At 66.4% G+C, this 56,723-nt stretch carries 53 protein-coding genes (2 of these 53 only partly in view); 22 read left to right on the top strand and 31 right to left on the bottom strand.

Features of this window, described 5'->3' with window-relative positions; translation table 11 throughout:
- From bshA to G6R31_RS03165, 5 genes are all read left to right on the top strand, one after another.
- A protein-coding gene (gene bshA, locus G6R31_RS03185; protein WP_017871527.1) for an N-acetyl-alpha-D-glucosaminyl L-malate synthase BshA crosses the window boundary here: on the top strand, positions 1-648 show its 3' portion. It extends 522 nt beyond the left edge of the window; 648 of the gene's 1,170 nt are visible here — the last part of the coding sequence; its start codon lies off the left edge, out of view; its stop codon occupies positions 646-648.
- 98 nt (positions 649-746) lie between these two features.
- On the top strand, positions 747-2,468 hold the full coding sequence (locus G6R31_RS03180; RefSeq protein WP_017871526.1) for a sensor histidine kinase: 1,722 nt from the start codon (positions 747-749) through the stop codon (positions 2,466-2,468).
- Positions 2,465-3,490: a DUF4097 family beta strand repeat-containing protein gene (locus G6R31_RS03175; protein WP_017871525.1), complete on the top strand. Its 1,026-nt coding sequence runs from the start codon at positions 2,465-2,467 to the stop codon at positions 3,488-3,490. The genes G6R31_RS03180 and G6R31_RS03175 overlap by 4 nt, the downstream gene beginning before the upstream one ends.
- Before the next feature lie 92 nt (positions 3,491-3,582).
- Positions 3,583-4,236, top strand: a complete 654-nt coding sequence (locus G6R31_RS03170; RefSeq protein WP_017871524.1) for a response regulator — start codon at positions 3,583-3,585, stop codon at positions 4,234-4,236.
- Entirely contained in the window at positions 4,233-4,949 is a 717-nt protein-coding gene (locus G6R31_RS03165; protein WP_017871523.1) for a hypothetical protein, read from the top strand. Before G6R31_RS03170 ends, G6R31_RS03165 begins: the two co-directional genes overlap by 4 nt.
- Positions 4,950-4,983: 34 nt before the next feature.
- Here the strand turns inward: G6R31_RS03165 and G6R31_RS03160 are convergent, their stop codons facing one another.
- The 6 genes from G6R31_RS03160 to G6R31_RS03135 form a co-directional block, all read right to left on the bottom strand.
- Positions 4,984-5,904: a diacylglycerol/lipid kinase family protein gene (locus G6R31_RS03160; protein WP_026138789.1), complete on the bottom strand. Its 921-nt coding sequence runs from the start codon at positions 5,902-5,904 to the stop codon at positions 4,984-4,986.
- Between the two features lie 103 nt (positions 5,905-6,007).
- A complete protein-coding gene (wecB, locus tag G6R31_RS03155) occupies positions 6,008-7,153 on the bottom strand; it encodes a non-hydrolyzing UDP-N-acetylglucosamine 2-epimerase (RefSeq protein WP_017871521.1) in 1,146 nt (381 codons plus the stop codon).
- Between the two features lie 24 nt (positions 7,154-7,177).
- A complete protein-coding gene (locus G6R31_RS03150) occupies positions 7,178-8,308 on the bottom strand; it encodes an MraY family glycosyltransferase (RefSeq protein WP_017871520.1) in 1,131 nt (376 codons plus the stop codon).
- A 122-nt stretch (positions 8,309-8,430) separates the two neighbouring features.
- On the bottom strand, positions 8,431-9,054 hold the full coding sequence (gene upp, locus G6R31_RS03145) for a uracil phosphoribosyltransferase (protein WP_017871519.1): 624 nt from the start codon (positions 9,052-9,054) through the stop codon (positions 8,431-8,433).
- A gap of 120 nt (positions 9,055-9,174) precedes the next feature.
- Positions 9,175-10,053, bottom strand: a complete 879-nt coding sequence (locus G6R31_RS03140; RefSeq protein WP_017872055.1) for an aminoglycoside phosphotransferase family protein — start codon at positions 10,051-10,053, stop codon at positions 9,175-9,177.
- A gap of 8 nt (positions 10,054-10,061) precedes the next feature.
- Positions 10,062-11,093, bottom strand: coding sequence for an HD-GYP domain-containing protein (locus tag G6R31_RS03135; protein WP_017872054.1), 1,032 nt, complete (start codon positions 11,091-11,093; stop codon positions 10,062-10,064).
- A 37-nt stretch (positions 11,094-11,130) separates the two neighbouring features.
- Here G6R31_RS03135 and G6R31_RS03130 point away from each other — a divergent pair, with 37 nt between their 5' ends.
- Positions 11,131-11,895 (top strand): YkgJ family cysteine cluster protein, encoded by a 765-nt coding sequence (locus tag G6R31_RS03130; protein ID WP_164993957.1) that lies wholly within the window; start codon positions 11,131-11,133, stop codon positions 11,893-11,895.
- A gap of 201 nt (positions 11,896-12,096) precedes the next feature.
- On the opposite strand, the gene G6R31_RS03125 is transcribed toward G6R31_RS03130, so the two are convergent.
- The 6 genes from G6R31_RS03125 to G6R31_RS03100 form a co-directional block, all read right to left on the bottom strand.
- Positions 12,097-13,533 (bottom strand): IS4 family transposase, encoded by a 1,437-nt coding sequence (locus G6R31_RS03125; protein ID WP_081608361.1) that lies wholly within the window; start codon positions 13,531-13,533, stop codon positions 12,097-12,099.
- A gap of 88 nt (positions 13,534-13,621) precedes the next feature.
- Entirely contained in the window at positions 13,622-14,650 is a 1,029-nt protein-coding gene (locus G6R31_RS03120) for an ABC transporter ATP-binding protein (RefSeq protein ID WP_017871639.1), read from the bottom strand.
- Positions 14,647-15,744 (bottom strand): ABC transporter ATP-binding protein, encoded by a 1,098-nt coding sequence (locus tag G6R31_RS03115; RefSeq protein WP_017871638.1) that lies wholly within the window; start codon positions 15,742-15,744, stop codon positions 14,647-14,649. The genes G6R31_RS03120 and G6R31_RS03115 overlap by 4 nt, the downstream gene beginning before the upstream one ends.
- Before the next feature lie 45 nt (positions 15,745-15,789).
- Complete coding sequence (locus tag G6R31_RS03110; protein ID WP_017871637.1) at positions 15,790-16,917, bottom strand: ABC transporter permease; 1,128 nt, start codon at positions 16,915-16,917, stop codon at positions 15,790-15,792.
- 7 nt (positions 16,918-16,924) lie between these two features.
- Positions 16,925-17,905, bottom strand: coding sequence for an ABC transporter permease (locus G6R31_RS03105; RefSeq protein WP_017871636.1), 981 nt, complete (start codon positions 17,903-17,905; stop codon positions 16,925-16,927).
- Positions 17,906-17,986: 81 nt separating this feature from the next.
- Positions 17,987-19,744 carry an ABC transporter substrate-binding protein gene (locus G6R31_RS03100; protein ID WP_017871635.1) on the bottom strand — a complete coding sequence of 586 codons (1,758 nt, stop codon included), beginning with the start codon at positions 19,742-19,744 and terminating at the stop codon, positions 17,987-17,989.
- Positions 19,745-20,012: 268 nt separating this feature from the next.
- Between G6R31_RS03100 and G6R31_RS03095 the strand changes: the two genes are divergently transcribed.
- The 3 genes from G6R31_RS03095 to G6R31_RS03085 all read left to right on the top strand — a co-directional run bounded on the left by G6R31_RS03095 (position 20,013) and on the right by G6R31_RS03085 (position 25,063).
- Positions 20,013-22,166: a HelD family protein gene (locus tag G6R31_RS03095; RefSeq protein ID WP_308422349.1), complete on the top strand. Its 2,154-nt coding sequence runs from the start codon at positions 20,013-20,015 to the stop codon at positions 22,164-22,166.
- 471 nt (positions 22,167-22,637) lie between these two features.
- On the top strand, positions 22,638-24,278 hold the full coding sequence (locus tag G6R31_RS03090; RefSeq protein WP_017871632.1) for a CTP synthase: 1,641 nt from the start codon (positions 22,638-22,640) through the stop codon (positions 24,276-24,278).
- A 122-nt stretch (positions 24,279-24,400) separates the two neighbouring features.
- Positions 24,401-25,063, top strand: coding sequence for a phosphatidylserine decarboxylase (locus G6R31_RS03085; protein WP_017871631.1), 663 nt, complete (start codon positions 24,401-24,403; stop codon positions 25,061-25,063).
- Between the two features lie 231 nt (positions 25,064-25,294).
- On the opposite strand, the gene G6R31_RS03080 is transcribed toward G6R31_RS03085, so the two are convergent.
- The 4 genes from G6R31_RS03080 to G6R31_RS03065 all read right to left on the bottom strand — a co-directional run bounded on the left by G6R31_RS03080 (position 25,295) and on the right by G6R31_RS03065 (position 28,008).
- A complete protein-coding gene (locus tag G6R31_RS03080; RefSeq protein WP_017871630.1) occupies positions 25,295-25,948 on the bottom strand; it encodes a hypothetical protein in 654 nt (217 codons plus the stop codon).
- 62 nt (positions 25,949-26,010) lie between these two features.
- Positions 26,011-26,334: a hypothetical protein gene (locus G6R31_RS03075; RefSeq protein WP_017871629.1), complete on the bottom strand. Its 324-nt coding sequence runs from the start codon at positions 26,332-26,334 to the stop codon at positions 26,011-26,013.
- 57 nt (positions 26,335-26,391) lie between these two features.
- A complete protein-coding gene (gene queA / locus G6R31_RS03070) occupies positions 26,392-27,456 on the bottom strand; it encodes a tRNA preQ1(34) S-adenosylmethionine ribosyltransferase-isomerase QueA (RefSeq protein WP_017871628.1) in 1,065 nt (354 codons plus the stop codon).
- Entirely contained in the window at positions 27,457-28,008 is a 552-nt protein-coding gene (locus tag G6R31_RS03065; protein WP_017871627.1) for a LabA-like NYN domain-containing protein, read from the bottom strand.
- Between the two features lie 199 nt (positions 28,009-28,207).
- Between G6R31_RS03065 and G6R31_RS03060 the strand changes: the two genes are divergently transcribed.
- Positions 28,208-29,479, top strand: a complete 1,272-nt coding sequence (locus G6R31_RS03060) for an aspartate aminotransferase type Ic (protein ID WP_025567977.1) — start codon at positions 28,208-28,210, stop codon at positions 29,477-29,479.
- A 185-nt stretch (positions 29,480-29,664) separates the two neighbouring features.
- Here G6R31_RS03060 and G6R31_RS03055 read toward each other — a convergent pair whose 3' ends face one another.
- From G6R31_RS03055 to G6R31_RS03035, 5 genes are all read right to left on the bottom strand, one after another.
- Positions 29,665-30,501, bottom strand: a complete 837-nt coding sequence (locus tag G6R31_RS03055; RefSeq protein WP_114671024.1) for a transposase — start codon at positions 30,499-30,501, stop codon at positions 29,665-29,667.
- A gap of 176 nt (positions 30,502-30,677) precedes the next feature.
- A complete protein-coding gene (gene rph / locus G6R31_RS03050) occupies positions 30,678-31,418 on the bottom strand; it encodes a ribonuclease PH (RefSeq protein ID WP_017872070.1) in 741 nt (246 codons plus the stop codon).
- A complete protein-coding gene (murI, locus tag G6R31_RS03045) occupies positions 31,415-32,266 on the bottom strand; it encodes a glutamate racemase (RefSeq protein ID WP_192825862.1) in 852 nt (283 codons plus the stop codon). Before murI ends, rph begins: the two co-directional genes overlap by 4 nt.
- 72 nt (positions 32,267-32,338) lie before the next feature.
- Entirely contained in the window at positions 32,339-32,620 is a 282-nt protein-coding gene (locus tag G6R31_RS03040) for a nucleoside triphosphate pyrophosphohydrolase family protein (protein ID WP_017870921.1), read from the bottom strand.
- Positions 32,617-33,825: an aminotransferase-like domain-containing protein gene (locus G6R31_RS03035; protein WP_017870920.1), complete on the bottom strand. Its 1,209-nt coding sequence runs from the start codon at positions 33,823-33,825 to the stop codon at positions 32,617-32,619. The genes G6R31_RS03040 and G6R31_RS03035 overlap by 4 nt, the downstream gene beginning before the upstream one ends.
- Before the next feature lie 247 nt (positions 33,826-34,072).
- Between G6R31_RS03035 and fba the strand changes: the two genes are divergently transcribed.
- From fba to G6R31_RS02990, 9 genes are all read left to right on the top strand, one after another.
- A complete protein-coding gene (gene fba, locus G6R31_RS03030; protein WP_017870919.1) occupies positions 34,073-34,990 on the top strand; it encodes a class II fructose-1,6-bisphosphate aldolase in 918 nt (305 codons plus the stop codon).
- 232 nt (positions 34,991-35,222) lie between these two features.
- Positions 35,223-35,774 carry an SRPBCC family protein gene (locus G6R31_RS03025; RefSeq protein WP_017870918.1) on the top strand — a complete coding sequence of 184 codons (552 nt, stop codon included), beginning with the start codon at positions 35,223-35,225 and terminating at the stop codon, positions 35,772-35,774.
- Between the two features lie 9 nt (positions 35,775-35,783).
- Complete coding sequence (locus tag G6R31_RS03020; RefSeq protein ID WP_017870917.1) at positions 35,784-37,166, top strand: YwqG family protein; 1,383 nt, start codon at positions 35,784-35,786, stop codon at positions 37,164-37,166.
- 31 nt (positions 37,167-37,197) lie between these two features.
- Positions 37,198-38,205, top strand: a complete 1,008-nt coding sequence (locus tag G6R31_RS03015) for an Nramp family divalent metal transporter (protein ID WP_081608285.1) — start codon at positions 37,198-37,200, stop codon at positions 38,203-38,205.
- 154 nt (positions 38,206-38,359) lie between these two features.
- Positions 38,360-38,602 carry an iron transporter gene (locus G6R31_RS03010; RefSeq protein ID WP_029732964.1) on the top strand — a complete coding sequence of 81 codons (243 nt, stop codon included), beginning with the start codon at positions 38,360-38,362 and terminating at the stop codon, positions 38,600-38,602.
- Between the two features lie 425 nt (positions 38,603-39,027).
- Entirely contained in the window at positions 39,028-40,116 is a 1,089-nt protein-coding gene (gnd, locus tag G6R31_RS03005; RefSeq protein ID WP_017870916.1) for a phosphogluconate dehydrogenase (NAD(+)-dependent, decarboxylating), read from the top strand.
- Complete coding sequence (gene zwf, locus G6R31_RS03000; RefSeq protein WP_017870915.1) at positions 40,113-41,756, top strand: glucose-6-phosphate dehydrogenase; 1,644 nt, start codon at positions 40,113-40,115, stop codon at positions 41,754-41,756. The genes gnd and zwf overlap by 4 nt, the downstream gene beginning before the upstream one ends.
- 94 nt (positions 41,757-41,850) lie before the next feature.
- Positions 41,851-42,789 carry a glucose-6-phosphate dehydrogenase assembly protein OpcA gene (locus G6R31_RS02995; protein WP_017870914.1) on the top strand — a complete coding sequence of 313 codons (939 nt, stop codon included), beginning with the start codon at positions 41,851-41,853 and terminating at the stop codon, positions 42,787-42,789.
- A 404-nt stretch (positions 42,790-43,193) separates the two neighbouring features.
- Positions 43,194-45,971 carry a M16 family metallopeptidase gene (locus G6R31_RS02990; protein WP_017870913.1) on the top strand — a complete coding sequence of 926 codons (2,778 nt, stop codon included), beginning with the start codon at positions 43,194-43,196 and terminating at the stop codon, positions 45,969-45,971.
- A 207-nt stretch (positions 45,972-46,178) separates the two neighbouring features.
- On the opposite strand, the gene G6R31_RS02985 is transcribed toward G6R31_RS02990, so the two are convergent.
- Genes G6R31_RS02985 through G6R31_RS02975 form a run of 3 tightly spaced genes read right to left on the bottom strand, consistent with a single transcriptional unit; the run spans position 46,179 to position 49,466 of the window.
- The gene (locus tag G6R31_RS02985) at positions 46,179-47,462 is read right to left on the bottom strand and encodes an MFS transporter (RefSeq protein ID WP_051056498.1); all 1,284 of its coding nucleotides are present in this window, start codon (positions 47,460-47,462) and stop codon (positions 46,179-46,181) included.
- A gap of 37 nt (positions 47,463-47,499) precedes the next feature.
- Positions 47,500-48,477, bottom strand: a complete 978-nt coding sequence (locus G6R31_RS02980) for a GNAT family N-acetyltransferase (protein WP_017870911.1) — start codon at positions 48,475-48,477, stop codon at positions 47,500-47,502.
- The gene (locus G6R31_RS02975; protein ID WP_017870910.1) at positions 48,474-49,466 is read right to left on the bottom strand and encodes a GNAT family N-acetyltransferase; all 993 of its coding nucleotides are present in this window, start codon (positions 49,464-49,466) and stop codon (positions 48,474-48,476) included. The genes G6R31_RS02980 and G6R31_RS02975 overlap by 4 nt, the downstream gene beginning before the upstream one ends.
- Before the next feature lie 210 nt (positions 49,467-49,676).
- On the opposite strand from G6R31_RS02975, the gene meaB reads away from it, so the two are divergent.
- Together meaB and G6R31_RS02965 are read left to right on the top strand one after the other, a co-directional pair.
- Positions 49,677-50,642: a methylmalonyl Co-A mutase-associated GTPase MeaB gene (gene meaB, locus G6R31_RS02970; RefSeq protein WP_017870909.1), complete on the top strand. Its 966-nt coding sequence runs from the start codon at positions 49,677-49,679 to the stop codon at positions 50,640-50,642.
- 43 nt (positions 50,643-50,685) lie between these two features.
- Complete coding sequence (locus G6R31_RS02965) at positions 50,686-51,675, top strand: NADPH:quinone oxidoreductase family protein (RefSeq protein WP_025567880.1); 990 nt, start codon at positions 50,686-50,688, stop codon at positions 51,673-51,675.
- A gap of 221 nt (positions 51,676-51,896) precedes the next feature.
- Here the strand turns inward: G6R31_RS02965 and G6R31_RS02960 are convergent, their stop codons facing one another.
- From G6R31_RS02960 to G6R31_RS02940, 5 genes are all read right to left on the bottom strand, one after another.
- Entirely contained in the window at positions 51,897-52,334 is a 438-nt protein-coding gene (locus tag G6R31_RS02960) for a hypothetical protein (RefSeq protein WP_017870907.1), read from the bottom strand.
- Between the two features lie 9 nt (positions 52,335-52,343).
- On the bottom strand, positions 52,344-52,517 hold the full coding sequence (locus G6R31_RS02955; RefSeq protein ID WP_017870906.1) for a hypothetical protein: 174 nt from the start codon (positions 52,515-52,517) through the stop codon (positions 52,344-52,346).
- Positions 52,518-52,703: 186 nt separating this feature from the next.
- Complete coding sequence (locus G6R31_RS02950) at positions 52,704-52,910, bottom strand: hypothetical protein (protein ID WP_017870905.1); 207 nt, start codon at positions 52,908-52,910, stop codon at positions 52,704-52,706.
- The gene (locus G6R31_RS02945) at positions 52,907-53,524 is read right to left on the bottom strand and encodes a hypothetical protein (RefSeq protein WP_017870904.1); all 618 of its coding nucleotides are present in this window, start codon (positions 53,522-53,524) and stop codon (positions 52,907-52,909) included. The genes G6R31_RS02950 and G6R31_RS02945 overlap by 4 nt, the downstream gene beginning before the upstream one ends.
- Before the next feature lie 40 nt (positions 53,525-53,564).
- Entirely contained in the window at positions 53,565-54,638 is a 1,074-nt protein-coding gene (locus G6R31_RS02940) for a lipid II:glycine glycyltransferase FemX (RefSeq protein ID WP_017870903.1), read from the bottom strand.
- Between the two features lie 238 nt (positions 54,639-54,876).
- On the opposite strand from G6R31_RS02940, the gene trpS reads away from it, so the two are divergent.
- Positions 54,877-55,890, top strand: a complete 1,014-nt coding sequence (gene trpS, locus G6R31_RS02935) for a tryptophan--tRNA ligase (RefSeq protein ID WP_017870902.1) — start codon at positions 54,877-54,879, stop codon at positions 55,888-55,890.
- A 192-nt stretch (positions 55,891-56,082) separates the two neighbouring features.
- On the opposite strand, the gene G6R31_RS02930 is transcribed toward trpS, so the two are convergent.
- Entirely contained in the window at positions 56,083-56,364 is a 282-nt protein-coding gene (locus G6R31_RS02930) for a YiaA/YiaB family inner membrane protein (protein ID WP_025568000.1), read from the bottom strand.
- 112 nt (positions 56,365-56,476) lie between these two features.
- Positions 56,477-56,723, bottom strand: the end of a protein-coding gene (gene aroA / locus G6R31_RS02925) for a 3-phosphoshikimate 1-carboxyvinyltransferase (protein WP_017870900.1). The gene runs 1,076 nt beyond the window's last position; only the last 247 of its 1,323 coding nucleotides appear in the window; its start codon lies off the right edge, out of view; it ends in the stop codon at positions 56,477-56,479.

The raw sequence follows: 56,723 nt of genomic DNA, 5'->3' as shown, positions 1-56,723 counted from the left end.
GCGGTGTTCGGGGTGGACCGCGACATCGAAGTGATTCACAACTTCGTGGACAGCGACCGCTTCCGCCGCATCACCGACCCCGGCGTGCGTGCCCGTTTCGCGCACCCCGAAGAAGCCCTCATCGTCCACGTCAGCAACTTCCGGCCCATCAAGCGGGTCGAGGACGTGGTGCAGGTGTTCGCCCGCATCGCTTCCGAGATTCCGGCGCGGCTGCTGATGATCGGTGACGGCCCCGAACGTGCCCGCGCCTTCGAACTCGCCCGCGAACTCGGGGTCATCGGGCGCACGCAGTTTCTGGGGTCGTTTCCCGACGTGCAGACGGTGCTGGGCATCAGCGACCTGTTTTTGCTGACCAGTTCGCACGAAAGTTTCGGCCTCGCCGCGCTCGAAGCGATGAGCTGCGAGGTGCCGGTGGTGGCGTCGAACGCCGGAGGGATTCCCGAAGTCGTCGAGCACGGCGTCAACGGCTTTCTGTCACAGGTGGGCGACGTGGACGACATGGCACACGGCGCCCTGAAGATTCTGCGCGACCCGGAACTGTACCGGCAGATGGGACAGGCGGCGCGGCGCACGGCGACCGAGCGCTTTCATCCGCGCCTGATCGTGCCGCAGTACCTCGCGGCATACCGGAAAACGGTGGAAGGCTGAGAAACGGCGGGGGGCTGAGCCGTCACGGAGCCTTTTCCCTTTAGCCCTCCACCTTTAGACCGACGCCCTGCGCCCGCCTTCTCCCTACCCTGTCCCGCATGATGGTGTCCATGACTGCGCGTGAAGAACTGCGGGAGGTGAAAAAAGAAGGACTGCTGGGCGACCTGCTCGACCGGCACACCTGGGGCACGGCGGCGTACGTGCTGCTGGCGTTTCCGGCGGGGCTGCTGGCGGCGACGCTGCTGACCGGCGGCGTGGTCGTGGGCGTGCTGACGCTGCCGGTGCTGCTCGGCGCGGCGCTGCTGCTGGGGTCGCTGTGGCTGGTGGGGGGGCTGGCGGACGTGCAGCGCGGGTTGGCGCGGCTGCTGGGGGTCACGTTTGCGCGTCCGGCGCTGCCGCCCACCTACACGGGGGTGCTGCCCTGGCTGCGCGGCGTGCTGAGCGAGGGGGCCACCTACCGCGCCCTGCTGTTTCACGTGGTGCAGCTTCCCCTGGCCGCGCTGAGCTGGGCGGTGCTCGGCGGCCTGCTGGCCCTCACGGCAGCGGGCCTGAGCAGTCCGCTGTGGCTGGGGCAGCCCGGCACCCCGCTCGCCTGGAAGGGAGCCGCAGTGCAGGCGGGGCCGCTGGCGCAGGCGGGCGGCGTCCTGCTGGGGCTGGGCGGCCTGCTGCTCACGGGGGGCGTGCTCAACCTGATGGGCCGGGTGTGGTCACGGCTGGCGCGGGCGCTGCTCGCCCCCGACGGCGACGAGGCGGCGCGGCGCGAGGTGCTGGCACTGCGGCGGGCGGCGGGCCGGGTGGCGCTGGGCGACGACCTGGGCGCGACGCTGCACGAACTCACCCGGCAGGCGTGCGCGGCAAGCACGGCGCGGGGAGCAGCCCTCCTGACCCCGGCGGGAACGGTGCAGGCGTGGAGTGGCCTGACGCTAGCGGAGCTGGCCTCTCCCCCACCCGTCCCCGGCGAGGTGCGCGTGTGGGTGGACGGAAACCGCACCCTGGCGGACCTGCCGGTGACGCTGCCCGCCGGGGTCAGCGGCGGCACGCTGCGGGCCGTCTACCCGGCGGGCCTGCGTCCGGGGGCCGACGAACTGGCCTTTCTGGTTTCGATGGCCGACCACGCCGGAACCGCGCTGCACGCCGCCGAACTCATCGAGCGGGCCTCCCGGCGGGCGGGCGAGGAGGAACGCGCCCGGCTCGCCCGCGAGCTGCACGACAGCGTGGCGCAGGCGCTCTACGGCATCACCCTGGGGGCCAAGACCGCCCGCGCCGCCCTGGAACGCGACCCCAGCGAAGCGGGACAGGCCCGCACCCAGGCGAGCCTGGACTACACCATCCGGCTGGCCGAGGGCGGGGTCAGCGAAATGAAGGCCCTGCTGTTTTCGCTGCGCCCCGACGCGCTGGAAGAAGGCGGACTGGTGGCGGCGCTCACCCAGCACGCGCACGCCCTGGAAGCGCGGCACGGGCTGACCGTCCACGCCGACCTCGGCAGCGAGCCGCACCTCACGCCCGACGCGCAGGCCGCCGCCTACCGCGTGGCACAGGAGGCGCTGCATAACGTGGTCAAGCACGCCCGCGCCGCTCAGGTGTGGCTGACGCTGCGTGAGAACGGCGGCGCCGTCACCCTCACCGTCCGCGACGACGGGCGCGGCTTCGACCCGCAGGCGCAGGGGCGCGGCACCCTGGGCCAGCGGTCCATGCGCGAGCGGGCGGCGGGCGCGGGCGGCACACTGACGGTGGACAGCGCGGCGGGAACGGGAACGACGGTCACGCTCACCCTACCTGCGGCGCCGAGCGCAGCGCCGGGCATAGGAGACAGCGAGTGAACTCGCGGCCTCTGCTGCCCGTTCTGGCGCGGATGGCGCTGGGGCTGGGGCTGGCGGTTCTCGGTGGGGGCCTGGTGTGGCAGGGCGTGACCCTGAAACCCGTGCCGGGCCTCGCCGCCGCCATCACGCCCTTCAGCGTGCCCCTGGACGGCAAATTGCCGCTGGACCTCGCGACCTCGGCCAGCCTGCGTTTCGGAAGTGACCGGGCGAACCTGACGCTCTCGCCGCTGCCGGGGGGCGGTCCCGACCTGCTGCGCGGCGCGGCCCGGCACCGTGCCCAGAACCCGCTGAGCGTGGACACCCGCCGCCTGGGACACGACGTGACCTTTCGCGCCTGGCTGGGTGTTCCGGCCCTGGGTGGGTATGACGGGGTCGTGCGGACCGCGCCGCTGCCCTTTCAGCATGAGGTGAAAGCGGCGCTGACCCCTGACCTGCCCCTCAGCCTGAACACCGACACGGTGGGCGGCAACCAGACCCTGGACCTGCGCACCCTGCGCCTGCGGTCGGTCACGGCGCGCAGCGAGGGCGGCGACCTCGACCTGACGCTTCCGGCGCGGCCCGGCGGCCCCTACGCGGTGGTCACGCGCTCGGGGCACGTGTCGCTGCGGGCGGCCCCCGGCGCGAGTCCCGAAGCGGTGCGGGTCAATTCGCGCACCGGCGACCTCACCCTGAATCTGGCGGGCGCGAAGCTGGACGCGCTGGGAGCGGGCAACCTGTCCGGCAACGTTTTTCTGACCCTGCCGCAAAGCGTGAGCCGCGCCACCGTGACCACCATCGGCGGCGACGTGGCCGTGACCGCCCTGCCCGGCAGCCGGGGCAACCTCGACATCCGGACCCAGAGCGGCACCGTCACCCTGCGTGTGCCGCCCGGCCTGCGCGTGCGCGTGCGCTTCACGGGCCGCGACACCCTGCTGTTGCCGAAGGGGACCCCGCCCGGCGCCGCCCCCGCCCTCGACATCTTCGTGGACTCCCCCGGCGACCAGTTCGTCCTGAAAACGGAAGATGAAAGTACTGAAGAATAATTTCACAAGCCCATCTGCCATCTGCCATCTGCCATCTGCCATCTGCCATCTGCCATCTGCCATCTGCCATCTGCCCCCCCAAAGGAGACCCCATGACCACCCCCCATGTCCGCGTTCTGCTTGTTGACGACCACGCCGTCGTGCGCCAGGGCCTGCGCCTGTTTCTGGGCCTGGACGAAGGCATCGAGGTCGTGGGCGAGGCCGCCAACGGCGAAGAAGCCCTGCACGAAGCCGAGCGGCTGCGCCCCGAAGTCGTGGTGATGGACCTGATGATGCCCGTGATGGACGGCATCGCCGCCACCCGCGAACTGCGCCGCCGCCTGCCCGACACCGAGGTGATCGCGCTGACCTCCACCCTGGAGGAGCACAAGGTCAACGGCGCGATTGAAGCCGGGGCCATCTCGTACATGCTCAAGGACGCCAGCAGCGACACCCTGGCCGACGCCATCCACGCGGCGGCGCGCGGCGAAGTGCGGCTGCACCCCGAAGCGGCGCGGCGGCTGGTGCGCGACTTCCGTTCGCCGGAGATGCGCGAGAGCCTGACGCCGAAAGAAACCATCGTGCTGCAACTGCTCGCGCGGGGACAGAGCAACCGTGACATCGCCGCCGAGCAGGGCGTGAGCGAGGCCACCGTCAAGACCCACGTTTCGCGCCTGCTGGGCAAACTGGGCCTGGACAGCCGCACCCAGGCGGCGCTCTACGCCCTCAAACACGGCATTGCCAGTCTGGAGGGCGTGGAGCTGTGAACGAACGAGTGCGGCTGGTCCTGACCACGCTGGGCGTGGCTTTTCTGGGGAATCTGGCGCGAGCTGCCGTTTCGCCTGAAGGAGCGGGGCTGGCGCTGACCTTCGGGAGCTTTTTGCTGCTGCCACTGCTGCCCGTGCTGGCGCTGGCCTTGCAACAGCGTCATCCCGGCGTGCGCTGGGGCGCGGGACTGGCGGCGGCGCTGGCCTCGGCGCTGTGCAGTTTTGTCCTGCTCGACCCGCAACACAACCAGGACGCCAACATCGGGCTGGGCCTGTACGTCACCTTCGGCTGGGTGCCTGTGCTGGGCGGCGCGGCGTTGCTGGGCGGACTCCTGGGGCGACTGGCCCTCCCCCACGCCCCCACCGACCCTCCCCTGCCCCCGCTGGCCTGGCGCGGGTGGGGCTGGCCGCTGGTGCTGCCACTGCTGGGCGCAGCGCTGAATCTGTGGGCCGAGTGGCGGCTGAGCCAGCGCGTTCAGGCCGAGTTTTCGCACGACCACATCCCCGCGCCCGACCTCCTGGCGCTGCTGGCAGCAACCTTGCCGCTGCTCTTGCTGCTGCTGGCGGTGTCGGCCCTGCCTCTGACCCTGCTGCGAAACGCGGCGCAGCGACGGGGACAGGCCCAGCCCTTCCTGGCATGGTGGTGGGTCACGCTGGGGCTGCTGACGCTGGCGCAAGTCTGGTGGACGGCGTGGCCGAGGCTGGCGGGATAGGCTCCCTCACCGCTTCACCCTCTCCCTGTTTGACCTACCCACCGAGTAGCGTGACCGCCCCCGGCAGCACCCGCGCCCGCACCTGCTCGGCCCGGCCATACAGGTCGCCGTCGAGGTGCAGGAACATCGGCTGCGTCCAGTGCAGTTCGACGACCTGCCCAGTGCCGTGATGCACGCGGGGATGCCCCAGGTGCTTTCCCGGCAGCACCCGGCCCATCAGTTCCGCCACCTGCAACCGGTTCAGCGGTCCGCTGCACACCGCGTTCAGTCGCCCGTCGCCCACGTCCGACGCCGGGCTGATATGAAAGCCGCCGCCGTAGCGCGTGCCGTTCATGACGGCGGCGAGCGCACTCGGCCCCTGGTAGAGCATCTGTCCGTCGGTCCGCACGGTCAGCCCGGCAAGCGGCAGGTGCCGGAGAGACGCCGCCGCCCCCCAGACGTAGCGCCAGAAGCCGGGCAGCCGCTCCGGGGCACGCAGGTAAGCGTGTGTCACCTGCGCGTCGAAGCCGGTGCCCAGGCCGTTGAGCAGCAGCTTGCTCAGCCCCGCGTGGTCTCCGCGCACCACCTCGGCTTCCAGCGCGTCCACCTGCCGGGGCCGACCCCCCAGGCGGCTTAGCGCCTCGGCAAACTGCCCCGGTTTCAGCCCCAGCATTCCGGCAAAGTCGTTGCCGCTGCCGAGCGGAACGAGGGCCAGCGGGCGCCCGGTGCCGACCAGCGCGGGCAGCAGCGCCCCCACCGTACCGTCGCCGCCCACCGCCATCACCGGCTGCGCGGACGGCAGGGCCTGAAGGCGGGCCAGCGCCTCGGCCCCGCTCGGCGCCTCAATGAGCTGATAGGCCACGCCCCGCGCCTCCAGTTCGCCGCGCAGCCGGGGCCACTCGCGCCCGGCCAGACCTCTTCCCGCCCGGGCATTGAGAACGACGGCAAACGGCAAGGGCGGCGAAGCGATTGTCACAGTCCGGTCAGCATAAAGCAGCCACGGGGAAAGGCACCCCGGGTTCCTCCCCCGAAGTGCCTTTCCGCAAAGCGCCTTTCCCCTAAGTGCGCCGCTCTCCGCTTCAGTCGGCCCAGTCCGCCGGACGCTCCGTCAGCCCGAAGTGCCAGGCAATGGCCGCCGCGATTCGCCCCGCCGCCTGCCCGTCGCCGTAGGGGTTGCGGGCCGAGCGCATCCGGGCGAGTTCGGCATCGTTCCCCAGGAGAGCCAGCAGCACGGCTTCCAGTTGCGCGGGGTCGTTGCCCGCCAGCTTCAGCACGCCCGCTTCCACACCCTCGGGCCGCTCGGTCACGTTGCGCAGCACCGCCACCGGCACGCCCAGCGCCGCGCCTTCTTCCTGGAGGCCTCCCGAATCGGTGGCGAGCAGCCGCGACGCCGCCATCAGCGGGGCCATGTCGGAGTAGTCCAGCGGGTCCACCAGTTCGAAGTTGGGCACGCCGCCCAGCACGGGCCGCACCGCTTCCTGCACGGCGGGCGAGAGGTGGACGGGATAGATGAAGTGGTGGTCGGGAAAGGCCGCCGCCACCCGCCCGAGCGCCTGCGCCATCTCGCGCATCATCGGCTGGTTTTCGCGGCGGTGCATGGTGACGGTCACGAGCGGCTGCCCCGCATCACGCCGTGAGCGCCACTCGGGACGCAGCGGCACCCGCCCGGCAACCTCGCGCACGGCGTCCACGGCGGTCTGCCCGGTCACGAAAATGCCCGTGTCCGGCTTGCCCTCGCGCCGCAGGTTCTCGCGGCTGGCCTGCGTGGGCGCAAAGTCCAGCGCCGACAGCACCCCGGTCAGGCGACGGTTGGCTTCCTCGGGAAACGGCTCACGCAGGTTGCCCGAGCGCAGGCCCGCTTCCACGTGGCCGACCGGAATGCCCTCGTAAAAGGCCGACAGTGCCACGCAAAACGAGGTCGAGGTGTCGCCGTGAACCAGCACCATGTCGGCTTCCATCTCGCGCAGCACCCGGCCCGCCTGCGGCACGATGCGGGCGGTCAGGTCGGCCAGCGTCTGGCGCTCGGTCATCACGTTCAGGTCGCGGTCAGGCGTCAGGTCGAACACGCCCAGCGCCGCGTCGAGCATCTGCCGCTGCTGCCCGGTGGACAGAATCAGCGGCGTCAGCCCCGGCGTGCGTTCCAGGGCGCGGTAGACGGGGGCCATCTTGGTGGCCTCGGGACGGGTGCCGAAGGCGAGGACGATGCGGCGGTCAGGTTGGGACATTGGGGACACTCCTGGAAGGCAAGTTTAGTTGAGTTCGGCGGCCCGTTCCCGCTCGTGCGCCCGCACGCGCCTGAGCGCCACGAAGGTCAGGCACAGCCCGATGGTCAGCGCGGCCACGAGAACCACGAAGGGGGGCACGCCCTGAAGCAGCATCCCCACGACGCCGCACAGCAGCGCGACCCCCCACAGAATCACGGCGGTGCGGCGGGCCGAGGCGGTGCGGGCCAGCACGCGGTGGTGAATGTGGGTCTTGTCGGGGTGGCCCAGCGGGTTGCGGATGCCCCGGCGCAGTCGCCCGATCACGACCTGGGTGGTGTCCATGACCGGCAGCGCCAGCACGATCAGCGGCACCAGCAGGCTCGCCCCCGCGCTCACCTTGAGGGTCCCGAGCAGACTCACGGCGGCCAGGGTAAATCCGATCAGGTACGATCCCCCACCCAGGATGATGCGGCTGGGGTTGAAGTTGTAGCGCAGGTAGCCCAGGCACGCGCCCGCCAGCCCGGCGAGCAGCACCACCGCCGCCGCGCGGTCCGGGAACTGCGCCGCCGTGATCAGGAGCACCATGCTGACGATAAAGCCCAGGCCGCCCACCACGCCGTCCACGCCGTCCATCAGGTTGACCGCGTTGGTCAGGCCCACGATCCACAGAATGGTCAGCACGGTGCTCAGCGGGTCGTTGACCGCGTCGGGCAGGGTCGGCAAAAAGGGAATGGCGTTGAAATCCATCTTCAGGCCGTTGACCATCAAGAGCACGGCCACCAACACCTGCACCAGCAGGCGCGAAGCGGGGGACAGGTCCACCCGGTCGTCGACAAATCCCAGAAACATCATGATGGTGGCGCCCAGCATGATGGCGAGCACCTGAATGTTGACCAGCTCCACCGAGATGGGCCGAATCGCCCACGCCACGATGATGCTCAGCATAAAGCCCGCGAAGATGCCCAGCCCGCCCGCGTTGGGCAGGGGTTCCTTGTTCAGGCGCCGGGCGTTGGGTTGGTCGGCCCAGCCCGCCTGCACCGCAAATTCACGCAGCCGGGGAATAAACAGCCACGTAAAGACGAGCGCCGTAACGAACGTGACCAGGACGCTGAAGAAACCGGCCCCGAAAGGGTCGGCGATGCCGAGTTGCGCCGCGAGCGCCCGCAGAGAATCCATAAGCTGACGAGAGTCTAAAGGCTGGGGGTGAGAAGGAGCGTCCGACGAAAGATGCAGATGGCGGATGGCAAATGGCAGATGGCGGATGGCTGGCCTGAGCATAAGCCGCCATCCTCTCTCCCCTACTTCGTTCCGTAGATGCGGTCCCCGGCGTCGCCCAGGCCCGGCACGATGTAGCCGTGGTCGTTGAGGTGGCTGTCTACTGCGGCGGTCACGATGTCCACGTCGGGGTGAACCTCCTCCACGGTGCGGATGCCCTCGGGCGCGGCGAGGATGGTCATCAGCTTGATGGACTGCGCCCCGGCGTCCTTGAGGTTCTGGATGGCGGCGTTGGCGCTGCCGCCCGTCGCCAGCATCGGGTCGGTCAGGAACACGCGGCGCTCGGCGATGTCGGCGGGCAGCTTGGAGTAGTACGCCACCGGCTCCAGGCTCTGCGGGTCGCGGTACATGCCGATGTGCCCCACCTTGGCCGCCGGAACGAGCGTCACGATGGAGTCGGTCATGATCAGGCCCGCCCGCAAAATCGCCACCAGCGCCAGCTTCTTGCCGCTGAGCATGGGAAACTCGCCTTCCTCGATGGGCGTGGCGAAGCGCACCGGCACGACTTCGAGGTCGCGCATCGCTTCGTAGGCGAGCAGCAGACTCAGTTCGCTCGCCAGTTCACGGAATTCCTTGACCCCGGTCCGCGCGTCACGCATCAGCGAGAGCTTGTGCTGTACCAGGGGATGTTCGACGACAGTGACCATGAGGCACACGATAGCGGCAGAGGGTGGAGGGTGGAGGGTGGAGGGTGGAGGGTGGAGGGTGGAGGGTGGAGGGTGGAGGGTGGAGGGTGGAGGATAGGTAATTTTTCCGGCCTGCTCCTGTCAAGGTTCTTCGTCCTGACTTTGGTTGTGCTTCGCGCCCAGGTAGTCTCCCGGAAGCCGCGCCAGCACATGCCGCGCCCTCGGTACCTTCTTCTCGCGCTGGGCGTCGAACTCGTAGGGTTCGTTCATCAGGAACCAGTACAGGTCGTGCAGGGTCGTCATGGCGACGTAGGCGCGGTAGCGGGTCAGGGTGGCCGGGGTCTGGTCGGGCAGGAAGGTTAGGGCGGCCATGAGGCTCTCGTCGGCGGGCAGCAGGTCGAGGGTGCCGGTCTTGAGCAGCGCGAGGTCCCGCAGCGGATCGTCGAGGGCCGACTTGGTCCAGTCGATAATCAGGACTTCGCCCGTGTCGCGGTTCATCAGGATGTTGTCGTGCCACAGGTCGAGGTGGCAAAAGGCGGCGGGCTGGTCGAGCAGGCCCTGATCGAGCGGCGTCTCCACGGCGCCAAACAGGTCGCCCAGGCCATACCCCGAGAGCGAAGACCGGAAGCGCCGCAGCCGCTCCTGTACGCGGCGCAGGTCCACCCGGCCCTCACGCTCGCGGTGCAGCACGCCGAGCTGCTCACGCAGCGCGGGAAGGGCGCGGGGCACCTCGGCGCGGGTCAGCGGACGCCCGGCAAAGCGCCGCAGCACCAGGGCCTCGATGCCGTCGGCCTCAGTCGCGTCGATGACCCACTCGCCCAGTCCGGCGCGGCGCATGTTGGCGGCCTCGGTGCAGTGTTCGCCCTGGTGGTTGCGGTAGACCTTGACCACCGCCTGACCGTCGGCGGTGGAGTACACGCGGCTCTGCATGCCGCTGTCCATCGGCGTCAGGGGGCCGTAGCGGGCTTCGAGCACCGGAAAGTGCGCGGGAACCGCCGAGGAGAAGTTCGAGCCTCGCACACCGAACGTCAGGAGGCGGCAGCCTTCTCCAGCGCTTTTTGTAGGGCGTTCACCACGCGGGGGTCAAAGCCCTTGCCCGCCTGGGCCTGCACCCGTTCGAGGTCGCCGGTGCGCACGTAGGCGTTGGCGACGGCCAGAATCCGGGCATACAGGGGGATGTCCTCGCCGGAGAGCTTGTCAGGCTCCCCCTGACCGTCCCAGCGCTCGTGGTGGTGCCGAATCGCCTTTTGCGCCTCGGAGAGATGCGGGACGTTTTGCAGAAAGTTGGCGCCGACGAGCGCATGCCCCTGCTCGCCGTGAATCTTGCCCAGGTCGTGCAGCGTGGCCGCGAACCACAGCTCCTCCTGCTCACGCGACGACAGGCCCATCGCCCGGCCGATTTTCATGCTGGCGTCGGCCACCGCCGCCGAGTGTCCCAGCCCGTCGAAGTCCTGGCTCTCGATGGCCTCCACCACCGCCCCCGACACCTGCCGGGCGGCCTGCTGCCAGTCGTCGCGGGCGTCGAGCATGCCCAGAATGGGCGCCACCGCCGTCGCCCAGCGCGCCACCGCTTCCTGCTGCGTGGGCGAAATGGGGTCAGCGTTGGTCCGGTCGAGCACCAGCGCCCCCAGCGTGCGCCCCCGGTCACTGACCGGCACGACCAGCGAAAGCGCCACGTCACGCATTCCCGCCGCGTCGAGCACCTTGTGCAGTTCGGGGGCGTTGGCTTCGTACAGTTCGCTGCTGCCGTCGGAGAGCACGCGCGGGCGCATGGCGGCCCAGGGACCGCTCATCGCCGTGCCGATCAGGGTGCGCGGGTAACCGAACACCGCCGCCACCTTGTCCTGGCCCCGGCGCACCACCGCGTAGCCGTTGATGTGGCCGCCAAGCAGCGTGGCGGCGTAGGCGAGCGCGTTTTCCAGCACCCCCTCGGCGGTGGGCCGCGACAGCAGTTCCGCGAGCACCCGTGTCGGGTCCAGCGTCTCGCCGACGTTGGAGCCCGTCACGCTGGTGCGGCGAGTGTCGGGGGCAGAAGGGGTGGGGGCTTTGCGTCGGAACACGGTAGCCGCAGTATAGCGGCGTTACCCTGGGAGCCGCATGCCTCCCCTTTCCCCCCGGTCCACCCCCCCCGCGCCCGCCCCGCGCACCGCCCCCGCCGTCACTGCGCCGGTCCAGCAGGCCTACGAGCGCTATGGCCGTCAGGCCGGGCAGTGGATCAGCCAGTACCAGGCCAAGGGCGGGCAGGTGTTTTGCGGCCCCGGCTGCCATTTTTGCTGCGACATGCCCATTCGCGTTTCACTGGCCGAAGCCCTGATTACGGCGCAGGCCCTGACCCCGGTGCAGGCCCAGGCCTTCGAGAAGCACGCCCGCGCGGTGGGCCAAAATGCCCGCACCGCCCGCGACGAGGAAGAATTCGTGCAGCGCCACCGCATCGAGATCAGCTTTTGCCCGCTGCTCGACCGTGCCACCGGAGCCTGCACCCAGTACGAGGCCCGCCCGACCCGTTGCCGCGACACCTTCAGCGCCTTTCCTGCGCACTTTTGCGCCTGCGGCACCTGGGAAAGCATGACCCGGCGCGAGCAGGCCGAGTACCGCCGCGAGGTCGCCCGCACGCCCGGCACCGACGGCGAAGTGCATTTCATCGCGCCGCTCGAACACCTCAGCGAGCCGGTCTGGGCGGCGGCCAGCAAGGCGATGCGCCGGGCCTGGGGGCTGGAGGTCTGGGGCGACTTCTGGACCCTGACCACTCTGGCGCGTGACCCGCAGTTCATGGCCCGGATCGAGGCGAAGGACGGACGCGGCGCATGGAGCCACGCCAGGGGGCGGGGGCTGGCGCATCCGGTGACGCTGGAAATCGGCTGATACGGATTCCGCTTCATTCCTGCACAGTCGGGAAAGCGCCGCCTGTGCATCCATATCGCAGAATCCGTATTTTTTCCTACTCGCATCCGCTCTGCTGCGCAGCTTTGCAAGTCGGATTGAATCTGAAACTACCAGATTCAATCGGAATCCGTATGGGGCCAAGAAATATCCCCGGCCACTTCGCCCTTGTCATTCCCCAAATTAGGTGCGAGCTAACTTATACCCCTCGACATAGACCTGAAGCATATTCATTCCCTCCCACAAGGCCTGCCACCCTGGCAGGCCATCGCTTTTTCGGTTCATATGTCCTCCCAACCTTCCCAATGCCAAAATGACGTCCTGCACAGTCTTCAGTTGCCGTTTCAAAACCTTGCTCAGCACCTGAAGTTCGACGGCACTCAACCCAGCGCTCTGAGCTGGATCATTTGGGCGTTCTCGTGAATCCTCGCGTAGCGCGAGTAACCTTGTGGCCACCACACTCATCATCGAAATCATGGCTTTGAGACGCTGACCCGCTTCCAACTGGAGCCGCTCTGCTCCCAGGCCCGTCTTCAACCCTTTATGAAACTCTTCCACCAGCCAACGGGCCTGGTACTGAAGCGCCACTTCGTGCGCTTCCTCAAAGGTCTCAATGTCGGCATCCGTGAGCAGCATCCATTCCAACGGTTCTTTCACGTCATCCGAAGGCTTTTCTGCCACACGAACAATGCTGACCCGTATCCCTTCCTGACGAGGTTTACCTTGACCACCCGCCATTGGTGTCGGCCAAAGGTACGCACGAACAACACTCACTTCAACGTGTGCAGCACGTGCTTTCTGACCTTTTCTCCCTCGAAGGTCTATGGTGTAACTTCCAAGCGGCGAGGCAGCCCTGGCTGCCTCAAAGACATGCCCAATGCACTCCCGTGTGCGGGCATTCGGATCAAGAAGCCGCCGGTTTTGGGCTGCCCTGACAACGAAACCCTGTCCTTGAGCGATGACGCCACGCATAAAGACCTCAATATCTGCCCCTCTGTCACAGACTCTGACCCATCGAACGTCTTGGTCGTCCGGCCCTTTTCCGATGCGTTCAGTTGCTCTTGTCCACAACGCACTTTCCTTGTTTTCCCGCTGGCGTCGCTCAGCGTCGCTCTCTGACGCTGTGGGTGCGGGTTGCCGGAGGTAATACTCCTGATCGAGTATGCCCAGAACCTGAACGGGAAGCCGTTGCCCACTTTGCTGATGGGGTTTTTGCCATTTCACAGCAAGTGTCGTGTGGAGGGTAAACCCCTGCCGAACCGGGGATCTGAGATCCCCGGTCCGCCCAAGGCCGGGAGTCTCCTGATGTCGTGACCAGATGAATTCGCTGCTGTCTTCAAGCAGCAAGAAGGTTCCTGCCTGCCCCAGTGCTGCGCGTACATGGTTGCGGTGAGGTGTTTGAAGGCGCTCAGGGGTTGCCTCCTTGCGTGACATGAAGGTATACGCCGCTTTGACATCTGCTCTACGGTCAAAAAGCTTGGGGATGGACTTCCCGGATCGGGAAGCCATCCCCTGCGCAATGCGTACTGCTCGTTGATTTCTACGCCGATCTCCAAGATCCACAGCACCAAAGTGCTTCAGTGCCCATTGCTCTGCCTGTAGCGGGTGAAAGGTCGTCACCTACATAGACTGCCTCAATTTGGGGAATGACAAGCACTTCGCCGGGGAGTTCTTTCAACACTCTACGCTCTGCTCTTTACCCTCGACCTCAGAGAATGTCGTCGCGGATGCAGGCCTTGAAGTGGTCGGGGGCCACCTCGCGCAGTTCGGGCACGATGTTGGCGCAGTCGGCGATCGCGTAGCGGCAGCGGGTGCGGAACACGCAGCCCGAGGGCGGGTTGATGGGGCTGGGAATGTCGCCTTCGAGAATGATGCGCTGGCGCTTGATGGTCGGGTCGGGAATGGGCGAGGCCGACAGCAGCGCCTCGGTGTAGGGGTGCTTGGGGTTGCGGTTGAGTTCGCGGCTGGGCGCGATTTCCATGATGCGGCCCAGGTACATCACGATCATGCGGTCGCAGATGTACTCCACGACGTGCAGGTCGTGTGCGATGAACAGCACGGTCAGGCCGAGTTCTTCCTGCAGGTCCTGAATCAGGTTGACGACCTGCGCCTGAATGGACACGTCGAGCGCCGACACCGGCTCGTCAGCGACGATGAAGCTGGGGTCCACCGCCAGGGCACGCGCAATGCCGATGCGCTGGCGCTGACCGCCCGAGAACTCGTGGGGGTAGCGGCCCATGTGCTCGGGGCGCAGGCCCACGCGCTGCAGCAGTTCGGCAATGCGGTCCACGCGCTGCTTGCCGGGGTGCAACTTATGAATCTGCATCGCTTCGCCGATGATGTCGCTGACCGTCATGCGCGGGTTGAGCGAGGCGAAGGGGTCCTGGAAAATAATCTGCATCTGGCGGCGGTAATCGCGCATCTGAGGCTTGGACAGCCTGGTGATGTCGGTGCCGTCGAAAATCACCTGCCCGCCCGTCGGTTCGATCAGGCGCAGCAGGGCGCGTCCGGCGGTGGTCTTGCCCGAACCGGACTCACCGATCAGGCCGACCACTTCGCCCTTGCCGACGGTGAACGTCACGTCGTTGACGGCCTTGACGTTGGCGACCACACGCGACATCAGGCCGCCGCGAATGGGGAAGTACTTTTGCAGGTTGTTGACTTCCAGCAGGTTCTGGCGGGAAGCCGCGACAGGCACGGTCTGGGGGCCGGAGTTCAGAAGGGGGCCAGTGGTCATGCGTTCACCTCGCCGCCCGGGCCGATGTGCTGCACGGCATGGGCGCGGTCAGGGCTGGCGGCTTCGAATTCGCGCCAGCGGATGCAGCGGGCCATGTGACCGCCGCCGGTGTCTTCCAGCGCAGGCACGCCCTGCGAGCACTGCGGCAGCGCGAACTTGCAACGCGGCTCGAAGGTGCAGCCGGGGGGCAGAGTCAGCGGGTTGGGCACGTTGCCGGGAATGGCTTCCAGGCGCTTCTTGGGCTGCCCCGGAACGTGGGCGTGTTCTTCCTCGCTGGGGCGGGGAATCGAGTTGAGCAGGCCCATGGTGTAGGGGTGACGGGGCGCCTTGAAAATCTCGATCACGTCGCCTTCCTCGACCACGCGCCCGCCGTACATCACCACCACGCGGTCGGCCATTTCCGCCACCACGCCGAGGTTGTGGGTGATGAACAGGATGCTCATGCCCACTTCTTTTTGCAGGTTGCGCATCAGGTCCAGAATCTGCGCCTGAATGGTCACGTCGAGCGCGGTGGTCGGCTCGTCGGCAATCAGAAGTGCGGGCTTGCATGAGAGCGCCATGGCGATCATCACGCGCTGACGCATCCCGCCCGACATCTGGTGGGGGTACTCGTGGACGCGCTTTTCGGGCGCAGGAATGCCCACGAAGCGCAGCATGTCGGTCGCCACGTCCATCGCTTCCTTGCGCGTCTTGCCCTGGTGCAGCATCACGGCCTCGGCAATCTGGTCGCCCACCGTGTACACCGGGTTGAGGCTGGTCATCGGCTCCTGAAAGATCATGGAGATGTCGTTGCCGCGAATCTTGCGCATCTCGGCTTCGGACACGTTGACCAGATTCTTCTGCACGCCGTCCTTGCCGGTGAACAGAATCTCACCGCCCGCAATCTGGCCGGGGGGCATGGGAATCAGACGCATGACAGTCAGGCTGGTCACACTCTTGCCGGAGCCGGACTCGCCCACCACGGCGAGCGTTTCGCCTTTCTTGATGTGGAAGGTCACGCCGTCCACACTCCGGACGACGCCGTCGTCGGTGTTGAAATAGGTCTTGAGGTTGTTGACGGCGAGTAGGACCTCGCCCGAATGTTGCTGGGTCATTTCTTTCCCCTGTTGTGCATGAAAGGCATGATAACGGTTTCCGACTCAGCGGCGCTTGCGCGGGTCGAAAGCGTCGCGCAGGCCGTCGCCCACGAGCTGCCAGCACAGCACCGTAAACACGATGAAAAAGCCGGGAATCAGAACCCAGGGCCGGTCGGTAAAGGACGAAAACCCGCCTTCCTGCGCTTTGTTCAGCAGGCTGCCCCAGCTCGCGTACGGCTCCACCGCGCCGATCCCGAGGAAGCTCAGGCCCGACTCAGTCAGGATGCTGGCCGGAATGGCAATCGAGAGGTTGACGATAAACAGCGTGGTCATGCTCGGTAGCATGTGCCGGAACATGACGCGCCCGTTGGACGCACCCAACGCCGAAGCCGCCATGACGTGGTCCTTTTCGCGTTCGGCGAGCAGCTGACCGCGCACCGTGCGGGCCACGCCACCCCAGTTGATGAAGGCCAGCATCCCCAGCACGATGTAAAGGCGCACCAGTGGGTTGACGTTCGGCGGAAACAGGGCCACCAGCAGGATAATCAGGAAGAGGTCGGGAATCGACGCCAGCACCTCGACCAGACGCATAATCACGTTGTCGACCCAGCCCCCGAAGAAAGCGGCCAGCGAACCCATAATGGCGCCGATGATGTACGAGATGAACACCGCCGCCACCCCGATGGTCAGGCTGATCTGTGAGGCGTACATGATGCGGGTGAAAAAGTCGCGGCCGAGGTTGTCGCCGCCCATCAGGTAGACCTTGCACTCGGCGTTTTCGGTACCGAACAGGTGGCGGTCCATCGGGATGATGCCGAACAGTTTGTACGGATCTCCCTTGGCGAAGAACCTGACCGGGCACTTCTCGTCGCTGGGCTTGTATTCGTTGACGAAGGTGTCGAGATTGAGCTGCTGGGTGTAGCGGTACACGAAGGGACCGCTCACCTCGCCCGCCGGGTCACGCCAGTGGATGGGCGTGGGCGGGTGATTGGGCACCAGGTTGTCCGTGGAGTAGCTGCTCAGGCTGTCTTGCGCCAGAAAGGGCGCAAACAGGGCGCTGAGGTAGAGCAGGATCAGCCCCAGCGCCCCCCACTGGGCCAGGCGGTTGCGGCGAAACTGCTTCCACGCCACCTGCCACTGGGACTGGGCATGGTTGGTCTTTTCGGTCTGGGTTGAAGTCACAGTCGTCATGGCAGCCTCACGCGTACTTGATACGTGGGTCCACCACGGCGAGAAGGATGTCGCTCAGGGCGTTGCCGATCAGCAGCAGAAACAGGGTCACCATGTTAAAGCCCGCAATCAGGTACAGGTCCTGGGTGGTGATCGCGTTGAGCAGCATGGGCGTGATCCCCGGGTAGGCGAACACCACTTCCACGAAGCCTGCACCGCTGATCAGACCCGGCAGCAACCCGCCGATTCCGGCGACGAAAGGCAAAATGGCGTTACGCAGGGCGTGCTTGTAGATGACCCGGTTGTGCGACAGGCCCTTGCTGCGGGCGGTCCGCACGTAATCGGCATTGAGCTGGTCGAGCATCAGGCCGCGCAGCACACGGGTAAAACCCGCCAGACTGATCAGCGTCAGCACCAGCGCCGGCAGCAGCATATGCGACAGGTAGTCCCAGAACTTGCCGAATGCCGAAAGCGAATCGTGGTTGTCGCTGTACATGCCGTTGAGGGGGATGTCCCACCCGGTCGCAAAACGCACCTGGAGAACCAGGAAGATGACGATCAGCGCCAGAAAGAAGCTCGGGAACCCTAACAGGAAATACAGAATGACGCTGCTGAGCTTGTCGCCGAACGAGTACTGCCGCACCGCGCCGTACACGCCGAGCGCGATGGCGATGGGGTAGAACAGCACGAGATTGAGCAGCACCAGCCAGATGGAATTGAGGATACGCGGGAAGGCGATGTCGGCCACCGGCTGCTGGTAGGCGAAGGACAGCCCCAGATTGCCGGTCAGCATGTTGCCCAGCCAGATGAAGTACTGCTGCCACACGGGCTTGTCGAGACCAAACTGCTTGGTCAGCGCCGCAACCTGCGCCGAGGTGTCCACCGGGCTGAGCTTGAGCGGGGTCAGGAAGTCACCCGGCGCCGCCTGGATAATGAAAAAGATCAGGGCACTCGACAGCAGCAACACCGGGATGCTGGCGAGAATCCGCTTGATGATGAAGGGAAGCATAAGACAACGTCTCCTTGAAAGCAGCAAAAAAGGGGAAACCCGCGGATGGGCGGACTTCCCCTGGGCCTCACGGCCCCAGGCTTACTTGATGTAGGTCAGCACGTTCAGGCGGCTGCCGTAGTAGGCGTCCCACAGGTTGCGGGGCATCTCGCCACCGAGGCGGCTGTTGAAGCTGACGTGGTAGTTGCTGCCCGCCAGGTAGACGAAGGGCTGCAGTTCGGCCATCGCCTTGGACAGCTGCTCGCCGATGGCGCGGCGCTTGGTGTCGTCCAGGGTCTGCTGGCCCTGGTTGAACAGCTTGGTGATCAGCTGTTCCTGGCTGGTAAGGCAGGCCCCGTTGGTGGGGTTGTTGTAGGCGTGCAGGCTGCCACCGCAGGTCACAGTGTTGGAGGAGTAGGGCCAGTAGTTCGTGCCGCCGGAGAAGCCCAGCAGGATCGAATCGAACTTGCGGTTCTCGCCCTTTTCGTACATCAGGTCAACGAGGTTGTTGAAGTCGATGGGGTTGAAGTTGATCTTGACCCCGACCTTCTTGGCCTCGTCGGCGAAGATGCGGCCCTGCTGCTCACGCACGGTGTTGCCCGAGTTGGTGTTGAGCGTGAATTCCAGGCGGCGGCCCTGCGCGTCGACCAGCCAGCCGTCCTTGTCCTTCTTGGTAAAGCCCATCTGCGCCAGCAGCTTGCGGGCCTGATCGAGGTCATAGGAGTACTTGGGGGTCGAGGCGTAGGTGTAGTTCTTGAAGATGGGGTAGACGCTGGAGTACACCTCGGTGCCCAGGCCGCCCAGGGTCAGCTGCACCATCGCCTTGCGGTTGGCGATGTGGCTCATGGCGCGGCGGAAGCGCACGTCACGGAAGATCTTCTGCTTGAAGGGGTCACCGCTCTTGTTCCAGTTCCAGACCACCCAGGTGCTCGTCGCCTGCGGCCCGACGTTGGCGAACAGTTCGGCCTTGAGGTTGCCGCCGTCGATGGCGCGCTTGATCTGGGCGAGGTCGTCGGCGTTGCGGGGCCCGAAGGTGTCGATCTGACCGGCGAGGTAAGCGGCGAGGGCGGCGTTCTGGTTCTCGATCACGCGGAAGGAGAGGCGGTCGAGGTAGGGCAGGGCCTTACCCGCGCTGTCCTTGTTCCACTCGCCGAAACGGGTGTTCTTCTTCAGGACCACGCGCTGACCGGCCTGGAAGCTTTCCAGGGTCCAGGCGCCGGGCACGACGATGTTGCTGCCCGGGGTGTTCAGCGGCCACAGCTTGGTCACGGCAGCGGCCCCGCCCGAGCGGTAGGCCTTGCCGAACACGTGGTCGGGCCAGGGGGTATAGCTCATCTTGCTGTAGGCCGAGACGTCCACCGTGGGGAAGTCGAACTGCAGGGTGTAGGTGTCGAGCTTCTTGACCGTCACCGGCTTCTTGTTGATGAAAAAGGAGTCGTAGCTGTTGGAGCCGACCTTGTCATCCTTGTGGATCGCCAGGGTGCTGACCCAGTCGTCGGCGGTGATCGCCTGACCGTCGCTGAACTTCATCCCCTGGCGAATCTTGACGACAAAGCGCTTGCCGTTGTTGCTCACGGTGGGCATGGACGCCGCCATGACAGGAATGAACTTGTCGTTGCGGGGGTCCTGGGTAAACAGGTAAGCACCCAGGTTGAAGTAGGAGTTGGGCAGGCTTTCCGCTTCCTTGCTCACGAAGGGGTTCAGGGTCTTGAAGTCCGAGAGCGTGTAGGTGCGCAGTTCGCCACCGGTCTTGGCACTGGCGGCGGGGTCGGCGCTCCAGGCCTGCGGGTAGACGAAATCGGCCTGAGCGGCAGCGTTGCCCAGCGTCAGGGCAAGCGCAAGAGTCAGAATTTTCTTCATGGAACCTCCAAATGATTCTGGAAAAGACCAACGTCCCCATCGCGGGTCGTTGGTGTAAGGGTTCAGGGATTTCCAGCGCGGTCAATATATGGACTGCCTTACAGGAGGTCAAGTCCACGTCATCCATTTCACATCAAAGAGAGAAATCTTACATTTGCCAGGTTGCCCATTACACCTGATAAGCCCTGACGCCGGGGAAGGAGGCCGGGAGGCCCGGCTGGCCGATGCCGGCAGATTTCGGCAGCACAGACGCGCTATCCTCCTCTTTATGTCTCTGGCAGAACCACCCGCCAAAACCCATCCCGATTTCGACCTGGAAACCGACCACCTCGGCGGCACGGTGTCGGCCATGATTCGCCAGATCGAACTCTGGGAAGACCGCGACCGCAACACGGGCGCCGACCTCGAAACCTCGGTGACGATGGCCGACACCGCCGAGGAACACGCCGCCATGCTGAGCGTACATGTCCACCAGCCGTATTTCGGCAGCCTGAAGGTGCGCGTCGGTGGGCGCGAGCAGACCCTCTATATCGGCAAGCACGCCTTTCGCGACGTGGGCGGGCCACACCACGTCATGAGCTGGGACAGCGAGGTGGGCAGCCTGTTTTATTCCGAGGCGCTCGAGTGGACGCCCAAGCGCGGCAGCAAGGGCCAGATTCGGCGGCGGCGGCAACTCGACGTGGCGAAAAAGAAGCTGCTGCGCGTGACCGACCTCTACGACGACGAACAGGGTGGCGACACCGGCGGGCGCGAGGAAGTGCTGCTGCGCCGATTGAAAGAGCAGAGCACCGCCGGAATGCGCGACGTGGTGGAAACGCTCCAGCCCGAGCAGAACGAGGCGATGCGCCACCCCGCCGGAACGCCGGTCATCATCCAGGGGGCCGCCGGGTCGGGCAAGACGACCATCGGCTTTCACCGTCTGGCCTGGATGACCAGTGCCGAGCGCGGGGTGCATCAGGCGCGTGCCGAAGCCTGCATGGTGCTGATGCCCAACCGGGTGCTGGCCGCCTACGCCGCCCGGATTCTGCCGGAACTGGGGATTTCCGGCGTCAGCGTGACCACGCCCGAAGCCTGGGCGACGGGGCTGCTGGGGCTGGAAAAACTGGAAATCACCGACCGCACGCTTTCGCTGCTGCTGACCGACACCGACAACGCACGGCGGGCGCTGGCGTGGCGGCGGGCCAAGCTGCTCGGCGACGCCCGGATGCTCGACGTGGTGCGCACCCACCTCTGGAACAAGTTCGGCGCGGCCATCACGGGCCAGAGTTTGCAGGAAAACATCGAGGTGGCGGGGCGCGGGCTGCTCGCCTTCAGTCTGACGGAAAGCGACCTCGCTGGGCTGCTGCACGACGTGTTCGCGCAGGATCCGCTGGACGGCTACCGGGCCGGATTCCGGCGGCTGGTGGAGCAGGAAGCGGTGAGCCGCCTGCGGGTGCCCGACGAGGAAGAAGCCAGCGTGCGCCGTCAACTCAGCAAACCCCTGACCACGCTGCTGGGGCGCATTTTTGCCTCCACGACGCCCGTGACCGAGGCCCGCCGCCTGCTGGCCGACGCGGGCGCCCTGGCCGCGAGTGGCCTGCTGAGCGACAAGGAAATCCGGCTGCTGCTCGCCGACCCGCTGAGCGGCATTCCCACCCCGCGCCGGGCGCACGCCGACGTGACCGAACTGCCGGTCATGCTGGCGGTGCAGGCGTTTACCGGGGGCATCGGGCGGGCGGTGGGGCGCACGCTGGAACCCTTCGACCATGTGGTGCTCGACGAGGCGCAGGACTACTCGCCGCTGCTGTACGCGCTGCTCGCCCGCGCCTCGCGCCCGGGGCACGTGACCGCGCTGGGCGACCTGAACCAGGGGATGCACGGCTACAAGGGGCCGAGCAAGTGGCAGGACGTGCAGGACCAGTTGCCGGGGGCGCAGGTGCTCACGCTCTCGCGCACCTACCGCAGTACGCGCCAGATTACGGCGCTGGGGGCGCGGATTGCCGAAACCTACAACCGCGCCGCGCAGGTGCAGGGCGTAGACCGCGACGGGGCCGAGGTGCAGCGCTACGAGGGAGGTGACGAGCGGGCGCTGATTGCCCAGGCGGTCAAGGACGCGCAGGCCGCCGGACACACCAACATCGCCATCGTGACGCGGCGCGGCTCGGACGCCGACCGCCTGAGCGCCGAACTGCGCGACTTCGACACCGACGCCCAGCCGATTACCACCCAGGAACACCGCTTTAGGGGCGGGCTGGTCATCTTGCCCGTCAGCCTCGCCAAAGGGCTGGAATTCAGCGCCGCCATCGTGACCGGGGCGAATCAGGCGACCTACGACGAAAGCACCGAGTACGAGCGGCGGCTGCTGTACGTCGCCGCCAGCCGCGCCCTGCACTGGCTGGGGCTGGTGAGCGGGGGGGCGGAGTTGCACCCGCTGGTGCGCTGAGAGGGGTTGATGGATGATGGTTCCGCTTCGCTGATGGAGGATGGAGAAAGAGGGGCTTGAGCGAGGTCATACGGATTCCGCTTAATTCCTGCACAGTCGGGAAAGCGCCGCCTGTGCATCCATATCGCGTAACCCGTATTTTTTCCTACTCGCATCCGCTCTGCTGCGCAGCTTTGCAAGTCGGATTGAATCTGAAACGACCAGATTCAATCGGAATCCGTATCAGTTCGCGAAGGGAAAGCCCTGCTGGCTGCCGGGGTGGAGGGTCAAAGAACGCGGCCCTGTTCTGCCCTCCGCCCCGACCGTCCTTTTCCATCAGCGTAAGCGAACCCATCATCCATCATCTCTGCCCCCGTGCTATCCTCAAATCCCGGAAGCCGCCGCGCTCCGGCCTTTTTTTTGGTGCGCGGCCACTTTGCTTTGCTTAGACCCTTAGACCCTCGACCCTTAGACATTTCCGGAGGGAAATCCATGAAATACATCTTCGTGACCGGCGGCGTCGTCAGCAGCCTCGGCAAAGGCGTGGCGAGTGCGTCCCTGGGCGCCTTGCTGCGGGCGCGTGGCTACAAAGTCACCGCCGTCAAAATCGACCCTTACATCAACATCGACGCGGGCACCATGCGGCCCTACGAGCACGGCGAATGCTTCGTGACGGCGAGCGGGGCCGAGACCGACCTCGACATCGGCAACTACGAGCGCTTTCTCGACCTCGACATTCCGCCGGGCAGCAACATCACCACCGGGCAGGTCTATCAGGAGGTCATCCGCAAGGAACGCGCCGGGGATTACCTGTCGCAGACCGTGCAGGTCATTCCGCACGTCACCGACGAAATCAAGCGCCGGATTCGGGCGGCGGGCGAGTCGGCGGGCGCGGAAATCGTGCTGATCGAGGTCGGCGGCACGGTGGGCGACATCGAGTCGCTGCCCTTCCTGGAAGCCATTCGGCAGTTCAAGTTCGACGAGGGCGACGAAAACGTGCTGTTCCTGCACCTGACGCTGGTGCCGTACCTCGGAACGTCGAACGAGTTCAAGACCAAGCCCACCCAGCACAGTGTCGCCGCGCTGCGCTCCTACGGCATCAGCCCCGACATCGTGATGGTCCGCAGCAAGGACAAGCTGCCCGCCGACATCATCCGCAAAATCGCGGCGTTTACCAGCGTGCGCGAAAACCGCGTGTTTTCCAGCTTCGACGTGGAGCACGTGTATCAGGTGCCGCTGGCGCTGGAGGAGCAGGGGCTGGGCAAGGCCGTCGAAGACCTGCTGGGCCTGGAGCGCACCCACCCCCGCCTGGGCGTGTGGGCCGACGCGGTCAAGACCATCAAGCAGCCGGGGCAAGAGGTCACCATCGCCATCGCGGGCAAGTACACCGCCATGCCCGACGCCTACCTCTCGCTGATGGAATCGCTGACGCACGCGGGCATTGCCAACGACGCCCGCGTGAACATCAAATGGGTCAACGCCGAGGAACTGGCCGAGGCGGGCGAGGGCGAACTCGAAGCGCAATTTGCCGACGTGGACGGCATTCTGGTGCCGGGCGGCTTCGGGATTCGCGGCATCGAGGGCAAGGTCAAGGCCGCCGAGTACGCCCGCACGCGCGGCGTGCCCTACCTGGGCATCTGCCTGGGGATGCAGATTGCGGTCATCGAATATGCCCGCCACGTCGCCGGAATCGAGGACGCCAACTCTGCCGAGTTCGACGAGTACGCCAAGAACAAGGTCATCGACCTGATGCCCGAACAGCTCGAAGTCGAGGGCATGGGCGGGACCATGCGCCTGGGCGACTGGCCGATGGAATTGCAGGGCGGCACCAAAATCGCCGAGCTGTACGGCGTTCCGCAGGGCGGCACCGTCAAGGAGCGCCACCGCCACCGCTACGAGGTCAACCCCGCTTACACCGACCAACTTAAAGCGGCGGGCCTGACCATCTCCGGCGTGACCCCCGGCGTGGAGGGACGCGGCGCGGGTCTGGTCGAGAGCGTGGAAATCGCGGGCCACCCGTTCTTCGTGGCGCTGCAAGCCCACCCCGAATTCAAGAGCCGTCCGATGCGGCCCAGCCCGCCTTTTGCGGGGTTTGTGAAGGCGGCGCTGGAGAGGCAGCAGGCTGAGGGTTGAGAGCGGAGAGTAGAGGGTAAAAAAGGGGCGGAGGCTCTGGCAACAGCTGGAGCCTTCTGCCTTTTGCCTTTCGCCATCTGCCATCAGCCATCCGCCTCCCGCCCTCCGCGTATCCTGCCCCCATGCGTCTTCCCCGCCGTTTTCCCCTGCTGGCCGCCTTTGCCGCTGGCGTCTGGTATCTCCGCAGCGTCTACCGTTTCCGCGACCCGGTGCGCCTTCCGGCCACCCAGGACGCGGGGGCCATCCTCTCGCCCGCCGACGGGCTGGTGTCGTTCGTGCGCCGTATCGAGGGGGGCCGGGCAGACGGGCTGAGCGTGGCCGAACTGCTCGGCACGCCCCAGCAGGAGGGCTGGCTGCTGGGCATTTTCACGGGGCCGCTGGACGTGCATTTCACCTATGCCCCGGCTGAGGGCACCGTGCTCAGCGCAGGTCGCAAGCCGGGAGCGCGGGCCGCCGTGCCCGTGAGCGACGCCGCCCAGCTTCTGGCGGGCCGGGCGGTGGACCTGCTCGGCAGCGCCGCCGTGCGCGGCAACGAGCGCTACAGCTACGCCGTGCAGGGCGAAGGCGGGCAGGTGGTGACGGTGGGCCTGATCGCCCCCGGCGCGGGCCTGAACGCCACCACCTATCTGGACGAGGGCCAGACCGTGCGCCAGGGCAACAAGGCCGCGTTTCTAGCCGAAGGTGGGCTGGTGCTGCTCGCCCTGCCGGACACCGTGACCCCCCAGGTCAGCGTGGGCGAGCGCGTGCGCGGGGCCGAGACGGTGGTGGCGGGGCAGGCCGTCTAGAGCAGTTCTCCGAATGACGTGATGCACGGAACAGCGCCCCGCATCACTCCATTCTCTCCTGCGGAGCTGTACCAGTCTGCTGCGCAGCTTTGCAAGTCCGCCCTGCTCAGTGTTTTGCACTCGCTCTCTGCGAGCTGTCCCAGTCCGCTCGCCAAAAAGACGTTGCGTCTTTTTGTCAAATGCTCTAAACGTCAGACCGTCAAAAGGTCGAACTGCTGGGAAAAGGCGTGTTTATCGCCCTGAGAGCAGGGTAAAGGTCAGCACTTCCGCGTCCGGCAGATGCAGGGGCGAGGCGTCGGGGAGGCTGACCCTCACCCGCCCGCCCGCGAGCTGAGCGGCAGCGTTCAGGAGGGGCGCGTCGGCGGCGGGGTCGAGGGTGCCCCACAGGTGCATGGCCCCGCCTTTCCCTTCCGCTCGCCACAGGCCCGCGCCCACCGGGTCATGGCCCGCGTAGGCCAGCAGCAGCGCGAAGTCGCGGCGACCTTCCAGCCGGGCGGCGAAGTGTTGAGCCAGCAGCCCGGCCCAGTCGAGCGCCTCGTAACTCTCGGCCAGCACTGCCGCCCACGTTGCCAGTTGCAGCCGCGACACCTGCTCCACGGCAATGTGTTCGGTTGCCGTCTTCCCGGCCCGCCACTCGCCCACCCGCAGCCCGCCCACATCCTGCCCGTCCCAGGTGTAGGGCGAGAGCACCAGCGGCGGCGCGCCGTGCCCAGTGAAGAAGGTGTGCAGTTCGGCCTCTGCCGCTTCTGTCGGGGCCTGCGCGACATACGCGGCGTTGAGCGCCAGCACATTCACCCCCGGCGTCTGCAATACGGGGCCGGAGCCGAGGTCACGGCGCTCGGCAGCGAGGGGCCGGAAGTACGCGAGCAGTTCAGACAAAGGCATAGGGCAGAGAGTACCTTCACCCTCTGCCCTGTTCCCTCCCCCCTCCACTCAGTCCGGCCCACTCAATCCGGCAGGTTGACCGCCCGCGCCGCGTCCAGCCAGCCTTCGTCACGCAGGAAGGCGCGGAAGTCGGCCAGCAGCGCCGCCGCTTCGGGCTGCTGCGCGGCGGGTAGGGTGCGCTGCCACGCCTCGCCGGTCAGCTTGGTGTAGGCCAGCAGGGGGGCCGGAGCGCCGAGATGCTCGTCGAGGGCCGCCAGCAGCTCGGCGTGCCGCGCCGCGTCGACGGAAGGCCGGGCCTGGAGATACGCCTGGACAGCCTGGGAGAGCGGCATGGGGGCCAGCGGATGCGCGGGCGTGAGGGCAGGCTGAGGGTCGCGAAAAATCATGCTCCGCAGTCTGGGGCGCGCGTGTCAGCACAGGCTCAGGGGGAGGTCAGCGGCGGGTCAGCCCACACGGCGGCGGTTTTCCAGCAGCATCGCGTCGCCCAGCGAGTAGAAGCGGTAGCCCCGCGCCAGCGCCTCGTCGTAGGCGGCGCGGATACGGTCTTCACCCGCGAAGGCGGCGACGAGCAGCAGCAGCGTGCTGCCGGGCAGGTGCAGGTTGGTGATGAGCAAGTCCGGCACCTGCACGGGCATTTCCGGCGTGATGAAGATGCGCGTCTCCCCGGCTCCGGGCCGCACCTGTTCGCCGTCCCAGGCGCTTTCGAGCGTGCGGACGGTGGTCGTGCCGACTGCCACCACCCTTCGCCCCTCGGCCCTGGCGCGGGTGATGGCGGCGGCGGTTTCGGCGCTCACCTCGTAGCGTTCGGCGTGCATGACGTGGTCGGCCACCGACCCCTGAATCGGCTTGAAGGTGCCCGCCCCCACATGCAGCGTGACGGTGGCCCGCTCCACGCCCATTTCACTCAGGCGGGCGAGCAGTTCGGGCGTGAAGTGCAGTCCGGCGGTGGGGGCCGCCACGCTGCCGGGCGTCCTCGCGTAGACGGTCTGGTAACGCTCGCGCCACGTCTCGTCGCTCTCGCCCGCATCGATGTAGGGCGGCAGCGGCAGGCGGCCAATCTCGTCCAGATGGGGCTTGATGTCGTGGTCGAAGCGCAGCAGGCGGGCACCGTCGTCCAGCACACCCACCACTTCGGCGCGGTGGTCGCCCAGAAACAGTTCGTTTCCGGCGCGGCGGGCGGGCCTCAGGTAGGCGCTCCAGACGTTCGCGCCCTGGTCGAATTCCTCACGCAGCAGCAGCACCTCGACCGTGCCGCCGCCGAAGCCGTTCACGACAGGTTTGCGGGCCAGCACGCGGGCCGGAATCACCCGCGACTCGTTGAACACCAGCAGGTCGCCGGGGCGCAGCAGGTCGGGCAACTCGCGGAAGACGCGGTGCTGCACCTCGTCGCCCACCACCATCAGGCGCGAGGTGTCACGCGGCTCGGCCCCGGTCTGGGCGATGCGGGATTCGGGCAGGTCGAAGTGCAGCCGCACCAGCACCTCGTCGGCAGTCGCAGGGGCAGCCATTCAGCCTTCGCCCGCCGCTTCCTTGTTCTTCTGGCGGGCCGGCATCAAGGCACCCTCGATGTCGGGCAGATGAAAAAAGCGGTCGGCGGCGTCAATCAGGTTCTGGCTGGTGTGTTCGCGGAAGGCGATGACCTCCACCCGTTTGCCGCGCTCCTGCAAGACCTCCACGATGTCGGTGAAGTCGCCGTCGCCGCTGCCCAGCACGATGATGTCGAGGTGATCCATCAGCCGGAACATGTCGGCCACGATGCCCATGTCCCAGTTGCCGCTGTAGATCGGCTTGCCGTCGTCGGTGACGTGGTGCAGCGTCAGGTTCATGCGCCGCACCTTGTAGCCCAGGGTCGAGAGCTTGTAGATGAACGGGCGCGAGGTCGCTTCGCCTTCACGCTCCACGGTGTAGCTGATGGCGTGGACGAGTTCGCGCTCGGCGGTGGCACAGTTCAGAATCGTTTCGAAGTTGACGGTGCGTTCCAGCAGGTCGCGGGCCGAGTGGTAGAGATTCTGCGTGTCGATGAACACCCCGACGCGGGGGCGATGAACCACGTACTGCATTGGGTTTCTCCTGTTGTGGTGAGACCGAAAGAGGGAAAGCGAAAAAGGCAAGGTGGGCCAAACCTGGAGGCCAGGACCGAAAAAGGGGGCCGCTGGCCCGCCGCCCAGCATAGGCCCGGCGCGGGAGGTTGTGAAGGGCCGGGCCGCAGTCGAGACGACCCGGCTGCCCCGCCCGGCCCGGCTGCGTTACCCTGGCCGCATGACCAGCCCGACCGCCCAGGACGCCCTTGCTCAGGCCCAGGCCGCCTACGCCGAACTCAAGGCGCGTGGCCTGAAACTCAACCTTCAGCGCGGCCAGCCCGCCGACGCCGACTTCGACCTCAGCAACCCGATGCTGGGCATCCTCGGTGAGGGGGACACCCACTTCGACGGCCTCGACCTGCGCAACTACCCCGGCGGCATCGGCGGCCTGCCCTCGGCGCGGGCGATGTTCGGGGCCTACCTCGACCTCAAGCCCGAAAACGTGCTGGTGTGGAACAACTCCAGCCTGGAACTTCAGGGGCTGGTGCTGGGTTTTGCGCTGCTGCACGGCGTGCGCGGCTCTGAAGGTGGGTGGGTTCACCAGAAACCCAAGATGATCGTGACCGTGCCCGGCTACGACCGCCACTTCCTGCTGCTTCAGACGATGGGCTTCGAACTGCTGACGGTGGATATGCAGTCCGACGGCCCCGACGTGGACGCCGTAGAAAAGCTGGTGGCGAGCGACCCCTCGGTCAAGGGCATCCTGTTCGTGCCGACCTATTCCAACCCCGGCGGCGAGACGGTCAGCGAGGAAAAAGCCCGCAGGCTCGCTGGTCTGAAGGCGGCGGCCCCCGATTTCACCATCTTCGCCGACGACGCCTACCGCGCCCACCACCTCTTCGAGGAGCGCGACACGCCCGTCAACTTCGTGGCGCTGTGCCGGGACGCCGGGCACCCCGACCGCGCCTTCGTGTTCGCTTCGACCTCCAAAATCACCTTCGCGGGCGCGGGCCTGGGCTTCGTCGGCAGCAGCGAAGACAACATCGGGTGGCTCGGCAAGTACCTCAACGCCCAGAGCATCGGTCCCAACAAGGTCGAGCAGGCGCGGCACGTCAAGTTCCTGCAAGCCTACGAAGGCGGGCTGGAAGGGCTGATGCGCGACCACGCCAAACTCATCGCCCCCAAGTTTCAGGCGGTCTACGACGCCTTGAGCGCCGAACTCGGGGAAGGCGGCGGCGGCTACGCGACGTGGCGCACGCCGCGCGGCGGGTATTTCATCAGCCTCGACACGGTGGACCCGGTGGCGGACCGCGTGGTGCAGCTGGCCGACGAAGCGGGCATCAGCCTGACCCCGGCGGGCGCGACCTACCCCGGCGGCAAAGACCCCCACAACGCCAACATCCGCCTCGCGCCCACCCGGCCCCCGCTGGAAGAGGTCGAAGTCGCCATGCGCGGCGTCGCCACCTGCGTGAAACTGGCGGCAGAGGAGTACCGCGCCGGACAGAGGTAAGAGGGGAGGGGACTCTTCTTATTGACAACGTGCAAAGTTGGTCTCAAGCCTGCTGTGCCGACTGGCTCTGAGCCATAGGCCATGAGCCATGAAGAGGCTGTTCAGAGCTCATGGCCCATAGCTCATGGCAAGGGGAACATGGTTTCTCAGCAGGTGATACGGATTCACCTCGGGTGCGGCGGAATCTAAGCTGCTGAACGCACGTAGCGCTCTAGGTGCAGCATCAGGTTGTGGGCCGCAACCGCACGGCACGTGCGGGCTACGACGGCCTGGAAGGAATTCAGCTGCACCTCACCCAGAGAGCAGCATCTCGCTAACCTGGAAAAGACCGATTCTATGCGCTTTCTTAGTTTCCCCAGCACCGGTGGCCATGCCACCGGTGTCTTCGCGTTCTCCCGTGACTTGGCGTACACGCCACTCCCGACGTAGCCTTTGTCCCCAAGCGTGCGGCTGCGTTCGTATTCAGAGAGCAGCTCACGGGCCACGCCCTGCTCGGATTCGTTGGCAGCGACAATGGCAAACTTCGTGAAGTAGCCCTGCGTGTCGACGACGCCGTGAAGCTTGTAGCCCATCACCCAGCCCATACTCCCTGGGCCTATTTTTGCTTCTGACTGCTGTCTGGGCCGCTTCATTCGGGCACCCTGAGCAATGGGGAGGGGTTTACTGTCGATAATGAGGATGTCTGCATCTTTCGGGCTGAGGGACAGCCCGAAAGATGCGATGAGATGCCTGGCTGCGAGTAAATGGCGGTGGTAGCGACTGCGTTCGGGGAGGTGTGGGAAGAGGTCGGCGTAAAGCTGACGAACGAGGGCGAACCAGGTCTCGCTGTTCTTCTGACCAAGAAGGTCGCCCACGAGGGCGATAGTGATCAGTTCAGAAGGAGTGGCCTGACGGTTGCGGGCCATGGGAAGCTGGTAGCTTCCCATGGCGCTGAGCAGTTGGAGATGGTCGTCGACAAGGACGTAGGCCAGTGTGAAGAGGTCGGGCAGGCTAAAATATTCCAGAAGCTGGCTGGTTCGCATAACCCCAGCTTCGCTTTTTTCGCCCCTTCTTGCGCCGCACCCGAGGTGATTCCGCTTAATTCCTGCACAGTCGGGAAGGCGCCGCCTGTGCATCCATATCGCGAAATCCGTATCTTTTCCTACTCCTTTCAGTCGGATTGAATCCAGAAATCTGCTGGATTCAATCGGAATCCGTATTACACCCCCTGAATCACCGCCAGCTGCTTCGTCACGTCCCTCATCACGTCCTGCACCGAGGCGACGCCGCAGGTCAGCAGGCGGGCATATTCGTCCACCGTGATCGGCCCGAGTTCGGCTCCGCCCTGCACCTCGATCAAGAGGCCGGTGTCGGTGGCAATCACGTTGAGGTCGGCGCGGGCCACCTTGTCTTCCTCGTAGTCGAGGTCCACGCGCAGTTCGTCGCCGATCAGACCCACGCTGATGGCCCCGACGTTGTGCACAATCGGCCACTCGCTGAGCTGTCCGGAGTTGATGAGGCGGTCACAAAAGTCGTGCAGCGCGGCATGTCCGGCCAGCACGCTGGCCACGCGGGTGCCGCCGTCGGCCACCAGCACGTCGCAGTCCACGTAGAGGGTCTGATTTTTGAAAGGGCGCAGGTCCATGCTGGAGCGCAGCGCCCGCCCGAGAAGCCGCTGAATCTCGTGGCGGCGGCCATTTTGCAGGCTGCGTTCGCGTGCCTGGCGGTCGGTGGTCGAGCGCGGCAGCATGGAGTACTCGGCGGTCAGCCAGCCTTCCTTTTTGCCGCGCATGTGGGGGGCAGGCTTGTCGTCGAGGGTGACGGTCGCCAGGATTTCGGTGCGGCCCATTTTGAGGTGGGCGCTGCCGGGAGCGTGGGGGTTGACGCCGCGCTGCACCGACACCGGGCGCGGGGTCAGGGCGTCTCGGCCCTCACGGACGGGAAGTTTGGAAAGGGTCATGTCGTCGTGAACTCGATTCTGGGAGAGGAGGAAGGGGAGGCCGCGTCTGCCCCACTGTTCTGGGCCAGCAGGGTGCTCAGCAGGGGCCGCAGGGCAACAGGGTCGCCGGTGGTCAGGTAAGTCACCGCGCCCGGCCCCGAAGTTTCGCGCAGCAGCCCGGCCCGCGCCAGCACGTTGCGGGTGTGCCGGGCCACCGCCGCGCCGCTGTCTACCAGGGCAAAGGTGTCGCCGAATTCGGCACGGATGCTGCCCGCCAGAAAAGGGTAATGGGTGCAGCCCAGAACGAGCTGGTCGGCCCCGGCCCCAGCCAGTGGGGTCAGAATCTCGCGCAGCACGGCGCGGGTGTCCGGGCTGTCGGCCTTGCCCGCCTCGACCAGCGGGACCAGGGCGGTGCTGACCGCCTGCATCACCCGCACGCCCGCTGGCTCGGCCCACTGCCGAATCACGTCGGCGAGCAGGGTGCCGCGCAGGGTGCCGGGGGTCGCCAGTACGCCCACCACGCCGCTTTTGGTGGCGGTCACCGCCGGTTTGACTGCCGGAACCAGGCCGATAATCGGCAACTCGAACCGTTCGCGCAGGTGCGACAGGCTGAAGGCCGAGGCCGTGTTGCAGGCCACCACCACGGCCCCCACCCCCCGGCGGTGCAGTTCGGACACGGCGCGGTCGGTCAGGTCACGGATGTCCTCGTCGCTGCGGGCACCGTAGGGCATGTGGGCGAGGTCGGCGAGGTACAGAAAGTCCTCGCCGGGCAGGGCGCGGCGCAACTCGGCCAGGACGCTCAGCCCACCCACGCCGCTGTCGAAGACGCCGATGGGAAGGGCGGGGTGGGGGGCGGGGGCGGAACTCACGGGGGGCATGATAGCGGGCGGGGGGGAGAAGCGGTTTGGTTGGAAGGGGTTAGAAGCTGAGGCTCCGGCTCTCTACCCCTCCCCTCTCTCCCCTTCCCCCTCCGCCTGCCGGTCCAGGCTTTCCACCGCCTGCACCGCCACCGCCGCCACCTGAATGAGTTCTTCGCGGTAGGCGCTGAGGTCGGGGAGGTTGCCGACGTGGTGTTCGAGCGCGGCGTTGTTGACCTCGCCCACTTCTTCGCCCAGCACCATCAGCCACAGTTCGGGGGGAAAGTTCTGGACCCCCCATTTGGCGTGCTGGCGCTCCCGTTCCCGCGCGACTTCGGCCAGGACAGAGGCGGTGCGGGCGGTCAAGCGAGGGCCTCGCGGAAGGTCTGGCCCAGCGCCCGCATGCCCTGCGTGATCTGCTCGGGGGTCGCGCTGCTGTAGCTCAGGCGCATGGTGTTCTGGCCGCCGCCGAGGGCGAAAAAGGGCTGGCCGGGCACGTAGGCCACCTTGTTCTCGACGGCGCGGGGCAAGAGGGCCACCGTATCCACCCCCTGCGGCAACGTCACCCACAGGAACATGCCGCCCTCGGGCCGGGTGTACGCCACGCCCGCCGGAAACTGCTCGTCCATCTGGCGGAGCATGTGGGCGCCGCGCTCGCGGTAGGCAGCCCCCACCGTTTCGATTTGCGCCGGAAGCAGCGGCAAAAGCTCCGTCATCATCATCTGGTTGAGGGTCGGGGTGTGCAGGTCGGCCCCCTGCTTGGCCTGAATCAGCTTGGCGACGATGGGAGAAGCGGCCTCGATCCAGGCGTCGCGCAGCCCCGGCACCAGCGTCTTGGAAAAACTGGAGCAGTACACGACGTGGTTGCGGTCCACGTCGCCCGCGAGTTCCAGACCGAGTGCGTAGAGGCTCGGCAGGGCTTCACCCGTAAAGCGCAGTTCGCCGTAGGGGTCGTCCTCGATGAGCAGGACGCCATGCTGCGCGGTGAGTTCCACCAGACGGCGGCGGCGCTCCAGGCTCAGGGTGCGCCCGGTGGGGTTCTGGAAGTTGGGAATGGCATAGAGCAGCTTGGCCTTGGTGGTCTGAAGGAGGCGTTCGAGCGCGTCCACGTCGATGCCGCCCTCGTCGGTGGGCACCTGCGCGTACTGCGGCAGGTACGGCTGGAAGGATTGCAGCGCCCCCAGGTAGGTCGGCGCCTCGACCAGCACGGTGTCGCCCTCGTTGATCAGGATTTTGCCGAGCAGGTCCAGCCCCTGCTGGCTGCCGGTCACGATCTGGACATTCTGCGCGGGAATGCCGTGCCGCTCAGCTATCCACTCGCGCAGCGGCGGGTGGCCCTCGGTGGTGGAGTATTGCAGCGCGGCGGGGCCGTATTTGTTCAGCGCGGTTTCGGCGGCCTGCCGCACGGCGTCCAGCGGAAACAGTTCGGGCGCGGGCAGGCCCCCGGCAAAGGAAATCACGTCGGGCTGCTGGGTAATCTTGAGGATTTCGCGGATGGCGCTGGCGGTCATGGTCTGGGCGCGGCGCGAAATCAGGGCGGACAGGTCAGGCAGGGCAGAGGAAGTGGACATGGCCGCATGTTATACGGATTCCGCTTAATTCCTGCACAGTCGGGAAAGCGCCGCCTGTGCATCCATATCGCAGAATCCGTATTTTTTCCTACTCGCATCCGCTCGGATTGAATCTGAAACTACCAGATTCAATCGGAATCCGTATTAAGCGTGTTTCCTGGCCCCCTCTCCCCTGTTCCGCTCAGGTTGACAGGACAGGTGCCCGAGCGAGCGGGTAAAGTGGGTCCGTCACAAAAGGAGGCACCCTATGCTCGTTACCGGTAAAGACATTCTGGTTCCCGCCCGCAAAGGCAAGTACGCCGTCGGTGCGTTCAACACCAACAACATGGAAATCACCCAGGCGATCATCCACACCGCCGAGCGTCTGCGTTCGCCCGTCATCGTGCAGATGAGCGAAGGGGCGATCAAGTACGGCGGGCAGGACCTCGCCAACATCGTCATCGACATCGCCACCCGCGCTACCGTGCCTGTCGCACTGCACCTCGACCACGGCAGCAGTTACGAGTCGGCACTGAAGGCCATCAAGATGGGCTTTACCTCGGTGATGATCGACGCCTCGCACCACCCCTTCGACGAAAACGTGCATGAAACGGGGCGCGTGGTCGAGGCCGCTCACGCGATGGGCATCAGCGTGGAAGCCGAACTCGGACGCCTCGGCGGAATCGAGGAGCATATCGTCGTGGACGAGAAGGACGCCTTCCTGACCGACCCCGAAGAAGCCGTCAAGTTCGTCGAACTGACGGACGTGGACTACCTCGCCATCGCCATCGGCACCAGCCACGGCGCGTACAAGGGCAAGGGGCGTCCCTTTATCGACCAGGCCCGCATCAAGAAGATCGGCGAACTGCTGAGCATTCCCCTCGTCGCGCACGGCTCCAGCGGCGTGCCTGCCGAAATCGTGCAGCGCCTGCGCGACTCGGGCGGCGAAATCGGGGACGCGGCGGGCATCGCCGACGAAGACCTCACCGAAGCGGCGGGCTACGGCATCGCCAAGGTGAACGTGGACACGGATTTGCGCCTCGCCAGCACCGTCGGCATCCGCGAAGTGCTCAAGGCCAACCCCAAGGAATTCGACCCCCGCAAGGTCTTCGGCCCCGCCCGCGACCTGATGAGCAAAATCGTCGAGCACAAGATGAAGGTGCTCGGCAGCGTCGGCAAAGCGTAATACGGATTCCGCTTAATTCCTGCACAGTCGGGAAAGCGCCGCCTGTGCATCCATATCGCGTAACCCGTATTTTTTCCTACTCGCATCCGCTCTGCTGCGCAGCTTTGCAAGTCGGATTGAATCTGAAACTACCAGATTCAATCGGAACCCGTATAAGACGCAGAGGGTAAAGGGTGGAGGGTACAGGGGTCAGTCCCTATACCCTCCACCCTTCACCCTATACTTTCCCCCAATGTCGGAAGAAATCGTCGTCAAGCAGACCATGCCCATGCGCGGGCGGCCCGAAGTGCTGTACCGCCTCGCCCTGGATCCGCGCCGCCGCGCCGCCTGGGACTCCAATCTGGTCAGCGCGGCCTACAGCAGCGAGGGTCAGAAGCTCGCGCAAAACGCCCTGGTGGACTTCAAATTCGTGCGGCGACTCCTGGGGCTGAAGTTTCAGGCCAGATACGGGCAACTGGTGGCCTCGCAGCGCGGCGGCTGGGAAGCGGTCAGACCTTTTGGCCCGCTGGAAAAGTTCTCGCAGCAGTGGAACTTCAAGCCGATGCCCGGCGGCACCGAAGTCACGCTGACGGTCAAGGGCACGGTGCGCTACCGCTGGATTCGCACGCAGATGGAGCGCATCCTGCACAACCTGACCATCAGCACCCTGATGGACCTGCAACGCCAGATCGACGCGCCCACCGCGCAACTGGTCGAAGACATGGGCCGCGAAATGGCCGAGAAGCAAAAAGCCGAGGAGAAAGCTGCCAAGGCCGCTGCGAAGGCTGCCCGCAAAAAGAAGTAGACTGACAGAATGTCGCCCCTCAGCCTGCTCCCACTTCTGGGGGCGGCTTTTTTGCTGTCGCCTGCTTCCCCTGCCGGAGAATTCAACATGACCCAAACCGCCCGTCCCCTGCGGCAACTCGAACAGTACCTTCAGCCCCAGACCGGCGAACGCGCCCGCCTGAGCTTCGATGGGCAAACCACCCGACTTGAACGCGAGGGACGGACAGCGGCACAGACTCCGCCTCCTTTCGACGAAGCCGCCGAGCGCGAAAAGCTGCGCGCGCAGATGGAGCAGAGCGCCAGCGCTCCCGAATTCAGGATGTGGCGCGAAATGCTGATAGGACGGCTGGGGTCACGCGAAGCCGCCCGGCAGGAATTTTTGCGTCTGGGCCTGCCGCAAAAGCTCTGGGACGAACTGGACACCTTCGACCGGCGCATGGGCCGCACGCTGAGTGACGCGCCCAATGTCGTGCCCGAAAGCTACAGTTCGGCCCTGGTCACGGCGGAGGAAGTGCAGAACTCGCCCCTGTGGAACCCGCCCGCCGAACTGCGCCGCCGCTTTGCGAGCATCTGGGCCGCTGAAATTAACATTGTGCCGCCTGGGGCCGAGGTGGGCCTGTGGGAAAGGTCGCTGGAACTGGCGAGGGAAGGCTTTCTTCGGATATCACCGCGCCGCGCTGACGGCTCTTTGTGGCTGACGCCGGGGCTGGAGCCGCACCGCGCCGAACTGCGGGGGCTGGAGCGGCCCGTGGTGCGGCCCTATCCCACGGCGGGCCAGCCTGCCGCCTGGGACAGCAAATTCGGCGGCGTGCCCTACCGTCCCGTCGGCAGCGCGTGGCCCCTGGACGTGCACGGCGCACCGCTGCCTTTTCTGGCGCAGATCAATCTGGCGCAGGCCAACGCGGGGGGCCATCTGCCCGACTTGCCCCGGCGCGGGCTGCTGCAATTTTTCGTCAGCCACGCCGGAGAGCGGGTGCTGTACTGGCCCGACCCCGTGCAGGACGAGGCCGCGCTGACCCGCGAGGTGCCCGAATTGGAGGACTATCAGGAAGAGATGTTCAGCCCGCCCGAACAGGCGATGGGCTTCGTGCCCGACAGCGAACTCCCGTCCAGTCTGGATGACCGCCTGGGCTTCGCGCGGTCCGCAGACGAAACGGACCAGCAGGGCGAGGACAACGCCAACCTGCGTCCCAACGGCCACCGCCTGCGCGGATATCCGATGGTCATCAACACCTTTCACCCCGCCGCCGAGAACGTGCAACTGCTCTTTCAGTTCGACGGTGACGATTATGGCGGGCAGTTGTTCGGAGACAGCGGCGGCATGGGCGGCTGGGCAGGCTTTTTCATTCGCCCGGACGACCTCGGCAATCTGGACTTCTCGCGGGTGTGGGCGGAACTGGACGCCTTCTGAGCGGGGCGGGCCGCCCTGCTACAGTTTGTGCATGACAACACAAAATCTGGAGGCGGGCGCTCAGCCGCGCTGGAAAGTGATCGGGCCGGGGCTGCTGGTGGCCGCCACGGGCGTAGGGGCCGCCGACCTCGTCGCTACGCTGGTGGCGGGCAGCAAGTACGGCTACGCGCTGCTCTGGACGGTGCTGCTGGGCTGCCTGCTCAAGATCGTGCTGGTCGAAGGGGCGGGGCGCTACTCGCTGGCGACGGGCAAGACCATCTTCGAGGGCTGGCAGTCGCTGGGGCGCTGGGCCACCGTCTATTTCGGCATCTACATCGTTCTCTGGGGCTTCGTGTACGGGGCCGCCGCCATGTCGGGCACCGGGATTCCGCTGCACGCCCTGATGCCGGGCCTCAGCGTGGAAACGTGGGGCATCCTCTCGGCGCTGCTGGGGCTGGCGCTGGTGTGGTTCGGGCGCTACGAAGTGTTCGAGAAATTCATGGCGCTGCTGGTCGGGCTGATGTTCGTGGCGATGGTCGGCGCGGCCATCATGACCCTGCCCAACCTGGGCGACATCCTGCGCGGGCTGGTGCCGAGCATTCCCGAAGGCAGCGTCATCAACGTGCTCAGCCTCGCCGGGGGCGTGGGCGGCACCATCACCCTGGCGGCCTACGGCTACTGGCTGCGCGAAAAAGGCTGGATCACCCCGCGCTTCATGAACGTGATGAGGCTCGACAACAATGTGGCCTACATCGTGACGGGCCTGTTCGTCCTCTCGACGCTGATTGTGGGCGCCGAGCTGCTGTACTCGGCCAAAATCGCTGTCGAGAGCGGCGAAAAGGGCCTGCTCGACCTTTCCGACATCCTGGGGCAGCGCTACGGCGGCTGGGCCAAGTACGTGTTTCTGGTCGGATTCGCCGCCGCCGCGTACTCCTCGCTGCTGGGCGTGTGGAACGGCGTGTCGCTGATGTTCGCCGACTTCGTGGGCAAGCTGCGCGGCCTGTCCTCGGGCCACCCCGACACCCGCGTGGGCGGCAAGTATTATACGGATTCCGATTGAATCCAGCAGATTTCTGGATTCAATCCGACTGAAAGGAGTAGGAAAAGATACGGATTTCGCGATATGGATGCACAGGCGGTGTAGTTCCGACTGTGCAGGAATTTAGCGGAATCCGTATTACAAGTGGTACATCCTGTGGCTGACCTTCCCGCCTATGCTGCTGATGTTCCTGGGCAAGCCGGTAGGCCTGATTCTGGCTTACGGCGTGCTGGGGGCGCTGTTCATGCCCTTTCTCGCCATCACGCTGCTGTTTATCCTCAACAGTGACCGCGTGCCCGCCGAGTGGCGCAACAAACCCGGCACCAACGTAATGCTGGGTCTGTGCGCGGTGATTTTCAGTTATCTGGCCCTGACCGAACTCGTTAAGCAAGTGGGCAAGGTGCTGGGCGGCAGCTGATACGGATTCCGATTGAATCTGAAACGACCAGATTCAATCCGACTTGCAAAGCTGCGCAGCAGAGCGGATGCGAGTAGGAAAAATACGGATTCCGCGATATGGATGCACAGGCGGCGCCTTCCCAACTGTATAGGCCCGACTGTGCAGGAATGAAGCGGAATCCGTATGAGCACAGCCTCCCGAGCCGGGCCACCCTGAGCCGAACCAATCGAAGAGACTCCCCTGAGGCAGGTCGCCCGGGGGAGTTCTGTTTTCTCGAACAGAACGCGCAGGAAGCCATACGGCGCGGGGGAGCTGGCGGCGCTGTCCCGAGTCTCCGATCCCGTACGGGAGGCCCGCGCCCCAAGCGCCGGGCATCGGCGGCTATCATGCCCGCAACTCGGGCCGAGGCGGGCGGAACCGCTTCCACGCCCCAGGAGGTCACTATGAACATCGGCATGATCGGGCTGGGCAAGATGGGCGGGAACATGGTGCTGCGTCTCCTCCAAGGCGGGCAACAGGTGGTCGGCTACGACCGCAGCGAAGAAGCGCTGGCGAATATCGAGTCGCACGGGGCCACCGCCACACGCGATATGGACGCCTTTATCGCGGCGTTGGGCGAACCGGGAAACCGTGCCGTGTGGGTGATGGTACCTGCGGGCGAAATCACCCAGAGCGTGATCGACGACCTCGCGGGCCGCCTTGCGCCCGGCGACATCATCATCGACGGCGGTAACTCCAACTTCCACGACACGCAGCGCCGGGGCGAGGCGCTGGCGGCCAGGGGCCTGCACTTCGTGGACGTGGGCACCTCGGGCGGCGTGTGGGGCCTCAAGGAAGGCTACGCCATGATGATTGGCGGCCCTGAAGAAGCCGTCGAGCGACTGCGCCCCGTATTCGAGACTCTGGCACCCGCCAAGGACCGGGGCTGGGGCCGCATGGGACCGAGCGGGTCGGGTCACTACGTGAAGATGGTCCACAACGGCATCGAGTACGGCATGATGCAGGCCTACGCCGAGGGCTTCGAGCTGATGCAGGCGCACAAGGACTTCAACCTGGACATGGCCCAGATTGCCGAGCTGTGGCGGCACGGCAGCGTGGTCAGAAGCTGGCTGCTCGACCTGACTGCCGAGGCCCTGAAGAACTCGGCGGACTTCAACGCCCTCTCGGACTACGTGGCCGACTCGGGCGAAGGGCGCTGGACCATCATCGACTCCATCGAACTCGGGGTGCCCACCCCGGTGATTACGCTCGCCACCCAGATGCGCTTTCGCAGCCAGCAGGACGTGAGCTACCAGGGCCAGATGCTCTCGGCCATGCGCCGCGCCTTCGGGGGGCACGCGGTCAAGACCATCGAAACGCCCAAGCAAGAAGGCCTGGTGCCCGAAGTGCAGGCGGGCGAACACCCCAGCGCCGCCGCACCCGAGAACATCCCCGCTGCGGCTACCGCCCAGGCCAGCCCCCAGAGCGCCGCGCAGCAACTCGGTGAAACCGGCCAGAACCGGGTGACGGGTGACCAGAAAGGCAACGAATGACCACCAGAAAGACCCCAAAGACCCCCCGCAAGGCGGCTGAACCGAAGGCGGCCAAAGCTGCGGCGCCCGCCTCCAAACCCAGGAAATCGCGCCAGCGCGTGCCCAAAAGCACCGACGCCGGGGCCGACGGGCAAAATCCCTTCCGCGCTGCCATGCGCCGCACCCGCGCCCCTGAACCCGCCACGCTGGTGATTTTCGGCGTGACCGGCGACCTCGCCCGGCGCAAGCTGCTGCCCGCCGTGTTCGGGCTGTGGCAAGACGGACTGCTCGGCAGCGCCTTCAACATCGTCGGGGTGGGCCGTCAGGAAATGACCGACGAACAGTTTGGGGACTACGCACTGGAGGCCCTGAAAACGAGCAAGGAAACCGACGCGCCGCAACCCGGCAGCCTCGAAAAGTTCCGCGAACTGCTCTACTACGAGTACGGCGAGTTCAGCGAAGACGAGGTGTACCACAAGGTCCAGACCGAACTCGACCGCGCCGAGAGTACCCACGGCGGACGCAAGAACGCGCTGTTCTACCTCTCCACGCCGCCCAGCCTCTTCGAACCCATCAGCAACGGCCTGGGGCGGGTGGGGCTACAAGAAGAGAAGGACGGCTGGCGCAGGCTCGTCATCGAAAAACCCTTCGGGCGTGACCTCGCCAGCGCCCGCGAACTCAACGACGCCATTCACCGCGTCTGGGACGAGTCGCAGGTCTACCGCATCGACCATTACCTCGGCAAGGAGACGGTGCAGAACCTGATGGCGATTCGCTTCGGCAACGCCATTTTCGAGCCGTTGTGGAACCGGGGCTACGTGGACCACGTGCAAATCACCGCGTCCGAGGATCTGGGCCTGGAAGGCCGCGCCGGGTACTACGAGGAAGCGGGCGTGGTGCGCGACATGCTGCAAAACCACCTGATGCAGCTGTTTTCCCTGACCGCGATGGAAGCGCCCTCGGCGTTCGAGGCCGACGCCATCCGTGACGAGAAGGTCAAGGTGCTGCGGGCGGTGAAGCCCATTCCGGCGGAGCGCGTGCCCGAAGTCGCCGTGCGCGGGCAGTACGGCCCCGGCACGATGGCCGGCGAGAAGGTGCCGGGCTACAAGCAGGAACCCGATGTCAAGCGCGGCAGCCGCACGCCCACCTACGTCGCGCTGAAGCTGGAAGTGGACAACTGGCGCTGGCAGGGCGTGCCGTTTTTCCTGCGCACCGGCAAGCGGCTGCCCAAGAAAGTCACCGAAATCGCGGTGGTGTTCAAGCGCCCGCCGCTGGGCCTGTTTCCGGGCGGGCTGGAGCGCAACGTGCTGGCCTTCCGCATTCAGCCCGACGAAGGCGTGAGCCTCAAGTTCTCCTCCAAGTCGCCGGGGCAGGAAATGGTGCTGCGCGAAGTGGTGATGGATTTCCGCTACGACGCCTTCGGCGCGCAACTCGAAAGCCCGTATTCCCGCCTGCTGCTCGACGCGATGCTGGGCGACGCCACCCTCTTTCCCCGCGAGGACGAGGTGGACCACGCCTGGCAAATCGTTTCGGGCATCCTCGAAGCCTGGGAAGGCGAGGACGCCCCCGCGCCCAAATTCCCCAACTATCCGGCGGGAACCTGGGGGCCAGACGAGGCCGACGACCTGATCGGGGCCGGGCGGCGCTGGAGGCGACTGTGAGGGGTGCGAAGAGGAAAGGGTGGAGGGTAGAGGGTAAACAGCACCTTTCCCTCCTCCCTTTACCCTCCACTCTCCCCGCGTACCGGAGGCCCGCATGCTAGGCCCCGTTCCCACCACCGTCCGGGGGGCGCAGGGGGCGCTCGACGAGCTGTGGGCGCAGACGCAGGTGGAGACGCGGGCCTACACCGGCAACATCGTGGCGCTGACCATCCGCAAGCACCGTCAGCGGGTCGAGGAGGCGCTGGCTGGGCTGGAAGGCCGCTACGCCGGGCGGCAGATTATCGGCGTGATGGACGGCGGGGGTGACCTGAAGGTCGAGGCGGCCCTGGTCGCGCAGCCCGGCGGCCTGTATGTCGAGCGCCTGACGCTGGACGCCGACCCCGAGCAGCTTCAGGGGGCGATTTTGCCGCTGCTACGTCCCGCCACCGTCAACCATGTCTGGTGGGGGGCCGACAGCAAGCCGGCGGGGGCGCTGCTGACCGAGCTGACCGAACTCGCCGACCAGGTCATCGCCGACAGCCTGACGCTGGACATTCCCCCGGCGCGGCACTACGCCCTGGCCGACCTGGGCTGGAGCCGCTCGGCCAGCTGGCGCGAGGCCCTGGCGCAACTGTTCGACGCCCCCGACGCCGCCCGGCAACTGCCGCACGTCCGTGAGCTGACGGTGCGCTACTCCGGCGTCAACGACCTCCCGGCGCGGCTGTACGCGGGCTTCGTCGCCTCCTGCCTGGGCTGGGCCGACCTGCGGGGCCTGACCCTGAGGGCGGGCCACTGCGGGCGCGAAAACGGCGACCTGTGCGGCGCAGAGCTGCGCGGAGAAGGCCCGGACGGTCAGCCCGTGCGCTTTGCCCTCGACGCCGAGGCGACGCTGGACGTGGCCCGCGCCGTGGCCGAGTGGGGGGGCCGCACGCGCCACTCCGAGGTCAACGTGCCGCCCATGAGTCTGGCCGATGGGCTGGCGCACCTGATGGCCCGCCCCGAACGCGGCGAGGTGTTCGAGCGGGCGTGGAGGTTGGCGAAAGAGACGCTGTAATACGGATTCCGCTTCATTCCTGCACAGTCGGGCCTGTACAGTTGGGAAGGCGCCGCCTGTGCATCCATATCGCGGAATCCGTATTTTTTCCTACTCGCATCCGCTCTGCTGCGCAGCTTTGCAAGTCGGATTGAATCTGAAACGACCAGATTCAATCGGAATCCGTATAAGGCATCGGGCAGAAAAAGGCTAGTCTGGACGCCCCCCTCCCAACCTCTGCAAGCAGCTCATACGAGTCCCCCACAAGGGGGGAGGGGCCAAAAAAAGCCCCAAAACTCTTTTCCCCCAGCGTCGGCAGAGGCAGTGCACTCTGCCGAACGCTTTTCATTTGGAACCTTCCCAGCCGACAGCCCGTATGGTGCCCTGTCGGCCCGTCGTCTTTTCGCCCCTTTCACGGAGGTTTCATGCGTTTTTCCTCTCCCCTGTTTCTGACGGCCCTGCTGCTGCTCGGCGTTCCTGCTGCGGCTCAGGTTGCCCCTGCCACGACGACCACCACGCCTCCTACGACCACGCCTGCTGCGGCCCGCCCTGCGCTCCCGGCAGGCGTCCGGTTCGTGACCGAGGTCGAAGGCATCCGCGAATACCGTCTGAACAACGGTCTGAAGGTGCTGCTGTTTCCCGACCCCTCGCAGACGACGTTTACCCTGAACACCACTTACCTCGTCGGCAGTCGGCACGAGAGCTACGGCGAAACCGGCATGGCGCACCTGCTCGAACACCTGGTGTTCAAGGGCACGCCGACCAGCGGCAACCTGATGGAGCAGCTCAGCAAGCGCGGCGCGAGCTTCAACGGCACCACGAGCGATGACCGCACCAACTATTTCGAGACGCTGACGAATACAGACGACAACCTCGAATGGGCGATTCGGATGGAAGCCGACCGCATGGTGAACTCGCGCATCAGCGCAGACGACCTGAAGACCGAGATGACGGTGGTGCGCAACGAGTTCGAGGCCGGTGAAAACAACCCCGTCGGGCTGCTGTACAAACAGGTGCGCTCGGTGGCCTTCGACTGGCACAACTACGGCAACACCGCCATCGGCAACCGCAGCGACGTGGAAAACGTGCCGATTAAAAACCTTCAGGCCTTCTACAAGACCTACTATCAGCCGGACAACGCGGTGGTCACACTGGCGGGCAACTTCGACGAGGCGCAGGCCCTGGCCCTGATGGCCGACAGCTACGGCAAGGTTCGCCGCCCCTGGCGCACGCTACCCCGGCAATACACCGAGGAAAACCCGCAGGACGGCGAACGCAGCCTGACCGTGCGCCGCGTGGGGGACGCGCAGTACCTGCTGGCGGCCTACCACGTTCCCAGCATCCGGCACCCCGATTCGGCGGCGCTGCAGGTGCTCGACCAGATGCTGAGCGACGAACCCGGCGGGCGGCTGTATCAGGCGCTGGTGCAAAGCGGGCAGGCGACGGGCGCAGGGGCCATCTCCCAGCCCGGCAGCGACCCCGGACTGGCGATGTACATCGCGGTGCTGGGCAAGACGGACGACGCGGCCAGGGCACAGGCCACCCTGCTCGCCACCCTGGAAAACGCCGCCAGGACGCCTTTCACCGAGGAAGAGGTCGCCCGCGTCCGCACCCGCGTGCTGAGTGCCTACGAGCAGGCGCTCGCCAAGCCCGAGGCGGTGGGCGTGGCCCTGTCCGAAGCGATTGCGGCGGGCGACTGGCGGCTGTTTTTCCAGCAACGCGACGCCCTGGAAAAGGTCACGCCCGCCGACGTGCAGCGGGTGGCCGCGCAGTACCTCAAGCCGACCAACCGCACGCTGGGAGTGTTTATCCCCACCGAGCAGCCCGACCGGGTGGCCGTGCCCGCTGCGCCGAGTGCCGCCGAAATGCTCAAGAACTTTCAGGGCCGCGCCGCGCAAAGTGCCGGGGAAACGATTGCGCCCGAACCCGACGCCCTCGAAGCCCGCGTGCTGCGCGAGACGGTGGCGGGGGCCAGGGTCGCCATGCTGCCCAAAAAGACGCGCGGCGAGCGGGTCGAACTGGTGCTGAGCCTCGATTTCGGCAATCCGGAGACGGTCCGGACCGGGGGCGACGCCGCCGGATTCGTGGGCGAACTGCTGCTGCGCGGCAGCCAGACGCTGACCCGTCAGCAACTGCGCGACCGCCTCGAAGCCGCCAAAACGCAGCTCAGCGTCAGCGCGAGTGCCAGCGGCGCCGACCTGACGCTGAGCACCGACCGCACGCACCTGCCCGAAGCCCTGGCGCTGCTGCGGCAGGTGCTGCGCGAACCCGTCTTTCCGCAGGCCGACTTCGACGAGCTGAAAAAGGCCGCGCTCGACGGGCTGGAAGCGGGCCGCAACGACCCGCAGGCGGTGGCCGGGCGGGCGCTCTCCCGCGCGTTTATGCCGCAGGGAGCAGAGCGCGGCGACCTCGCCTACGTGCCCACGCTGGACGAGGGCCTGGAAGATGTCCGCGCCGTCACGCTCGCGCAGGTGCGCGACTACTATGCGAAGGTCTGGAACGGGGCGAACGCGCAACTCGGCGTGGTGGGCGACTTCGACCCGCAGACCATCCGGGCGGCGCTGCCCACGCTGCTCGGCGGTTTCGAGAGCGCAGTCAATTACGAGCGCGTGCGGCTGCCGCTGACCACTCCGGCGGCGCAGGACCTCGTGCTGAACGTGCCCGACAAGGCCAACGCGGTGTATGTCGCCCAGCTCAACTTCCCGCTGCGCGACGACCACCCCGACGCCGCCGCGCTCGACGTCGCCATGCGGATGTTCGGGGCGGGCACCGACTCGCGCCTCTTTACCCGGCTGCGGCAAAAAGACGGCCTGAGCTATACCGTGGGCGGCAACGTGAGCACCAGCAGCGAGGACGAGCAGGGCAGCTTCGTCAGCTACGCCATCTTCAACCCGGCCAACACCGACAAGGTCAGCGCCGGAATGCGCGAAGAACACGCCCGCGCCCTGGGGGAAGGCTTCAGCGCGCAGGAAGTCGCGGCCGCGCAGTCGGCGCTGCTTCAGGAGTTGCGCCTGGGCCGCAGTGACGACGCGGCGCTGGCGGGCGCCCTCGCTTCGCAGGCGTACCTGGGCCGCACCTACGCCTTCAGCAAGGAGTACGAAGCGCGGGTCAGGGCCGTGACCCCGCAAACCGCGCAGGCCGCGCTGCGCAAATACGTGGACCCGGCCAAACTGGTGACCGTGCGGGCGGGCACGTTCAAATAAAGTTCGGGCAGCAACAAGGGGCACAGGCCAGTGAGCGCTGTGCCCCTTTTGCTGCCGCCGGGCGGCGCAGCTTATACGGATTCCGCTAAATTCCTGCACAGTCGGGAAAGCGCCGCCTGTGCATCCATATCGCGGAATCCGTATTTTTTTCTACTCCTTTCAGTCGGATTGAATCCAGAAATCTGCTGGATTCAATCGGAATCCGTATTAGCCCTGCCCTGCGCTCCCGTGCCGGTTGCTCTCGGGCACGTTGCGCACCAGCACCACGCCCAGCAGGAAAAACAGCGCCGCGCTGCCGAACACGAGCACGTAGCCGAAGTTTTCGCCCTGACGGTTGCCCCAGTCGAGCAGGCCGCCCATCGGCAGGTTGACGAACTGCGGCGCGACGAAGGCGACGTGCCAGATGCCCATGTCGCGGGCGTAGCTGCTCTTGCTCGGCATGGCGTCGGCGCCCAGCGCCCAGTCCACGCTGGTAAAGGCCCCGAAGCCCAGGCCGAAGCAGAACGCCAGCACGAGTGCCACGGCAAAACTCGGCGCGGCGAGCAGCAGCAGGGCCATGACGGTCATGACCGTCCCCGCGAAATAAATCACCGGTTTGCGCCCGATGCGGTCACTCAGCCGCCCGCCCAGCACCGCCGAGATGATGGAGGCGACCACGATGCACGCCAGCATCAGCGAACTGCTCATCACCGGGTCTTTTTGCCGCAGCACGTCGCCCGCGTAGTACTGCAAAAAGGGCTGCACGCTGTACTGTCCCAGCGCAAACAGCACCCGCGTGATGAACACCCACCTGAACGGCGCGTGGGCGAACAGTTCACGCCAGGACATCACCTGGCCCGGCGCGGTGGGGGCCACCTGTTCCGCCCGTTCCACCACGCCCCGGAGGGTGACCACCGCTGCGCCCAGCAGCAGCAGCCCCATCAGCACGAAGGGCAGGCTGACCCCGTAGTGGCTGCCGATGGCGATGCCCGCCGCCGCGCCCAGCAGTTGCCCCAGCGCCTGCAAGGTCCCCATCGCCCCGCTGTAGCGCCCGCGCTGCTCCGGCGGCACGAGCTGGGGAATCAGGGCCGAGTACGGCGCGGTGGCGTAGTTGTTGCCCAGTTGCACCAGCACGAAGCCCAGCACGTAGATCCAGAACCCCGCGCTTCCGGCGAGCAGCGCCACCGCCGCGCCCATCACGGTCAGGCCCGCGAGGTTGACCCCCACGCCCAGGCGCAGGTAGGGCAGCCGCCGCCCGGTCCGGTCCGAGTGCGCCCCGACCAGCGGCGGCACGACCAGGGCAATCGCCGCGCCGATGGCATTGAGCAGCCCCAGGTAGGTGCCCTTGTTGCCTTCGCCCATAAAGCCCACCACATGCGCGGGCATGTAGATGGTGAGCAGCATCAGCCACAAAAAGGCCGTGCCGAACCAGAACGCCGACAGCACCCAGGGACTGGGCAACGGGGAAGCGGGCAAGGCAGCGGCAGGCCGCGAAGGGGTGGGAAGTGTCATGTGACGAACAGTGTACGGAGTCGCGTGTGGCCTGTGCTTATGCCCGGCGGTCTTCTGCCCCACCCCACTGGCACTCCACATGCGCGGGCTGGCGCCGGAAGCCGAGGCGGTCGTTCAGCGCCAGCATGGGCGCATTGTTGCTCGCGTTGCTCGTCCAGATTTCGCGGATGCCGTGCTGCTGGGCCTGCACCATGCCGCGCAGTTTGAGCGCCAGTCCCAGCCCCCGGCGCCGCCACGCCCGCCGCGTCCCCGTCAGGCCGATGTTCAGCCGCGCCGGGTCGCTGGAGTCACGCCACAACTCCGACAGGGCGACGACTTCACTGCCTTCCGTGACCGCCAGCCAGATGTTCTCGGGAACGAGTCTGGGCTGGGAACGGTGCTTGACGAACTCCTCGAACGGGGTGTGGGTGGCGGGCGCGGTTCTGGGCACGTCCAGCCGCGCCTCGGTCTGACAGGCGTAGTACGCCAGCCACGCCGCTTCCTCACCCAGTTCCGTTTGCAGGTCGGCAAAGGTGGCGGCCCGCACCCCTTCCGGCAGCCGCATCTCGGCCTCCCACTGCGCCGCGTCGAATCCGTCCAGCCGCAGCACGTTGTCGAAAAAGCGCATCACTTCGCGGAAGCCCTGGCGCTCCAGCATGGGCAGCGCGTCGGCCTCGGTTTCTTTCGCGCCTGCCAGCACTTCCCGTGCTCCGCGTCCTTGCCAGTGCCGCTGCGCCGTCCCGAACAGCGCCGCGCCGATGCCCCGCCGCCTGAACTCGGGCAACACCGCCAGTTCGAGGTGGTAGCGGTCCGGGTGAAACATCCAGGGGGCCTGCCACAGCCGCGCCGTGCCGACGGGCCGCCCGCCCACTTCGGCCAGCCAGTCCTGAACGTGCGGCTGGAGGGGGTTGTCCCGCAACCCTGCCAGAAAATGCTCGGTTTCTTCCAGGGTCTTGGCGTGGTCGGGATAAACGGCATTGTAGATGTCGAGCGCGGCGGCGAGGTCGGCGGGGGTAGCGGGTCGGATGGTGGTCATGATTCCTCCTTCAAAGTGAGTTCGTAGCGCGTGCGGGTGGCGGTGCGCCGGAAGCCCAACTGCTCGTTCATCCCCAGCATCGCTCTGTTGGGCGAGTCGTTGAACGTCTTGATTTCGCCGCCGCCCGCCGCGTGAAGTGCCCGCATCGCCGCCACCTTGAGCGCTTTGGCTATTCCGCGCCCCCGGTCCTCGCGCCGCACGCCCGTCATGCCGATGTAGGCGTAGTTTCCTGCCGCATTCCAGCCGATGGTGCTGTAGCCGACATACGGCCCGGTCAGCGGGTCGTTTCGCGTGGGGTCCACCGCCACGAAGGACAGCTCGGGCCGCAGCGAGGGGTCGTCCAGTTCGTCCTTCACCCATTGCTCGAAGGAGCGCCTGGTGAGGGTGAGGCCCATCGGCACGTCCTGAAACAGCAGCCAGTCGAGTTCGTACAGCAAGCGGTTGCGCCGGGGGTCGCCTGCCAGTTCGGGGAGCGATTTGAGCCGGACGCCGCCCGCCTCCACCCTCGCCATCAGGGCGTCGAAGGCGTGCAGGTCGGCATCCCGCGTGTGGAGGCTGGATTCGTAGCGTTCCCATTTTGCCGCAAAGCCCCGCTTTCTCAGGAATTCCACGCCCGCCGCGTCGTGGGGCAGGTCGCTGAGCATCGTGCGGATTTCCCTGGACCCGCGCCCGCGCACCCGCCGCACAAGCTCGTCGTAAAGAGCGGTGCCGACGCCTTGCCCGCGTGCGTCCGGGTGGACATGCAGCCCGCCCCAGTAGCGCCAGTCCTCGTGCGAAAAGCTGTCGTGCCCGATGCCGCCGACGCCCACCACGCGCCCGCCCTGCTCGGCCACCACCTGCGTCTGAAAAAAGTCGGGGTCGCGGCTCTCAAACTCGTGCCGCACCCCCTCGGCGGTCACAGGCCAACTCGGGTCGGCGGCGCTGCGTACCTGGGCAATCGCTGCGGCGTCGGCGGGATAAACGGGGTCGCGCAGGGCGAAGGGGGTCATGGGCCTATGCTGGCAGCTTGCCGTGTGGGATGGGATAGGTCAGATGGCGGAGGTTGGACGCAACTCTGGCTGGATAGAGGGGCTTTCAAGCACTCCCTGGAAAGGCTGCGGCAGGGCTGAGAAGCACGTTTTCTCCGTCTTTTTCCATCATCCATCAGCGAAGCGGAACCATCAACCATCAACCATCACCCATCATCTATCCTCCTTCTCATGTCCCCCGCTCACCCCCTGGCCGCGCCGCTGCTGGCGGGAAATCGTCGCGCTCTGGCCAAGGCGATTACGCTGGTCGAGTCCCACCGCCCCGAACACGAGCGCGAAGCCCAGGCCCTGCTGACCGAACTGCTGCCCCACGCGGGCCACTCGCTGCGCGTGGGGCTGACCGGGGTGCCGGGGGTGGGCAAAAGCACGCTGATCGAGGCGCTGGGGATGTTTCTGGCGGAGGCGGGCCATAAAGTTGCAGTGCTGGCGGTGGACCCGTCGAGCAAGCGCACCGGGGGCAGCATCATGGGCGACAAGACGCGGATGCCGCAGCTCACCGTGCATCCGAACGCCTTTATTCGCCCCAGTCCCTCGGGCGGCACGCTCGGCGGCGTGGCCCGGCGCACCCGCGAGACGATCACGCTGTGCGAGGCAGCGGGCTACGACGTGCTGCTGGTCGAAACGGTGGGCGTGGGCCAGAGCGAAACGCAGGTGGCGGGCATGACCGACCTGTTCGTGCTGCTCACGCTGCACGGCGCGGGCGACGAATTGCAGGGCATCAAGCGCGGCATCATGGAAATGAGCGACCTGTGCGTGGTCAACAAGGCCGACACCGACCCCCGCGCGGCCATTCGCGCCCAGACCGAGTTGCGCTCGGCCCTCACCCTGCTGACCCCCCACGACGCGCCCTGGCGCCCCGCCGCGCTGCGGGCCTCGGCGGTGACGGGTGAGGGCATTCCCGAACTGTGGGCCAAGATTCAGGAGTACGCGGCCACCGTGGACCTCGCCGCCAAGCGCCGCGCCCAGACCGCCGTGTGGTTCGACGATCTGCTGCGCGAGGCCGTGTGGCGGGCCTTTCTCGCCGGACACGACCCCGCCCGGCTGCGCGAGTTGCGGGCGCAGGTGGAGCGCGGAGAGAAGGCGGCGGTGGCGGCGGTGGGCGAGGTCATGGCCCACCCGACGGCCCAACCGACGTAGACCACCCGGCGCTTCCCGGCCTGCCGCCCGCTATCTTCGCCCTATGTCTGAAACCATGAAGGCCATGCTGGTCGAGCGCACCGGCACCCCGGACGTGATGCAGCTGCGCGACGTGCCCCGCCCCGCCCCCCGCGCCGGTCAGGTGCTGCTCCGGGTGGAAGCGGTGGGCGTCAACTTCGCCGACGTGCTCAACGTGGCGGGCCAGTACCTCACCGCGCCCAAGCTGCCGCACATTCCCGGCATGGAACTGGCGGGCACCGTGGAAGCCCTCGGCGAAGGCGTGAGCGGCGTACAGGTCGGCCAGCGCGTCGCGGCGCTCGGCGGCACGGGGGGCCTGGCCGAGTACGCGGCGGTCCCGGCGGCGGGGCTGGTGCCGGTGCCCGACTCGTTTACTCCCGCGCAGGCGGCGGCGTTTCCGGTGTCGTACATGACCGCCTACCACGCACTGAAAACCCTGGGACGCGGCGAAGCGGGCGAGTGGGTGCTGGTGCAGGCGGCGGCGGGGGCACTGGGCACGGCGTCGGTGCAACTGGCGGTGGCCCTGGGCATGAAGGTGATTGCGCTCGCCAGCACCGAGGAAAAACTGCAAATTGCCCGTGACCTCGGCGCCGACGTGACGATCTTGCAGGACGACCCCGAGCGTGTGCAGAAGGTCCGCGAGGCGGCGGGCGGCCAGGGCGTGCCGCTGCTCCTCGAAGCCGTCGGCGGCGCCCGCTTCGAGGAAAGCCTGAAGATGGTCGCGCCCCTGGGCCGCATCGTCTTTATCGGCAACGCCAGCCGCGAGGAAGTGAGCCTCAACCCCGCCGCCCTGATGAAGCGCAATATCAGCGTGACCGGCCTGTGGCTGACCTCGCTGATGACCGACCCCCGGATTTCGGCGGCGGCGGCGCAGGGCCTCACGCCGCTCATCGCCAGCGGCAAGGTCGTCCCGCAGGTCGGCCCCACCTACGCCCTGGCCGACAGCCCCCGCGCCTTTCAGGACATGCTCGACCGCAAGACGACGGGCAAAGTGATTATCGAGCCGCAGCGGTAAGCCAACCGTTCAAACGACAGGGGAGAGACGACCAAATCGGTGCCTCTCCCCTGGTTTTGTCTGTTTCATACGGATTCCGCTTAATTCCTGCACAGTCGGGAAAGCGCCGCCTGTGCATCCATATCGCGGAATCCGTATTTTTTCCTACTCCCATCCGCTCTGCTGCGCAGCTTTGCAAGTCGGATTGAATCTGAAACGACCAGATTCAATCGGAATCCGTATCAGCGCACGAACGGAATCAGCGAGCGCGTCCAGGGCATCGCCAGCAGGATGCTCAAGAGGGCCAGCCCGCTCCACAGGGCGGCGGCGCGGTACTTGCCCTGGTCGGTGGCGGCCTTGCGGCTCTGGGAACTGGCGACGGTGGCGAACACGGCAGACAGCAGCCCCAGACCGAGGTGCTCCCACTGGAAGCTGGGGCGGCTGCCCGCAAAGACCGGAATGTTGCTCATGCCCATGATGGCGAACAGCGCCAGCCCCAGAACGACTTGCAGGTGCAGCGTGCCCATGAACATGGCGACGGGGCGGCGCTCTGCCGGGGTAAAGGGACGGGTGCCGCCCAGACCGGGAATATTTTGCAGCAGCGCCCAGATGCCGCTGAGCAGCACCAGCCAGCGGTTGAGGTTGTGGATGCCGAGAAGAATCGCGTACAACGAAGCCATGGTCACAGCTTACCTTACGGTCAGCTGTGCGGGCGAGATGGGCGCTGCCGGGTTTTCTTCATGCCGCCCGGCCAGCCATGCCAGCGCCGCCCACGGCAGCAACAGGGGAGGCCAGGCCAGAATCAGCGGCGTGTCGGCGGGGGCGTCGGGCAGAAGGATATAGAGAACCAGGGAAAGAACCATCCAGACCGGAGCGCCCAATGCCAGCAGTCGCCAGCGCCGCGCTGCCGTATCACGGGCGGGGAGCCGCCACGCCAGCGCGGGCAAAGTCAGTTGAAGGAGCCATGGAAAAGGGGCACAGCCGCTGGGTGCCGGCAACAGGCCAGGCAGGGCCACCCACACCAGCAGCGCCGGTGCCAGCCCGCCCCATCAGGGCAACCGCCGCTGCACCAGCAGCCCGACCAGCCCCAGGGCGATGACCAGTTGCCCCGCTGCCGGCAGCCACGCGCCTATCCAGCGGTGCAGCGGCACGTTTTGTGGCTCGTAAGACCAGAAGGGACTCAACCCCGGCAAAAAGAGCGTGGCGAGCGAGGGTACGGCGGCCCCCACCATGACCAGCCATACGGCCCAGTTCATGCCTGCATCCCATGGCGAATATTTTGCCGGGAAGGGCGGGAGGTCTGCCACAGCGCCCAGGCCAGCACCGCCCAGGGCAATAAAGTCAGTGACAACCACAGTTCCAGGTCGCCGACGTCTTCCGGTGAAGCAACGGGCAAGTTCCATCCGGCCAGGGCAGGGAGAAAGAGCAGCAGCCCCAACCACAGCGGACTGAGCGCAAACACCAGCCAGGGCCAGCGCGGGTGTCCCTGCCTCCAGGCAAAGAATGCTCCAAGGAGCAGCGGAGTGAAGCTCCACAGCCAGAACACAGCGTCCCCCGCTGGCCCAAGCGACGCCGTTCTCTGCATCAGATTGGTCATGGACGCCCCAAAGAGAACACCCAGCAGCGCCAGGAGGACCCCGAGCACCGCCGCCGTCCGCGTGGGCCAGCTTCCGAGTTGCCACAGCCCTGCCGCGATGCACAGCTGCCCTGCCGCCGGAAGACCGAAACTGAAGGCGAAATTGAGATTCGGGAAGGTTCCGCTCCAGGGAAAGCCCAGGAGCGAGTCAGCCACCGACAGAACCGCTGGGACGAGCGACCCGAGCAGCAACCAGGGCACGGCCCGCCGCATTTTGGAAGTATGGGCATTCATGCCCGCATTAAAGATGCTTTATCGGCAAAGTGTCAAACCTTTACAGCACGTCGTCCGTCGTGCCGCGCTTGCGCAGGTTGTTCTGGTCTTTGCGGCGGCGCAGTGCCCTTTTCACCAGCGGCGCAAGCGGGCTGAGCGGCAGTTCGTAGGCCGGATACCACACGCGCTGCTCGCTGAATTTCAGTTTCATCTTGAACACGCCGTAGGAGTGCTTGCTTTCGTCCAGCACGCGGGGAATGCCCCAGAAGTCGAAGAACTCGTAGCCGCGCTGCTGGGCGTCGAGCATCGCGTTCCAGTAGAAGGCGTCGGGAGCCTTGGAGTCCTTGAGCGGCTTGCCGTCTTCGCCCACGCGGTCGTCGCGCACGCTGCCGCCGAAGAGGTAATAGGTGCCTTTGCCCATCGCCACGAAAAAGCCGCCCGCCAGTGCCTTGCCCTGGTAGCGCGAGAGAACGAGGTAGGCTTCGCCGCCGTAGCTGTTCGCCTCGCGCAGCATGGTTTCGTAGTACTCACGGGGAAAGGCCCCCAGCTTGGCCCGCTCGTTGGTGGCGGTAAAGATTTCCCAGAAGGCCTCGAAATCGTCGTCGCGCCCCGCCACCACGCCGAGTTTCTGGGCGGTGCGGACGTTGCGCCGGGCCATCGAGTGCAGGCCGGAAAACAGCTCGTCCTCGCTGCGGCGCAGGTCGGCCACGATGGTGTGTTCGGGCTGCTCGGTTTCGGCGCGGGTCAATGGCCCAAACGCGGCGGGAAGATTCTGGCCCTCGTCGTTTTCGCCCGCCAGATAAGGGTACGGCGGCTCGATTTTCAGCAGCACGTCGGTGGGTTTGGCGACCCCGCGCACCGCCTGGGCAAAGGCGGGAAGCAGTTCGAGCGACTCGATGGCGGGGCCACGCGGCGCGTAGAGGGTGCTCAGCCCCGGCACCAGCCGCTTGCGAATCAGTTGCACCGCGCCCACCGTGCGCTCGCCGTCCTTGATCAGGTAGCGCATGGGCACCTGCCCCAGCACCCGCCGCGCCTCGCCGTAGCCCCAGCCCTGCAGGGCCGAAGTGATGGGCATTCGGCTCACCACTTCGTCGTAGGCGTGGGGGTCGGTGATGGCTTGCAAGGTCAGGCGCACGGGGGGGATTGTATCAGGGCGCTCCGGGGAGGCCCGGTCCTGGCCCGCGCCGCCCTCTTTCCCTTCCTCCCCACTTGCGTCTATCCTCTCTTTCATGACCTTGCCCGTCACGGCACAGAACTGGTGGTGGCCCGCTTAGCCGGGTGACTTTCCCCTGTGCCTGACCGCAGGCCGCGCCCGGACCCGTTTCCCGGCGCGGCCTTTTTTTGTCGCTTCTCGCTCCAACCGGAGGTTTTCCATGTCCATTCCGAACTCCCCCCGCCCCCGCATCCTGACCGGCGACCGCCCCACCGGAGCCTTGCATCTTGGGCACCTTGCCGGGTCGCTGCAAAACCGCGTGCGCCTGCAACACGACTACGACACCTTCATTCTGCTGGCCGACGTGCAGGCACTCACCGACAACTTCGACCAGCCGCAGAAGGTCCGGGAAAACGTGCTGGAAGTCGCGCTGGACTACCTCGCCGCCGGGTTGGAGCCGGACAAGGTGACCTGCGTGGTGCAGTCTGCCGTGCCCGAACTGGCCGAGCTGACGGTGTATTTCCTGAATCTGGTGACGGTGTCGCACCTGCGCCAGAACCCCACCGTCAAGACCGAAATCGCCCAGAAGGGCTACGGCGAGGCCATTCCCGCCGGGTTTTTCGTGTATCCGGTGTCGCAGGCTGCCGACATCGCCGCGTTCCGGGCGCAACTGGTGCCGGTCGGTGACGACCAACTACCGATGATCGAGCAGACCCGCGAAATTGTGCGGCGGTTCGGTGCGCTCTACGCCCCTGTGCTGGTCGAGCCGAAAGAAATGCTCAGCCCGGTGCCGCGCCTGCCGGGACTGGACGGGCAGGCCAAGATGAGCAAGTCGCTGGGCAACGCGATTTTGCTGAAGGACTCGGCGGACGAGGTGGCCCGCAAGGTGATGGGCATGTACACCGACCCCGGGCACTTGCGGGCGAGCGACCCTGGCCGGGTGGAGGGCAATCCGGTGTTTACCTTTCTGGACGCCTTCGACCCCGACCCGGCGCGGGTGCAGGCCCTCAAAGACCACTACCGCGCGGGCGGGCTGGGCGACGTGAAGGTCAAAAAGCACTTGATTGACGTGCTGGACACGGTTCTTTCCCCCATCCGCGAGCGCAGGGCGGAATATGGCCGTGACCCCGACACCGTTCTCCGCTTCGTCACGGAGGGCACGGCGCGGGGCCGGGAGGTGGCCGCCCAGACCCTGAGCGACGTGCGGCGGGCGATGGGGCTGTTCGGGCACTGATACGGATTCCGATTGAATCCAGCAGATTTCTGGATTCAATCCGACTGAAAGGAGTAGGAAAAAATACGGATTCTGCGATATGGATGCACAGGCGGCGCTTTCCCGACTGTGCAGGAATTAAGCGGAATCCGTATGAGAACCGGGCCGCCGGGATTCCTCCCCCAGCCTTGGGGCCTTGTACAGGAGGCCGGATCAGCCGTCGTACTTGCTCAGCACCTGCTCGGTGCGGGCGTTCTTGACCCGGTTGACCAGGCGCTCGTACTCGTGCTTGTCGCGCAGGCTCTTGCTCAGGGTCAGGGTGCTGGCGGTCAGGAACAGCGTGCCCATGTACAGGTAGCCGCGAATCCACCAGTTCACCGGCAGGTAGTAGATGCCGACGATCATCAGGGTGAGGCTGATTCCGAAGGCAATCCAGATGAAGCTGAGCCACGCGGGAGAGTCGCCGAGCACGTCAGGGTTGGTGTACTGCGTCATGAACACACCTCCGGGAGAGAACTGTGGAACTTGACGCGAAGTGTAGGCGGCGGCGGACGAATGTCCCGCAACCTGGGAACGGAGTCTAAAAAACTCTGGGTCAGCAGGGGACTTATGGCCGGGTCGCCTCCACGTACTCGAACTGCGCCCCTAACGCTTCCAGATGCGCGAAAAACTGCGGGTAGCTTTTGCGGACATGGTGCGCTCCGGTAATCCGAACGGGGGCCTCGGCCCGCAGCCCCAGCAGGGTCAGCAGCATGATCATGCGGTGGTCGCCGTGCCCGTCGGCGGTGACGCCGCCCGCCAGTTGCCCACCGCCCGTCACGCTGAGGCTGTCCTGGGTTTCGCTCGCCTTCAGG

The sequence above is a fragment of the Deinococcus wulumuqiensis R12 genome, assembly GCF_011067105.1.
Classification (GTDB): Bacteria; Deinococcota; Deinococci; order Deinococcales; family Deinococcaceae; genus Deinococcus; species Deinococcus wulumuqiensis.
The sequence above is the reverse complement of the archived record's forward strand: the minus strand, read 5'-3'. Positions and strand labels throughout refer to the sequence as shown.

Coding starts and splice junctions, on each gene's coding strand:
- G6R31_RS02955 (WP_017870906.1), bottom strand. CDS start 52,517: ATGGTTCTTTCCCTGGTTCTCTATATCCTTCTGCCCGACGCCCCCGCC.
- G6R31_RS03170 (WP_017871524.1), top strand. CDS start 3,583: ATGACCACCCCCCATGTCCGCGTTCTGCTTGTTGACGACCACGCCGTC.
- G6R31_RS02995 (WP_017870914.1), top strand. CDS start 41,851: ATGCTAGGCCCCGTTCCCACCACCGTCCGGGGGGCGCAGGGGGCGCTC.
- zwf (WP_017870915.1), top strand. CDS start 40,113: ATGACCACCAGAAAGACCCCAAAGACCCCCCGCAAGGCGGCTGAACCG.
- G6R31_RS03060 (WP_025567977.1), top strand. CDS start 28,208: ATGACCAGCCCGACCGCCCAGGACGCCCTTGCTCAGGCCCAGGCCGCC.
- G6R31_RS02975 (WP_017870910.1), bottom strand. CDS start 49,466: ATGACCCCCTTCGCCCTGCGCGACCCCGTTTATCCCGCCGACGCCGCA.
- G6R31_RS03010 (WP_029732964.1), top strand. CDS start 38,360: ATGCTGCTGATGTTCCTGGGCAAGCCGGTAGGCCTGATTCTGGCTTAC.
- G6R31_RS03085 (WP_017871631.1), top strand. CDS start 24,401: ATGCGTCTTCCCCGCCGTTTTCCCCTGCTGGCCGCCTTTGCCGCTGGC.
- G6R31_RS03035 (WP_017870920.1), bottom strand. CDS start 33,825: ATGTCCACTTCCTCTGCCCTGCCTGACCTGTCCGCCCTGATTTCGCGC.
- G6R31_RS03130 (WP_164993957.1), top strand. CDS start 11,131: ATGCCTCCCCTTTCCCCCCGGTCCACCCCCCCCGCGCCCGCCCCGCGC.
- trpS (WP_017870902.1), top strand. CDS start 54,877: ATGTCCATTCCGAACTCCCCCCGCCCCCGCATCCTGACCGGCGACCGC.
- G6R31_RS02950 (WP_017870905.1), bottom strand. CDS start 52,910: ATGAACTGGGCCGTATGGCTGGTCATGGTGGGGGCCGCCGTACCCTCG.
- upp (WP_017871519.1), bottom strand. CDS start 9,054: ATGGTCACTGTCGTCGAACATCCCCTGGTACAGCACAAGCTCTCGCTG.
- G6R31_RS02960 (WP_017870907.1), bottom strand. CDS start 52,334: ATGGCTTCGTTGTACGCGATTCTTCTCGGCATCCACAACCTCAACCGC.
- G6R31_RS02990 (WP_017870913.1), top strand. CDS start 43,194: ATGCGTTTTTCCTCTCCCCTGTTTCTGACGGCCCTGCTGCTGCTCGGC.
- G6R31_RS03110 (WP_017871637.1), bottom strand. CDS start 16,917: ATGACGACTGTGACTTCAACCCAGACCGAAAAGACCAACCATGCCCAG.
- G6R31_RS03180 (WP_017871526.1), top strand. CDS start 747: ATGATGGTGTCCATGACTGCGCGTGAAGAACTGCGGGAGGTGAAAAAA.
- G6R31_RS02930 (WP_025568000.1), bottom strand. CDS start 56,364: ATGACGCAGTACACCAACCCTGACGTGCTCGGCGACTCTCCCGCGTGG.
- G6R31_RS03065 (WP_017871627.1), bottom strand. CDS start 28,008: ATGCAGTACGTGGTTCATCGCCCCCGCGTCGGGGTGTTCATCGACACG.
- G6R31_RS03025 (WP_017870918.1), top strand. CDS start 35,223: ATGTCGGAAGAAATCGTCGTCAAGCAGACCATGCCCATGCGCGGGCGG.
- meaB (WP_017870909.1), top strand. CDS start 49,677: ATGTCCCCCGCTCACCCCCTGGCCGCGCCGCTGCTGGCGGGAAATCGT.
- G6R31_RS03080 (WP_017871630.1), bottom strand. CDS start 25,948: ATGCCTTTGTCTGAACTGCTCGCGTACTTCCGGCCCCTCGCTGCCGAG.
- G6R31_RS03115 (WP_017871638.1), bottom strand. CDS start 15,744: ATGACCCAGCAACATTCGGGCGAGGTCCTACTCGCCGTCAACAACCTC.
- G6R31_RS02985 (WP_051056498.1), bottom strand. CDS start 47,462: ATGACACTTCCCACCCCTTCGCGGCCTGCCGCTGCCTTGCCCGCTTCC.
- rph (WP_017872070.1), bottom strand. CDS start 31,418: ATGACCCTTTCCAAACTTCCCGTCCGTGAGGGCCGAGACGCCCTGACC.
- G6R31_RS03090 (WP_017871632.1), top strand. CDS start 22,638: ATGAAATACATCTTCGTGACCGGCGGCGTCGTCAGCAGCCTCGGCAAA.
- G6R31_RS03020 (WP_017870917.1), top strand. CDS start 35,784: ATGTCGCCCCTCAGCCTGCTCCCACTTCTGGGGGCGGCTTTTTTGCTG.
- G6R31_RS03055 (WP_114671024.1), bottom strand. CDS start 30,501: ATGCGAACCAGCCAGCTTCTGGAATATTTTAGCCTGCCCGACCTCTTC.
- G6R31_RS03150 (WP_017871520.1), bottom strand. CDS start 8,308: ATGGATTCTCTGCGGGCGCTCGCGGCGCAACTCGGCATCGCCGACCCT.
- G6R31_RS03100 (WP_017871635.1), bottom strand. CDS start 19,744: ATGAAGAAAATTCTGACTCTTGCGCTTGCCCTGACGCTGGGCAACGCT.
- G6R31_RS03120 (WP_017871639.1), bottom strand. CDS start 14,650: ATGACCACTGGCCCCCTTCTGAACTCCGGCCCCCAGACCGTGCCTGTC.
- G6R31_RS02980 (WP_017870911.1), bottom strand. CDS start 48,477: ATGACCACCATCCGACCCGCTACCCCCGCCGACCTCGCCGCCGCGCTC.
- G6R31_RS03095 (WP_308422349.1), top strand. CDS start 20,013: ATGTCTCTGGCAGAACCACCCGCCAAAACCCATCCCGATTTCGACCTG.
- G6R31_RS03015 (WP_081608285.1), top strand. CDS start 37,198: ATGACAACACAAAATCTGGAGGCGGGCGCTCAGCCGCGCTGGAAAGTG.
- wecB (WP_017871521.1), bottom strand. CDS start 7,153: ATGTCCCAACCTGACCGCCGCATCGTCCTCGCCTTCGGCACCCGTCCC.
- G6R31_RS03075 (WP_017871629.1), bottom strand. CDS start 26,334: ATGATTTTTCGCGACCCTCAGCCTGCCCTCACGCCCGCGCATCCGCTG.
- G6R31_RS02945 (WP_017870904.1), bottom strand. CDS start 53,524: ATGAATGCCCATACTTCCAAAATGCGGCGGGCCGTGCCCTGGTTGCTG.
- G6R31_RS03105 (WP_017871636.1), bottom strand. CDS start 17,905: ATGCTTCCCTTCATCATCAAGCGGATTCTCGCCAGCATCCCGGTGTTG.
- gnd (WP_017870916.1), top strand. CDS start 39,028: ATGAACATCGGCATGATCGGGCTGGGCAAGATGGGCGGGAACATGGTG.
- queA (WP_017871628.1), bottom strand. CDS start 27,456: ATGGCTGCCCCTGCGACTGCCGACGAGGTGCTGGTGCGGCTGCACTTC.
- G6R31_RS02965 (WP_025567880.1), top strand. CDS start 50,686: ATGTCTGAAACCATGAAGGCCATGCTGGTCGAGCGCACCGGCACCCCG.
- fba (WP_017870919.1), top strand. CDS start 34,073: ATGCTCGTTACCGGTAAAGACATTCTGGTTCCCGCCCGCAAAGGCAAG.